The sequence below is a fragment of the Tessaracoccus flavus genome (assembly GCF_001997295.1).
Taxonomy (GTDB): domain Bacteria; phylum Actinomycetota; class Actinomycetes; order Propionibacteriales; family Propionibacteriaceae; genus Arachnia; species Arachnia flava.
This window is the reverse complement of record NZ_CP019605.1, coordinates 1,197,922-1,253,596: the sequence shown is the minus strand read 5'-3', so window position 1 is coordinate 1,253,596 and position 55,675 is coordinate 1,197,922. Positions and strand designations below refer to the sequence as shown.

The 55,675-nt window shown below is 67.7% G+C and carries 57 protein-coding genes and 4 tRNA genes (2 of these 61 running past the window's edge); 21 read left to right on the top strand and 40 right to left on the bottom strand.

Translation table 11 applies throughout. The features are described 5' to 3' along the window. The 16 genes from RPIT_RS05700 to RPIT_RS05625 all read right to left on the bottom strand — a co-directional run. On the bottom strand, positions 1–312 hold the 5' portion of the coding sequence (locus tag RPIT_RS05700; RefSeq protein WP_077341469.1) for a MerR family transcriptional regulator. The gene continues 240 nt to the left of window position 1, outside the view; only the first 312 of its 552 coding nucleotides appear in the window; the start codon lies at positions 310–312; its stop codon lies beyond the left edge, outside the window. 179 nt (positions 313–491) lie between these two features. Further along, complete coding sequence (locus RPIT_RS05695; RefSeq protein WP_077341467.1) at positions 492–953, bottom strand: bifunctional nuclease family protein; 462 nt, start codon at positions 951–953, stop codon at positions 492–494. Between the two features lie 14 nt (positions 954–967). Further along, positions 968–1,645: a transcriptional regulator FtsR gene (gene ftsR, locus RPIT_RS05690; protein WP_077341465.1), complete on the bottom strand. Its 678-nt coding sequence runs from the start codon at positions 1,643–1,645 to the stop codon at positions 968–970. Beyond that, the gene (locus RPIT_RS05685) at positions 1,645–2,133 is read right to left on the bottom strand and encodes an FHA domain-containing protein (protein ID WP_077341463.1); all 489 of its coding nucleotides are present in this window, start codon (positions 2,131–2,133) and stop codon (positions 1,645–1,647) included. The genes ftsR and RPIT_RS05685 overlap by 1 nt, the downstream gene beginning before the upstream one ends. A gap of 74 nt (positions 2,134–2,207) precedes the next feature. Continuing rightward, on the bottom strand, positions 2,208–2,960 hold the full coding sequence (locus tag RPIT_RS05680) for a DUF881 domain-containing protein (RefSeq protein ID WP_077341461.1): 753 nt from the start codon (positions 2,958–2,960) through the stop codon (positions 2,208–2,210). Then, positions 2,953–3,285: a small basic family protein gene (locus RPIT_RS05675; RefSeq protein WP_077341459.1), complete on the bottom strand. Its 333-nt coding sequence runs from the start codon at positions 3,283–3,285 to the stop codon at positions 2,953–2,955. Before RPIT_RS05675 ends, RPIT_RS05680 begins: the two co-directional genes overlap by 8 nt. Before the next feature lie 10 nt (positions 3,286–3,295). Further along, positions 3,296–4,057, bottom strand: a complete 762-nt coding sequence (locus RPIT_RS05670; protein ID WP_077341457.1) for a DUF881 domain-containing protein — start codon at positions 4,055–4,057, stop codon at positions 3,296–3,298. Continuing rightward, entirely contained in the window at positions 4,054–4,641 is a 588-nt protein-coding gene (locus tag RPIT_RS05665) for a CDP-alcohol phosphatidyltransferase family protein (protein ID WP_077341454.1), read from the bottom strand. The genes RPIT_RS05670 and RPIT_RS05665 overlap by 4 nt, the downstream gene beginning before the upstream one ends. Before the next feature lie 5 nt (positions 4,642–4,646). After that, complete coding sequence (locus RPIT_RS05660) at positions 4,647–5,675, bottom strand: glycosyltransferase family 4 protein (protein WP_093664807.1); 1,029 nt, start codon at positions 5,673–5,675, stop codon at positions 4,647–4,649. Next, positions 5,672–6,496: an LpxL/LpxP family acyltransferase gene (locus RPIT_RS05655; RefSeq protein WP_077341449.1), complete on the bottom strand. Its 825-nt coding sequence runs from the start codon at positions 6,494–6,496 to the stop codon at positions 5,672–5,674. Before RPIT_RS05655 ends, RPIT_RS05660 begins: the two co-directional genes overlap by 4 nt. Position 6,497: 1 nt before the next feature. Then, positions 6,498–7,034 (bottom strand): HIT family protein, encoded by a 537-nt coding sequence (locus RPIT_RS05650; protein WP_226996348.1) that lies wholly within the window; start codon positions 7,032–7,034, stop codon positions 6,498–6,500. Next, positions 7,027–9,063 carry a threonine--tRNA ligase gene (thrS, locus tag RPIT_RS05645; protein ID WP_077341447.1) on the bottom strand — a complete coding sequence of 679 codons (2,037 nt, stop codon included), beginning with the start codon at positions 9,061–9,063 and terminating at the stop codon, positions 7,027–7,029. The genes RPIT_RS05650 and thrS overlap by 8 nt, the downstream gene beginning before the upstream one ends. 86 nt (positions 9,064–9,149) lie before the next feature. Next, positions 9,150–9,434 (bottom strand): GNAT family N-acetyltransferase, encoded by a 285-nt coding sequence (locus tag RPIT_RS05640; RefSeq protein ID WP_077341445.1) that lies wholly within the window; start codon positions 9,432–9,434, stop codon positions 9,150–9,152. Positions 9,435–9,443: 9 nt separating this feature from the next. Then, complete coding sequence (gene ybaK, locus RPIT_RS05635; protein ID WP_077341443.1) at positions 9,444–9,929, bottom strand: Cys-tRNA(Pro) deacylase; 486 nt, start codon at positions 9,927–9,929, stop codon at positions 9,444–9,446. A gap of 2 nt (positions 9,930–9,931) precedes the next feature. Further along, entirely contained in the window at positions 9,932–11,014 is a 1,083-nt protein-coding gene (locus RPIT_RS05630; RefSeq protein WP_077341441.1) for a branched-chain amino acid aminotransferase, read from the bottom strand. A 176-nt stretch (positions 11,015–11,190) separates the two neighbouring features. Continuing rightward, positions 11,191–12,039 (bottom strand): EamA family transporter, encoded by an 849-nt coding sequence (locus tag RPIT_RS05625; RefSeq protein ID WP_218121565.1) that lies wholly within the window; start codon positions 12,037–12,039, stop codon positions 11,191–11,193. Positions 12,040–12,117: 78 nt separating this feature from the next. Between RPIT_RS05625 and RPIT_RS05620 the strand changes: the two genes are divergently transcribed. Continuing rightward, positions 12,118–12,813: a trimeric intracellular cation channel family protein gene (locus RPIT_RS05620; RefSeq protein ID WP_226996347.1), complete on the top strand. Its 696-nt coding sequence runs from the start codon at positions 12,118–12,120 to the stop codon at positions 12,811–12,813. Between the two features lie 43 nt (positions 12,814–12,856). Here the strand turns inward: RPIT_RS05620 and RPIT_RS05615 are convergent. The 3 genes from RPIT_RS05615 to RPIT_RS05605 form a co-directional block, all read right to left on the bottom strand. Beyond that, positions 12,857–12,931, bottom strand: a tRNA-Val gene (locus tag RPIT_RS05615). 1 nt (position 12,932) lies between these two features. Further along, positions 12,933–13,003 (bottom strand) — tRNA-Cys (locus tag RPIT_RS05610). A gap of 48 nt (positions 13,004–13,051) precedes the next feature. Further along, positions 13,052–13,124, bottom strand: a tRNA-Gly gene (locus tag RPIT_RS05605). A gap of 142 nt (positions 13,125–13,266) precedes the next feature. Between RPIT_RS05605 and RPIT_RS05600 the strand changes: the two genes are divergently transcribed. From RPIT_RS05600 to RPIT_RS05580, 5 genes are all read left to right on the top strand, one after another. After that, positions 13,267–13,338, top strand: a tRNA-Val gene (locus RPIT_RS05600). A gap of 58 nt (positions 13,339–13,396) precedes the next feature. Next, positions 13,397–14,170 (top strand): sirohydrochlorin chelatase, encoded by a 774-nt coding sequence (locus RPIT_RS05595; RefSeq protein WP_077341435.1) that lies wholly within the window; start codon positions 13,397–13,399, stop codon positions 14,168–14,170. A gap of 31 nt (positions 14,171–14,201) precedes the next feature. Further along, positions 14,202–14,615, top strand: a complete 414-nt coding sequence (gene msrB / locus RPIT_RS05590; RefSeq protein ID WP_077341433.1) for a peptide-methionine (R)-S-oxide reductase MsrB — start codon at positions 14,202–14,204, stop codon at positions 14,613–14,615. A gap of 48 nt (positions 14,616–14,663) precedes the next feature. Further along, positions 14,664–15,248, top strand: a complete 585-nt coding sequence (locus RPIT_RS05585; protein WP_226996346.1) for a DUF3000 domain-containing protein — start codon at positions 14,664–14,666, stop codon at positions 15,246–15,248. Then, positions 15,248–16,456: an HRDC domain-containing protein gene (locus RPIT_RS05580; protein WP_077341431.1), complete on the top strand. Its 1,209-nt coding sequence runs from the start codon at positions 15,248–15,250 to the stop codon at positions 16,454–16,456. Before RPIT_RS05585 ends, RPIT_RS05580 begins: the two co-directional genes overlap by 1 nt. Positions 16,457–16,480: 24 nt before the next feature. Here RPIT_RS05580 and dxs read toward each other — a convergent pair whose 3' ends face one another. The 5 genes from dxs to RPIT_RS05555 form a co-directional block, all read right to left on the bottom strand. After that, positions 16,481–18,385 carry a 1-deoxy-D-xylulose-5-phosphate synthase gene (gene dxs, locus RPIT_RS05575; protein ID WP_077341429.1) on the bottom strand — a complete coding sequence of 635 codons (1,905 nt, stop codon included), beginning with the start codon at positions 18,383–18,385 and terminating at the stop codon, positions 16,481–16,483. Between the two features lie 22 nt (positions 18,386–18,407). Next, positions 18,408–18,794 carry a hypothetical protein gene (locus tag RPIT_RS05570; RefSeq protein WP_077341427.1) on the bottom strand — a complete coding sequence of 129 codons (387 nt, stop codon included), beginning with the start codon at positions 18,792–18,794 and terminating at the stop codon, positions 18,408–18,410. Between the two features lie 76 nt (positions 18,795–18,870). Continuing rightward, on the bottom strand, positions 18,871–21,684 hold the full coding sequence (locus RPIT_RS05565; protein WP_077341425.1) for an aconitate hydratase: 2,814 nt from the start codon (positions 21,682–21,684) through the stop codon (positions 18,871–18,873). Between the two features lie 100 nt (positions 21,685–21,784). Continuing rightward, entirely contained in the window at positions 21,785–22,924 is a 1,140-nt protein-coding gene (locus tag RPIT_RS05560; protein ID WP_077341423.1) for a class I SAM-dependent RNA methyltransferase, read from the bottom strand. Beyond that, positions 22,921–24,921, bottom strand: a complete 2,001-nt coding sequence (locus RPIT_RS05555) for an APC family permease (protein WP_077341421.1) — start codon at positions 24,919–24,921, stop codon at positions 22,921–22,923. The genes RPIT_RS05560 and RPIT_RS05555 overlap by 4 nt, the downstream gene beginning before the upstream one ends. Positions 24,922–24,997: 76 nt before the next feature. On the opposite strand from RPIT_RS05555, the gene RPIT_RS05550 reads away from it, so the two are divergent. Beyond that, positions 24,998–25,645 (top strand): potassium channel family protein, encoded by a 648-nt coding sequence (locus tag RPIT_RS05550; RefSeq protein ID WP_176789312.1) that lies wholly within the window; start codon positions 24,998–25,000, stop codon positions 25,643–25,645. A gap of 8 nt (positions 25,646–25,653) precedes the next feature. Beyond that, the gene (locus tag RPIT_RS05545; RefSeq protein WP_077341417.1) at positions 25,654–26,334 is read left to right on the top strand and encodes a potassium channel family protein; all 681 of its coding nucleotides are present in this window, start codon (positions 25,654–25,656) and stop codon (positions 26,332–26,334) included. A 122-nt stretch (positions 26,335–26,456) separates the two neighbouring features. On the opposite strand, the gene RPIT_RS05540 is transcribed toward RPIT_RS05545, so the two are convergent. After that, entirely contained in the window at positions 26,457–27,014 is a 558-nt protein-coding gene (locus RPIT_RS05540; protein WP_077341415.1) for an IS30 family transposase, read from the bottom strand. Between the two features lie 144 nt (positions 27,015–27,158). On the opposite strand from RPIT_RS05540, the gene RPIT_RS05535 reads away from it, so the two are divergent. The 3 genes from RPIT_RS05535 to RPIT_RS05525 are packed head-to-tail and all read left to right on the top strand — an operon-like array spanning position 27,159 to position 31,908. Further along, on the top strand, positions 27,159–27,515 hold the full coding sequence (locus tag RPIT_RS05535; RefSeq protein WP_237267863.1) for an NAD-binding protein: 357 nt from the start codon (positions 27,159–27,161) through the stop codon (positions 27,513–27,515). A 43-nt stretch (positions 27,516–27,558) separates the two neighbouring features. Continuing rightward, positions 27,559–30,117, top strand: coding sequence for a phosphoenolpyruvate--protein phosphotransferase (gene ptsP / locus RPIT_RS05530; protein ID WP_077344224.1), 2,559 nt, complete (start codon positions 27,559–27,561; stop codon positions 30,115–30,117). 9 nt (positions 30,118–30,126) lie between these two features. Continuing rightward, entirely contained in the window at positions 30,127–31,908 is a 1,782-nt protein-coding gene (locus tag RPIT_RS05525) for a PTS transporter subunit EIIC (protein ID WP_077341411.1), read from the top strand. Between the two features lie 43 nt (positions 31,909–31,951). On the opposite strand, the gene RPIT_RS05520 is transcribed toward RPIT_RS05525, so the two are convergent. The 5 genes from RPIT_RS05520 to RPIT_RS05500 form a co-directional block, all read right to left on the bottom strand. Further along, on the bottom strand, positions 31,952–33,844 hold the full coding sequence (locus RPIT_RS05520; RefSeq protein WP_226996345.1) for an excinuclease ABC subunit UvrA: 1,893 nt from the start codon (positions 33,842–33,844) through the stop codon (positions 31,952–31,954). Between the two features lie 304 nt (positions 33,845–34,148). Next, on the bottom strand, positions 34,149–34,472 hold the full coding sequence (locus tag RPIT_RS05515; RefSeq protein WP_077341409.1) for a single stranded DNA-binding domain-containing protein: 324 nt from the start codon (positions 34,470–34,472) through the stop codon (positions 34,149–34,151). A gap of 7 nt (positions 34,473–34,479) precedes the next feature. Further along, entirely contained in the window at positions 34,480–35,169 is a 690-nt protein-coding gene (locus RPIT_RS05510) for a DUF3710 domain-containing protein (RefSeq protein ID WP_162274505.1), read from the bottom strand. Between the two features lie 16 nt (positions 35,170–35,185). After that, positions 35,186–35,623: a dUTP diphosphatase gene (gene dut / locus RPIT_RS05505; protein ID WP_077341407.1), complete on the bottom strand. Its 438-nt coding sequence runs from the start codon at positions 35,621–35,623 to the stop codon at positions 35,186–35,188. Continuing rightward, positions 35,620–36,060: a DUF3093 domain-containing protein gene (locus RPIT_RS05500; protein ID WP_162274504.1), complete on the bottom strand. Its 441-nt coding sequence runs from the start codon at positions 36,058–36,060 to the stop codon at positions 35,620–35,622. The genes dut and RPIT_RS05500 overlap by 4 nt, the downstream gene beginning before the upstream one ends. 65 nt (positions 36,061–36,125) lie before the next feature. On the opposite strand from RPIT_RS05500, the gene RPIT_RS05495 reads away from it, so the two are divergent. Continuing rightward, positions 36,126–36,419, top strand: coding sequence for a DUF4235 domain-containing protein (locus RPIT_RS05495; RefSeq protein WP_077341403.1), 294 nt, complete (start codon positions 36,126–36,128; stop codon positions 36,417–36,419). 25 nt (positions 36,420–36,444) lie between these two features. Here the strand turns inward: RPIT_RS05495 and RPIT_RS05490 are convergent, their stop codons facing one another. Then, positions 36,445–36,741 (bottom strand): DUF4193 domain-containing protein, encoded by a 297-nt coding sequence (locus RPIT_RS05490; protein ID WP_077341401.1) that lies wholly within the window; start codon positions 36,739–36,741, stop codon positions 36,445–36,447. A 178-nt stretch (positions 36,742–36,919) separates the two neighbouring features. Here RPIT_RS05490 and sepH point away from each other — a divergent pair, with 178 nt between their 5' ends. Further along, positions 36,920–37,882: a septation protein SepH gene (gene sepH / locus RPIT_RS05485; protein WP_077341399.1), complete on the top strand. Its 963-nt coding sequence runs from the start codon at positions 36,920–36,922 to the stop codon at positions 37,880–37,882. Between the two features lie 42 nt (positions 37,883–37,924). On the opposite strand, the gene RPIT_RS05480 is transcribed toward sepH, so the two are convergent. The 5 genes from RPIT_RS05480 to RPIT_RS05460 form a co-directional block, all read right to left on the bottom strand. Further along, the gene (locus RPIT_RS05480) at positions 37,925–38,584 is read right to left on the bottom strand and encodes an Ig domain-containing protein (RefSeq protein ID WP_218121564.1); all 660 of its coding nucleotides are present in this window, start codon (positions 38,582–38,584) and stop codon (positions 37,925–37,927) included. 87 nt (positions 38,585–38,671) lie between these two features. Next, positions 38,672–39,322 carry a thymidine kinase gene (locus RPIT_RS05475; protein ID WP_077341397.1) on the bottom strand — a complete coding sequence of 217 codons (651 nt, stop codon included), beginning with the start codon at positions 39,320–39,322 and terminating at the stop codon, positions 38,672–38,674. Then, the gene (locus RPIT_RS05470) at positions 39,315–40,568 is read right to left on the bottom strand and encodes a glycosyltransferase family 4 protein (protein WP_077341395.1); all 1,254 of its coding nucleotides are present in this window, start codon (positions 40,566–40,568) and stop codon (positions 39,315–39,317) included. Before RPIT_RS05470 ends, RPIT_RS05475 begins: the two co-directional genes overlap by 8 nt. Continuing rightward, positions 40,565–41,680: an alkaline phosphatase family protein gene (locus RPIT_RS05465; protein ID WP_077341393.1), complete on the bottom strand. Its 1,116-nt coding sequence runs from the start codon at positions 41,678–41,680 to the stop codon at positions 40,565–40,567. Before RPIT_RS05465 ends, RPIT_RS05470 begins: the two co-directional genes overlap by 4 nt. Further along, positions 41,680–42,243: a DUF5998 family protein gene (locus RPIT_RS05460; RefSeq protein ID WP_226996344.1), complete on the bottom strand. Its 564-nt coding sequence runs from the start codon at positions 42,241–42,243 to the stop codon at positions 41,680–41,682. Before RPIT_RS05460 ends, RPIT_RS05465 begins: the two co-directional genes overlap by 1 nt. A gap of 36 nt (positions 42,244–42,279) precedes the next feature. Here RPIT_RS05460 and RPIT_RS05455 point away from each other — a divergent pair, with 36 nt between their 5' ends. From RPIT_RS05455 to RPIT_RS14925, 3 genes are read left to right on the top strand one after another with little or no spacing between them, the layout of a single operon-like run. Continuing rightward, the gene (locus RPIT_RS05455; RefSeq protein ID WP_077341391.1) at positions 42,280–43,320 is read left to right on the top strand and encodes an App1 family protein; all 1,041 of its coding nucleotides are present in this window, start codon (positions 42,280–42,282) and stop codon (positions 43,318–43,320) included. Positions 43,321–43,331: 11 nt separating this feature from the next. Beyond that, the gene (locus tag RPIT_RS05450; RefSeq protein WP_093664799.1) at positions 43,332–45,782 is read left to right on the top strand and encodes a DNA gyrase/topoisomerase IV subunit A; all 2,451 of its coding nucleotides are present in this window, start codon (positions 43,332–43,334) and stop codon (positions 45,780–45,782) included. Between the two features lie 23 nt (positions 45,783–45,805). After that, the gene (locus RPIT_RS14925) at positions 45,806–46,297 is read left to right on the top strand and encodes a beta-class carbonic anhydrase (RefSeq protein ID WP_093664797.1); all 492 of its coding nucleotides are present in this window, start codon (positions 45,806–45,808) and stop codon (positions 46,295–46,297) included. On the opposite strand, the gene RPIT_RS05445 is transcribed toward RPIT_RS14925, so the two are convergent. After that, complete coding sequence (locus RPIT_RS05445) at positions 46,294–46,998, bottom strand: FadR/GntR family transcriptional regulator (protein WP_077341389.1); 705 nt, start codon at positions 46,996–46,998, stop codon at positions 46,294–46,296. The genes RPIT_RS14925 and RPIT_RS05445 overlap by 4 nt on opposite strands. Before the next feature lie 129 nt (positions 46,999–47,127). Here RPIT_RS05445 and RPIT_RS05440 point away from each other — a divergent pair, with 129 nt between their 5' ends. The 4 genes from RPIT_RS05440 to RPIT_RS05425 are packed head-to-tail and all read left to right on the top strand — an operon-like array spanning position 47,128 to position 51,717. Then, positions 47,128–48,822, top strand: a complete 1,695-nt coding sequence (locus RPIT_RS05440; protein WP_226996343.1) for an L-lactate permease — start codon at positions 47,128–47,130, stop codon at positions 48,820–48,822. Between the two features lie 14 nt (positions 48,823–48,836). Further along, a complete protein-coding gene (locus RPIT_RS05435) occupies positions 48,837–49,589 on the top strand; it encodes a (Fe-S)-binding protein (protein ID WP_077341385.1) in 753 nt (250 codons plus the stop codon). Further along, positions 49,586–51,061, top strand: a complete 1,476-nt coding sequence (locus RPIT_RS05430; RefSeq protein ID WP_077341383.1) for a LutB/LldF family L-lactate oxidation iron-sulfur protein — start codon at positions 49,586–49,588, stop codon at positions 51,059–51,061. The genes RPIT_RS05435 and RPIT_RS05430 overlap by 4 nt, the downstream gene beginning before the upstream one ends. Next, positions 51,058–51,717 (top strand): LutC/YkgG family protein, encoded by a 660-nt coding sequence (locus tag RPIT_RS05425; protein ID WP_077341381.1) that lies wholly within the window; start codon positions 51,058–51,060, stop codon positions 51,715–51,717. The genes RPIT_RS05430 and RPIT_RS05425 overlap by 4 nt, the downstream gene beginning before the upstream one ends. Positions 51,718–51,772: 55 nt before the next feature. Here RPIT_RS05425 and RPIT_RS05420 read toward each other — a convergent pair whose 3' ends face one another. After that, a complete protein-coding gene (locus RPIT_RS05420; protein WP_077341379.1) occupies positions 51,773–53,848 on the bottom strand; it encodes a DNA gyrase/topoisomerase IV subunit B in 2,076 nt (691 codons plus the stop codon). A 125-nt stretch (positions 53,849–53,973) separates the two neighbouring features. On the opposite strand from RPIT_RS05420, the gene RPIT_RS05415 reads away from it, so the two are divergent. Further along, positions 53,974–54,168, top strand: a complete 195-nt coding sequence (locus tag RPIT_RS05415; RefSeq protein WP_418361379.1) for a DUF7455 domain-containing protein — start codon at positions 53,974–53,976, stop codon at positions 54,166–54,168. Positions 54,169–54,241: 73 nt separating this feature from the next. On the opposite strand, the gene RPIT_RS05410 is transcribed toward RPIT_RS05415, so the two are convergent. Both RPIT_RS05410 and RPIT_RS05405 read right to left on the bottom strand, forming a co-directional pair. Continuing rightward, entirely contained in the window at positions 54,242–55,564 is a 1,323-nt protein-coding gene (locus RPIT_RS05410) for a hypothetical protein (protein WP_077341375.1), read from the bottom strand. Beyond that, positions 55,561–55,675 carry the final stretch of a SigE family RNA polymerase sigma factor gene (locus RPIT_RS05405; protein ID WP_077341373.1) on the bottom strand. The gene runs 425 nt beyond the window's last position, so the window shows 115 of its 540 coding nt (coding positions 426–540); its start codon lies off the right edge, out of view — the gene reads right to left on this strand; its stop codon occupies positions 55,561–55,563. The genes RPIT_RS05410 and RPIT_RS05405 overlap by 4 nt, the downstream gene beginning before the upstream one ends.

Genomic DNA, 55,675 nt, shown 5'->3' with positions numbered 1-55,675 from the left:
GTCGATGCCGCGCGCGCGGAGGTGGTCGATCGCCACGCGGATCTGCTGCAGCGAGATCCCGACGTCGAGGAACCGCTTGACCACGCGGAGAAGCAGGATGTCGCGGAAGGAGTACAGGCGCTGGGTGCCGGAGCCTTCGGCGTTGCGGATCGAGGGCACCACGAGTCCGGTGCGCGCCCAGTAGTCCAACTGGCGGTATGTGATGCCCGCCACACGGTGGGCGATGGGGCCGCGGTAGCCGGTGTCGCTGGGGACCGGCGTGAACTCGCCGTCGAACAGCAGGTCCTGGAGAACCTCAGGCTTCTCGATCACGATCCCTCACTTGCCAAGTTGGTGGAGCCAGCCAACGCCGACAGATCTAAACGCTAACTGCTGACCGCGTTCTGCGCCGCGCGACACGCCCGTGGTGGGAGCCCCAGCTCGCAGCCTGGACCCGTGTGCCGCGCCGCATCGCATTGCCACAGCTCCCTCAACTAGATCCTGACTAGGCATTATTCATCCTCGAAGTCGTCGGCGTTGACGCTGTCGAGGAATGCCCTGAACGCCTCCACCTCGTCCGCCGCGGGGGCGTCAACCTCAACCCCTACTTGATCCATGAGCGCTGGAGTGCAGTAGATGGGCCAGTCCAGACGCAGCGCAACGGCGGTGCAGTCGCTCGGCCGAGCCATGATCTGATGGTCGCCGACGTGGAGCGACGCGTCGTAGATCCCCTCCGCCATCGCGGTGATCTCGACGTGGCCGGAGCCACCGAGGAGCTCCAGTACCGTGGCGAGCAGGTCGTGGGTCATCGGGCGCTCGGGTTCCTCACCCTCCAACGCCGACGCGATGGCGGCTGCCTCAGCGTGCCCGATCCAGATTGGCAGGCTCCTCGTGCCCTCCCGCTCCCGCAGGAGGAGGACGGGCGGGTCGTCCGGCGACACCAGGCGGATCCCCAAGACTTCGAGACCGATCATGACACCACGGTAGCTCAGTGGATCTGGCCGTGCAGCAGCGCCGCGTGAGCCTGCAGCACAATCCGGTACAGGTCTGCCATCACTTCCGGAGGAGGCCCGGACCGTCGGCGGTAGGGTTCCAGAGCCTGCTCGACGAGAGCGGCCTCCGTTGCTGCCGCCTGATGGAGGACTCGGAATTGCCTGAGATCGACACCGTAGCCGGCCAACTTCTTCGCCGCATCCGCCAACGCCACGGCCTCGCGCCCGTACAGCTGAGAGCCGCGCCGGGGCTGAATGATCTTCAGCCGCTCCAACTGGATGAGGGCCGCCTCGCCCAGCCCCGATTCCGTCAGCACCTGGCGCCTCGTCATCAGGCCCTGCGTGCTGGCCGCCCTCGGCTGTGGTCGGGGTTCCTTGGCGGGGGCGTCGTCCGGCTCCGAGACGAGCGTTGCGGGCTGCTCCCCCCGATCCAGGGCCTCGAGCTCCTCGCGGATCACCTTGAGGGGGAGGTAGCGGTCGCGCTGGGCACGCAACACGTAGAGCAGGCGGTCGACGTCGCGCTGGCTGAACCGCCGGTACCCGGAGGGTTGTTGTCGGTCGGGTGAGATGAGTCCCTCGGCCTCCAGGTACCTCAGCTTTGAGACGGAGATGTCGGGGAACTCGGGGCGGATCATCTCCAGCACGCGGCCGATGGTGCGTGCCGGGCCGGACATCAGCTCAAACCAGGCTCGCTGAGCGAGATGGTGGCGCGATACTTGCCGATCTGGATCTCGTCACCCTCGCGGAGGACGGTGCGACCGTCGAGTAGCGTCCGGTTGACGTAGGTCCCGTTCAGGCTGCCGAGATCCTCCAGGTAGAGCTTGCCGCCGCTGCGCACGAACTTGGCGTGGTTGCGCGACACCGTGATGTCGTCGAGGAAGATGTCGGACTCCGGGTGGCGACCCACAGTGGTGATGTCGGAGTCGATGAGGAACCGGCTGGAGTCGCCGGTCCCGCGGTTCACGACCAGCAGCGCGTTGCCCTCGGCGAGCGCCTTCGCGGCCTCGCGTTCCTGGTCCGTGAGCTCGACCGATCCGCGCTCCTCGGTGGCCACTGGAATCATCGTCGTGGTGTCACCGGTGGGGTCGGTCAGAGGGCTGCCGCAGGCGCTGCAGAAGCGCGCCTCTGCCGGGCTGTCAGTTCCACACTTGCGGCACTTCATTTCGCGAACACTCCTGGTCTTCTCGGCTGCGATCAACGGTACCTGAGGAACTTAGCACTCACAGGCAAGGCCGTTTAACGGGGGCGGGCGAACTCGTTCACTTCCGGCGACACCACGGTGTCCACGGCGATCTCGGGAAGCTGTTCGATCGTGACACTGCCGCCGACGCGCTCCCCCTCGACCTCGCTCACCAGCCCACCGCGGAACCTCGCGCCCGCCTCGAGGGTGGCGGCGTCCCCGATGGCCTCCAGGACGTAGGGTGCGCTGATCACGACGCCGTCGACCGTGATGGCGCCGGTGTCGTCCGTGCCGAACCAGGAGCCCATCACCAGCCGGACAGCGTCGTTGACCTCGATAACTTCGGCACCCGCGTCGCGCAACTCCTCGACCGCATCCAACAGGAGTTCCGCGCTGATCCGTCCCTCCGGATCGGCGATCTCGATGCGGACACCGGGCCCGGCCACCGGCACCGTGCCGGCGATGATCTGGGCCTGCTCGAGGCGCCTGGCTGCTTCCTCGCGGGCTGCTTGGTCGCGGTCGGCGCCGCTGAGCAGTTCGGTCCGGGCCAGTTCCAGTTCACGCACCTCGTCCTCGAGTCGGCGAGTCTCCGACGTGACGTTGTCGAGGAGCTGGATGAGGTCGGCTTGCCGCACGTTGGTGAACTCCGGCTGCGCCGACTGGGCGCGCAGCGTCAGCACCACCGACAGCGCCGTCAGAAACAGGACCAGGCCGACGACGGCCTGCCCCTTGCTGGGTCGCAGAAAGTCCCGCAGCAGACTGCGCTGGGGTTGCTCGCTCGCACGACGCGGCGTGTCCTGGTCAGGCATGCAGCAGCGCCCTCCTGATGGCCGCGGCGTTGGTGAAGATACGGATGCCGAGCACGACGACGACGCCGGTCGACAGCTGCGACCCCACCCCGATCTGATCCCCGACGAACACGATCAACCCCGCGATGAGGACGTTGGAGACGAACGAGACGAGGAAGACGCGGTCGGAGAAGATTCCGTCCAGGTAGGCGCGCGTCGCACCCAGGATGGCGTCGAACGCGGCGACGATCGCGATGGGTAGGTAGGGCGCCAGGACCGGTGGGAGCGTCGGCTGCACGATCAGCCCCACCACGATCCCCGCGATCAGTCCCAGTACTGCAAACATGTCGCCTCCTCTATCGTCGCTTCGCGTGCCGGACGGCCTGGCCCGGGTCAGGGGGCAGCACGAGGTCTCCGTCGGCCTGGGCGATGGTCATGGTGAGACCGTAGTTCATGGTGATGAACTGCCACCATGAAGCGCCCGCGGTCTCGTTGAATCGGGCCTGCAGGGTGGCTGGGTCGCCGATCGCCTCGACGCGGTAGGGCGGGCTGAGCGACACGAAGTCGACGGTGATGGCCGCCCCAGCGGCCCGGATCGGTGTGAGCGTGGAGATCCGCCGCCCGTTGACCGCGATGGCCTCGGCGCCAGCCTGCCACAGTCCGTTGACGAGCCTGCTGAGGTCGCCGTCCAGGACCAGTCCCTGGCTACCGGTGGCACCCGGGTCGTCTGACACCGTGACGACGATCCCAGGCCCCTCGACGCCGGCGGCTCCAGCCGCCAGTTCGAGGGTTTGCAGCTCCTCGCGCTCCGCCGGGTCTTCGAGCTCGCTCAACCCGCGGATCTCCGTGTCGAGCTTGGCAACCTGCTCGTTGAGGTCCGACTGGCGGCTGCGTGCCGCCGACACGCGCTCGAGCAGTTCGCTGCGCTGGGTCTCCGCGGCCCCCGCACCGCGCGTCGTCTGGAGCAGCGCGACCGTGATGAGCGCCGCGACGAGCCCCACGGCCAGTAGCAGGCGGGCGCGGCTGGGAGGGCGGTGCCGGTTCATTCGGTACCCGGGCTCCAACGCGTCCGCCTGGAGATCCGTGAGGAGGCTCATGCTGGCGTCGGGACGCCTCATGGGTCGCTCCGGTTGAGCTGGATCGTGGCTCGCACATAGAGCGTGCCCGCAGCCCAATAGGCGGCCGCACCGGTCCACGCGAACGCCCAGCCCGTCCAGTGCGCCCACTCCCAGCCCAGGGAGCTCTCTGCACCGAGAAGGATGAGGGGGAAGGCGACCAGGAGCAGCATGGTGCCGAGCTTGCCGACCCTATTGACGGGCAGGGCGACGATGCCGTGTCTCTTCAGCGCGGGGACCAGCAGCGCCAACATGACGTCACGGGCCAGCAGGATGACCAGAAACCACCACGGGACGATGCCGCGGATCACCAGCACAATGACCGCGGCGAGGATGTAGAGCCTGTCGGCGACCGGGTCGAGCTTCGCGCCGAGCGCGCTGCGCTGCTTGAGGCGCCTGGCGAGGAAGCCGTCGAACCAGTCGGTCACGCCGAAGACCATGAGGAGGACAACAGCGGAGACGTCGTGCCCCGCCAGAATCAACCAGCAGAAGACGGGGATGCCGAGGAGGCGGATGAAGGACAGCACGTTCGGCACGGTCAAGACAGCGTCGGTGTCCCACTCTTGGACTGGCGTTGGCACGTGCACGTCCCTCAGCCTACGCCAGCGGCCCGGTAGGCGCTGAGGACGCGCGGGCCCACCTGATCCCAGCCGAAGCGCTGCGCCGATCGCCAGGCCAGGATGGGATCGATCGGGTCTGATAAGCGCCGACGCACCGCCGTCGCCGCCGCGCGGGCGTCGCCGACGGGGAAGAACGACGCCACCCGGTGATCGTCGGCCACCGCCCTGAAGGCGGGCAGGTCAGACGCGACGACGGCCGCGCCGCAGCCCAGCGCTTCGGCCAGGATGAGACCGAAGGACTCCCCGTGGAGGTTGGGCGCGAGCAGAATGTCCGCGGACCCGAGGACCTCGAGGCGCACGGCGTCGCTGACCCGGCCGAGGTGGTGGACGTCCGGGCTGCGGGCGGCACCGGGGCCCATCGCCACGAACTCGGCCTCCTGGACCAGTCCGGCGACCCGGGCGAAGACCTGGAACCCCTTACGAGGGTCGTCCAGGCGGCCGAGGAACACCACCCGGGGGCGCCCCGAGCGCTCGACGGGCATGCCCGGGAGTTCGATGGCGTTCGGGATGATCACGGGATCGATGCCCGTCACAGACCGCGCAGTTGCCGCTGCGGCGTCAGACACCGCTATCCGCACGCGGGGGTTCAGTCGCCTCGACCGCAGCCGCGCAAGTGGGTTCAGCGGGCCGGCGGGAAAGGACGCGTGGTGGGTGACCACCAGTCGCTCAGCGGCGCGGCTCGCGGCGTACCCGATGCCCGGCGTGAGCGGCTCGTGGACGTGGACGATGTCGGCCCCGCGCACGGCCCGTGCCGCCATGCGCGCCTGGGCCGGCCGGACGGCCAACTCGGCCACCGACCCGTTGAACCGGAACCCGGTGGCCCGGCCGAGCAGCGTCAGCGGCACCCCGGCGTCGACCTCCCTGGTGCCCGGCGCGATGACGGTGGGCCGGTGCCCCTCCCGAAGCAGCCAGCGGGCAAGCCCCAGCACGTGTGTGGCCACGCCCCCGGGTGTATCGAGCGAGTAGGGGCAGACCAACGCGACCGTGAGGTCGCTGCTCACCGGAACACCCGCCGGAGCATCAGCCAGCTCTCCGGATGGCGCGACACTGCGTCCGCGAAGACCCGCGCCACCCCGGCCATGAGTTCTTCGACCGACTCCCCCTCGACCGGCTCGGACACCTCGATCCTGAGCCGTGGCCCGTCGAAGTGGGTGGTCACGACGCGGAGATCCGCACCGCTGCGCAACGCGACATGGGCGGGCCCCCGAGCCACCGCAACGTCTCGGCCACTGCCGGGCCAGGGGACGAGGACGCCCCTGCTGGACAGGTCACGGTCGGCGAGTAGGCACACGAGTCGTCCGGCGTGGACGTCGTCGGTCAGGAGCCTCACGACGTCGGGCTGGTCGACGGGGTAGATGTCGATCCCCATCCCCCTGCGCGCCTCGGAGAACCGTTCGTAGAGACCCCGCGGAAGCCGTTCCGCGACGCTCACCACGGACATTCCCATGCGGGAGGCCCAGGCCCCCGCGAAGTCCCAGGACCCCATGTGCGGGAGCGCCGCCACCAGCCCCGGCCCCGCCAGCGAGTCGCGGAGGCGCGCGACGTCGACGTCGTCGACCGCGACGGTTGCCAACACCTCGTCGGTACTCCACCGGGCGAGGCTGAGCGACCACAGGTTGTTGCGGATCCAGGCCTGCAGCAGGAGCCGCCGTTGCCGTGGTGTCGGCGCTCGGCCGGTGGCGATCTCGACGCTCTCGGCCCACGCATCCACCGCGGGCAGCGACATCAGGGCCGCTGCGGGAGCGACGATGCGGGCGACCAGGTCCGCGACACGACGCGGGATACGGCGCCCGACCGCCCAGGTCAGGGCGACCGTATCCACGTCAGAGGCCCCAGGCCTCGGCCAGTTGGGACCGGGCGTCACCCAACAGCTGCGGCAGCGCGCGGGTGCGGCCCACCACCGGCATGAAGTTCATGTCACCGGCCCAGCGGGGCACGACGTGCTGGTGGAGGTGCGCTGCGATGCCGGCTCCCGCCACCTCCCCCTGGTTCATGCCCAGGTTGAACCCGTGGGGGTTGGAGACGCGGCGGAGCACGCGCATTGCCTGCTGGGTGAGTTCGGCGACCTCCCTGGTCTCATCCGTGGTGAGGTCGGTGTAGTCACGCACGTGCCGGTAGGGGCAGACCAGCAGGTGCCCCGGAGAGTAGGGGAAGAGGTTCATCACGACGTAGGCGTGCTCGCCGCGCGCCACCACGAGGCCGTCCTCATCGGAGCGCTGCGGGGACACGCAGAAGGGGCACTCCCCCGTCGACGCAGGCTTCCCCTCGCCGCGGATGTAGACCATCCGGTGCGGGGTCCACAGGCGCTGGAAGGCGTCGGGCACCCCCGGCAGGGAGTCGCTCTGCTCCACGTCACTCACCTGCGGTCGGCGACTCGTTCGAGCGCGACTCGATGAAGTCGACGATGATGCGCACGGCCTCGTCGGCCGGCACGGAGTTGCGCTGCGACCCGTCGCGGAACCGGAAGGATACGGACCCGGCGTCCCTGTCGTCGCCTCCGGCAATCAGGATGAACGGCGCCTTGTCCTTCGTCGCGTTGCGGATCTTCTTGCCGAACCTGTCGTCGGAGGTGTCGAAATCAACGCGGACGCCCTGGGCGCGAAGTTGGTCCACGACCCCGCCGAGGTACTCGTCGAACTCCGCGGCCACAGGGATGGCCGTGACCTGCACGGGCGAGAGCCACGCCGGGAACGCCCCCGCGTAGTGCTCGATCAGCACACCCATGAACCGTTCGATCGACCCGAACTTCGCCGAGTGGATCATCACGGGACGCTGGTGCGAGCCGTCGGAGGCCGTGTACTGCAGGTCGAACCGTTCCGGCTGGTTGAAGTCGTACTGGATGGTCGACATCTGCCAGATGCGCCCGATCGCGTCCTTCGCCTGGATGGAGATCTTCGGACCGTAGTAGGCAGCTCCCCCGGGGTCGGCGACGACGGGGAGTCCGGATTCGTGGGCGATGGCGTCGAGGATCTCGGTGGCCTCCGCCCACTGCTCGTCCGAGCCGATGAACTTGTCCTTCTTCTTCCCGTCCTCGTCCCTGGTGGACACCTCGAGTGCCACGTCGGTCAGGCCGAAGTCGGTCAGCAGGGACAGCACGAAACGGAGCAGGTGGCGAACCTCCTCGGGCGCCTGCTCCTTGGTGCAGTAGCTGTGGGAGTCGTCCTGGGTGATGGAGCGCACCCTCGTCAGTCCCTGCACGACGCCGGACTTCTCATCGCGGTACACGGTGCCGAACTCGAAGAACCGCAGCGGCAGCTCGCGGTACGACCGCCCGCGGGACGAGAAGATGAGGTTGTGCATCGGGCAGTTCATGGCCTTCAGCCGGTAGGCGTTGCCACCCTTGACCAGGTTGCCCTGATCATCGCGCTCGGCGTCCTCCAGGAGCGGAGGGAACATGCCGTCGGCGTAGTAGGGCAGGTGGCCGGAGGTGTAGAACAGCTCCTCCTTGGCGATGTGGGGCGTCCCGACGTAGTCGAACCCTTCCTCGATGTGCCGGGCCCGGACGTAGTCCTCCATGGCGCGCTTGATGACGCCGCCGCGGGGGTGGAACAGCGGTAGGCCGGAGCCGATGATCTCGTGGAAGCTGAAGAGATCCAGCTCCGTGCCGAGCCGGCGGTGGTCGCGCTTGGCGGCCTCCTCCAGCCTCGTCCGGTAGGCCTGCAGCTCGTCCTTCGACGGCCACGCGGTGCCGTAGACGCGCTGCAGGCCCGCATTGCGCTGATCACCGCGCCAGTAGGCGGCCGACGTCCGGGTCAGCGCCCAGCCGTTGCCGAGGTATCCGGTGTGGGGTACGTGCGGCCCGCGGCAGAGATCCTTCCACGCGACGGTGCCATCACGCAGGACGTTGTCGTAGATCGTGAGTTCACCGCTGCCGACCTCGACCGAGGATCCGTCGTCGTCGGACGCGCTCGACTTCTGTTCGATGAGTTCGAGTTTGAAGGGCTCGTTCGAGAGCTCCTGGCGAGCCTCGTCGTCGCTGACCGCCCGGCGGACGAACCGCTGCCGAGCCTTGACGATCTCGCCCATCTTCTTCTCGATGGCCTTAAGGTCCTCAGGGGTGAGCGGGGAGGTCTGGAAGTCGTAGTAGAAGCCGTCGGTGATCGGCGGGCCGATCCCGAGCTTGGCGTCGACATGCAGGCTCTGCAGCGCCTGAGCCGTCACGTGGCCGGCGGAGTGGCGCAGGATGCTCAGCCCCTCGGGGCTGTCGATGAGCACCGGCTCGACCTCGTCGCCGGGGCTGAGCTCACGCTGGAGGTCGACCACCTCGTTGCCCAGCCGCATCGCGACGACGGAGCGGTCCTGACCGAACAGGTCGAGGCCCGTTGTCGTGCCGGTCAGCTCCACCTGTTCCGCGTTGTCGTTGCGGCGTACGGTGACGGACTGACTCATCGTTGACTCCAAGGGTTGTCGGGCGCGTGGTTACCGTGCCCATTGTGCCCCTCTGACGTGCGTCACGTCACTTCGTGCCGCGTCGGTCAGGCTCGCAGATCCGCGTGCTCGTCGTGCTGGTCGAGGTACTTGGCGACGTAGGGGCACGACGCCTTGACCGACAGATCCCGCTCGCGGGCGTGGGTCAGGGCGTACTCAACCAGACGCTGCGCGTACCCCTGGCCGCCGTGATCGGGATCCACCTCGGTGTGCGTGAGGTCGATGGCGTCGCCGCTCATCTCGTAGTCGATACGTCCGATGAGCTCGTCGCCGTGGTGCAGCTCGAAGCGGTTCTCAGACTCGTTCGTGGTCAGGCTCACGTGGTGCGTCATGATGCGAGCCTACCCCGCGGCGATCTCCGCGACCACGGCTCCTGCCACCTCGACCAGGTCGCCCGGAGCGAGCTCGACGTCGAGGCCGCGCCGGCCTCCGGACACCAGGATCGTCTCGTGGTCGCTCGCTGAACCGTCCAGGACGGTGGACAGTGCCTTCCTCTGGCCCACCGGGCTGATCCCACCCACAACCATGCCCGTGGCACGCTCAACCTCGGCCGGATCAGCCATGGACAGTCGCTTGACGCCGAGGACAGCCGCCAGCGCCTTGAGGTCCAGGTGCCGATGGACCGGCACGATGCCGACGACCAGTCGGGTACCGTCGGTGGCCACCAGCGTCTTGAACACCCGCTCTGGCTCCACGCCGAGCGCGGAGGCAGCCTCCAACCCGTAGCTGTTCGACCGGGGGTCATGGTGGTACTCGTGCAGGGTGTGCGCGATTCCCGACGATGCGAGCGCCTTCAGCGCAGGCGTTGCGCCCTTGGACCTGGGCATCCTCAGACCAGCCGACGCAGCCAGCCCCGGTCATCGGGCCGTCGGCCGTACTGCAGGTCGGTGAGGTGCTGGCGCAACTCCAACGTCATCGGCCCTGCTTGGCCGTCGCCCACCCGGTGCACGCCCGAGTCGTCCTTCAGCTGGCTGATGGGCGTGATGACCGCGGCGGTGCCGCACGCGAACAGTTCGGCGACAGTGCCCGCATCGATGTCGTCGAGGAGGGAGGACACCGGGATGCGGCGCTCAACGACACGGAGACCGTGGTCGGCTGCGATGTCGAGGATGGAGGCGCGGGTGACGCCCGGAAGGATGGTGCCGGTGAGTTGCGGCGTGTGGAGTTCACCGTCGCGGGTGACCGCCATGATGTTCATGCCGCCCAACTCCTCGACGCTGGCCGGCGACCCTGCGTCGACGAAGGCCACCTGGTCGCACCCCTGGGATTCAGCTTCGAGCTGGGCCGCCATCGACGACGCGTAGTTGCCACCGCACTTTGCGGCCCCGGTGCCGCCCGCCCCGGCCCGGGCGTAGGTGCGCGTCAGCCAGATCGACACGGGCCGTACACCCGCCTCGAAGTACGGGCTGGAGGGTGAGCCGATGACGGCGTAGAGCACGTGCCGGCTGGGCTTGACCGCCATCGCCGGAGTCACCCCGATCATGAAGGGACGAAGGTAGAAGCTCTGCTCCTCGCCGCCCGGCACCCAGTCGCGGTCGGTCTCGACGAGGGCCTGGATGGAGTCGAGGAAGTCGCCCTCGCTCAGCGGTGGGAGTGCAAGCCGGGTGGCGGATGCCGCCATCCGGGCAGCATTCATCTCCGGCCGGAACGCCCAGACGCTGCTGTCGGCATGCCGGTAGGCCTTCAGCCCTTCGAAGACCTCCTGGCCGTAGTGGAAGATCGCCGACGCCGGGTCGAGCTGCAGGGGCCCGTACGGCCGGATCGACCGGTCATGCCATCCGCGCTCCGGGGTCCAGGCGGCCCAGGCCATGTGGTCGGAGAACACCTTGCCGAACCCGGGATCGGCCATGAGGCGCTCCCTGTCGGCGGCCGGCAGCACGTGCGGATTGTGCTGGACGACGAAACTACTCATGCGCCAACTGTCCTACACCCCCCACCTCGACCACAAAATGACTGCCGGGCTGGGAAGGAGTTGAGCAAGTGAGATGGGTCAACGCTGCGACACGCCGCGGTAACAGCGTTTGGATTTGTTGACCCATCTCATTTGCTCAAATCTCCGGGGCACGACGCCCAGCCGGGCGTCGACCGCTAACCAGCCGGCCGACGCGTCACATGGGCACCCCGTACCGCGCCGACGGAGGCTGTGATGACCAAGGCCATCGCCAGCCACTCCACCCAACCGAGCCACTCCCCCAGCACGAGCCACGCGAAGATCGCGGCCGCGGCAGGTTCGATGCTCATCAGGATGCCGAACGTCGAGGCTTTGATGCTGCGCCGCGCGTGCAGTTCCAGTCCGTACGGGATGACGGTGCTGAGCAGTGCCACCAGGGCCATCGTCGCCCACACGCTGCTCCGTCCCAGGGAGTCACCAGCCAGCAGAAGGCCGGGGACGGCCAGAATGACAAAGCCGAGCAGACTCCCGGTGGTGAGACCGCTGAGCCCTTCCCAACGTCGCCCCATCGGCCCCGCGAGAGCGATGTAGCCGGCCCACATCGCTCCGGCCAGCAGCGCCAGCGCCACGCCAACCGGATCCAGCCCGATCGGAAGCGCACCGAGGAGCCCGACGCCCATGGCCGCGAGCAGGACCCACCCCAGATCGATCAGGCGTCGCGACCCGATCACGGCCAGGGCGAGTGGCCCGACGAATTCCAGGGTGACGGCCACTCCGATCGGGATCCGCGCGAAGCTGAGGTAGATCGCGAGGTTCATCCCCGCGAGGCATAGGCCGTAGCCCAGCACCAGCAGCCAGTCACGCAGGGTCCGCCCGGACCACCGAGGACGCGCGATCACCAGAAACACGGTCGTCGCAATCGTCACCCGGAGAAACGACAGCGTGGCGGGGTGCGCGGCGGTGAAGATTCCCTTGGCAACGGCCGCGCCGAACTGCACTGACGCGATGGCGATCAGCACTAGGACGACGGGGTTGACTCGGGCCACGGCCGAACTATAGGCCTCGACGACGACGATCGTCGCGGTCGAGCTTCAGGCATTATGTCCTGCGGAAGGGAGTCGGATGTGCTGACGATTCTGTGGGCCATCGGTATCACCGCGGAGGCCGTGACGGGAGCGCTCGCCGCTGGACGGGAGAGGATGGACCTGTTCGGGGTGACGATGGTGGCGTTCGTCGCGGCGCTCGGCGGCGGATCGCTGCGTGACGTCCTGCTGGGCCACTACCCCCTCGTGTGGGTCCGCGACCCCCAGTACGTACTGCTCGTCATGGCGGCCGCCATCCTGACCGTCTCCGTCGCGGGGCTGATGAACTACTTCCGGCAGCTCTTCCTCGTGCTCGACGCGCTCGGTCTCGTGGTGTTCTCTATCCTCGGTGCGCGGGTGGCACTCGAGATGGGCCACGGTGTCACGATCGCGGTGGTCGCCGCGGTACTCACGGGCGTCGCGGGTGGCATCCTGCGCGATCTCCTGTGCGACCGCGTACCGCTGGTCCTACGCGAGGAGCTCTACGCGTCGGTATCCGTGCTTTCAGCACTCCTGTTCGTCGCGCTGCTTCGTTTCGGGGTCCAGGAGAACGCGGCCGTGGTGGCCACGCTGGTGACGGGGTTCGTGCTGCGCCTGCTGGCCCTGCGCTTCCGCTGGCGGCTGCCGGTCTTCGCCTACGAGGAGGTCAGGGTCAACGGCGCTGAGGCACTGCGCGCGCGGCTGTCGAGTTTCCGGGCCCTCCGACTCTTGCGGTCTCGTCCGGTCGTCGACGACTGAACAACCCGGGGAAAACAAAAATCCCCCTCGCGGGGGATCTTGTTGGTGGGCGATGCCAGGTTTGAACTGGCGACCTCTTCCGTGTCAAGGAAGCGCGCTACCACTGCGCCAACCGCCCGAGGTGGAGACGGGATTTGAACCCGTGTACACGGATTTGCAGTCCGTTGCCTCGCCTCTCGGCCACTCCACCGAGTGGAGTCTTGCCCTCCCGAGTAGGGCTAGGAGAGACAAACCCCCGAGCGGACGACGAGATTCGAACTCGCGACCCTCACCTTGGCAAGGTGATGCTCTACCAACTGAGCCACGTCCGCATCGCTTCACTTCGGCTCCCTGTCGGGCCCCTCGTTCGGCGCGTTGAGAACTCTAGCGCACCATTTTTCCGATGCCAAATCGCCCCAAGCCACCCCACGATTCGCGTCAGCGGCGCGGTTCTATTAGACTCTCGCAACGCTAGGGCGATTGGCGCAGTGGTAGCGCGCTTCGTTCACACCGAAGAGGTCGGCGGTTCGAAACCGCCATCGCCCACCCCTAGTCAACCGACGCCGTGAACCCACGGCGTCGGTGTTGTATCGAGAGTGAGGCGATGACTGCACCGGCGATCGTGCTCGTGGCCGCCGGACCCGACGAACCGGCGGTGTCCGAAACCCTCCACACGATCTCCGCATCACTGCAGGCGTCGCGACCGGATCTGCGGATATCGCTGGCACGGCTCGGGGACGGCAAGCCTGCGCTGACCGACGTCATTGCCGGGCTCGTCAGTCGTGATGTCGCCGAGGCTGTCCTCATCCCGCTCGACCTGACCTCCGCCGCGACCCATCCGACGACGCTGGACGGCATCATTCACTCCCCCGACATCCATCTGGCGGTCGCGCGTCCGGTCGGCCCCGCCACCGAGGTGCTCAACATCCTCGATGAACGGGTCAGGGAGGCGCTGCACCGGGGCGGGGCCCTCGAGATCGACGGCCTGGTCCTCGCCGCACCCCAGGGCGGTGACGTCCGCGGTGCGTCCCTGCTCGCCCGTCGCGCACGCCAGTGGGCCGCACATCACCGGCTCCCGGTCCAACTGGCTGTCGACGACGGCACCGGCCGCGCGACAGCCTCCGCCATCTCGTCCCTGCGATCGCAGGGCCGCCGCCACATCGCGGTCGGCAGCCTCTTCCTCACGCCGTCGGGTTCCTACCAGGCCCACGCGCAGGCGGCGCTGCGGGCCGGCGCAATCGCGGTGACCGCCCCCATCGGGGACAGCCCCCATCTGCGGCAGCTGATCCTGGCCAGGTACGCCTTCGGCGCGATGGAGCTCCTGGATGGCACGCCGACCCAGCTTCCCGTGGACGATCTGGACAGCGACGACGGCTGAGCGGCTTGTCCGCTGACTCTACGATGGGCACATGAACGACTACGTGGCCCCGCTGACCAAGCCCGACACGCAGTGGCGGCAGCAACTGAGCAAGCTCGAGTACCACGTGCTGCGCGAGGCCGGCACGGAGATGCCCTTCACGGGCGAGTACACCGATACGGAGGACGAGGGCATCTACGAGTGCCGCGGCTGTGGCGCCGAGCTCTTCCGCAGCGCCGAGAAGTTCCACTCCCACTGTGGCTGGCCCAGCTTCTTCGCTCCCCTGGCGGAGGAGCGCGTCCGCTACCTCGAGGACCGCTCCATCCCTGGGCGCCCCCGGATCGAGGTGCGCTGCATGAACTGCGACGGTCACCTGGGCCACGTCTTCGAAGGCGAGGGGTACGACACACCCACTGATCAGCGCTACTGCATCAACTCCGTGAGCCTTCGGCTGCGACGCGCCTGACCGGCGAGTCAACCTGGCTTGAGGGTGGTGTGGTCTTAGGCTGGCGCTGTGCCAGCCAACGTGACGAACATCGCCCCCGAGCCGTTCGCCCGAGCGCTGAGGGAACTGTCGGGTATGAGGTGGCGGCGCCACTTCACCGTCGACGAAATCGGCTCGCCCCAGAGGATCGCACCCCATTCGGTGGCTATCGAGGCCGAACTGTCCCTCGACGACACCGAGGACCCGTTGGCGACGGGGCGCCTGATCCTGCTTCACGACCCGCTCGGCAACGAGTCCTGGGCCGGCACCTTCCGGCTCGTCACCTACGTGCGCGCGGAAGTCGAGATGGACATCGTCACCGACCCGCTCCTCCCCGAGGTGGCGTGGTCCTGGTTCACGGAGGCGCTCGAGACCCACGGTTGCGTGGCCAGCGCGCTCGCCGGCACGGTGACAGCCTCGTACGGAAAGGGGTTCGGCGAGATGACCGACGCGGATCGCGCGGAAGTTGAGCTCCGCTCCTCCTGGACCCCGACCCTCGACCAGGACCACCCGCTGACCTCCCACCTGGCCGCCTGGCAGGACCTCGTGGGTCAGGTGGCCGGCCAGCCCCCCTACCCCGTCGGGGTGGCCCACCTGCCGACCGGGCGCCGCTGATGAGTTACGTCGAGAGCAGCCGGGAACCGCTGCGAGATCTCGTCGACACCCCGTCGGCTCTGGACGCGTGCCTCGACGCCCTGAGTGAGGCGACCGGCCCCGTCGCGTTCGACACCGAGCGCGCGCATGGCCACCGGTACTGGCCCAAGGCCTATCTGTTGCAGATCCGGCGCGAGGGCGCCGGCACGTGGCTGATCGATCCGATCGCCTTCGAGGACGGCTCCGCGGCCCAACTCGGGGCGCTGGTGGCAGCCACCGGAGACGCGACCTGGCTGGTGCACGCTGCAAGCCAGGATCTTCCGAGCATGCGCGAGGTAGGCATCATCCCACCCGCGATCTTCGACACCGAGCTCGCGGCCCGGCTACTTGCCAAGCCCGGCGCCAGTCTCGGAGCGTTGCTCGAGGCCGAACTTGGCGTCAAGCTGCGCAAGGCGCATTCCGCGGACAACTGGTCGAAACGGCCACTGCCCCCATCCTGGTTGACCTACGCCGCGCTCGACGTCGACTACCTCATCGAGCTGGCGCAGGTGCTCGAAACAGAACTAGTCCAGGCCCGACGATTCGACTGGGCACGTCAGGAGTTCGCAGAGACTCTGGAGCGATTCTCGCGAGCCCCCGAACCCCGCATCGATCCCTGGCGCCGCTTGAGTGGCGTCACCACGCTGCGTACTCCCAGGCAGTACGCGGTGGCCCGGGAACTCTGGCGGGAGCGCGACGCGATCGCGGCGAAGCGGGACCGGCCCCCCGGCTGGATCCTGCACGACTCCGCGATCCTGGCCGTCGCCACCGCTGCGCGCGATCAGGTGCCCGGTCGCGCCGAGCTCCAGCAGCTGTCGGCCTTCGGTGCGTCGCAGGGCCAGCGGTATCTCACCAACTGGCTGGCAGCCCTCGACAGGGTGGCACGCATGCCGGAGTCGCAGTACCCACCTCGTAGGGCACCACGCGACGGGCTCCCGCACCCCAAGTCATGGGACAGGATCAACCCCGAGGCCGCCGCGCGGTGGGCCAAGGTCCGTCCCGCGATCGACATCCTCGCCTGCGACCTCGGCGGGCTCCAGCCCAGCCTCGTGGCCCCTCCAGCGGTGCTGCAGCAGGCGGTCTTCGCGCACGAATCGGTGACCGAGGAGATCCTCACGTCGCTGGGAGCCCGTCCCTGGCAGGCCGGTTTCCTCGCTCCGGCCATCAACGAGGCACTCGGCGCTGAGTGATCCCTCGACCGTCGCTCGGTGAGGTCAGTTGAGGTGAGCCCCGGCGGGCTCGGTCGTCGCCAGAACTGAGTCGAGGACCGCCAGAGCGATCTTCGGCGCGGTGAGGCCGACGTCCTCGAGCACCTCGTCGCGGGAACCCTGAGCGAGGAACTCCTGGGGGATGCCGAAGTTCAACACGGTCGTGTCCGTGCCGAACAGTCGCGACCGGAGTCGCTGCCCGAGCCCTCCCTCGACCAGGTTGTCCTCGATCGTCACCACCAGATCGAATCCCTGGGCCAGCTCGACCAGGTTCGGGCTGATCGGCAGTGCCCAGAGCGGGTCGACGACCATCGCGGTGACGCCCTGATCGTCCAGTCGCTCCGCCACAGCCAGGCCCATCCCGGCGAACTGCCCGTAGGCAACGACGAGCACCCGGGCCTCCTCGGCGTGGCGGATCACGTCGACCCGGGACATGCCTTCGCCGATGTGGGCCAGCGCCGGCATTTCGTCGGGCAGCCTCTCCTTGGAGTAGCGCACCACCGTGACCGCGTCCGCCACGTCGACGGCCTGATCCAGCGCCGCGACGAGACGCGTCTGGTCGCGGGGCGCGCTGAGGCGCAGGCCAGGGACCAGGCTCATGAGCGACATGTCCCACATGCCGTTGTGGCTGGGGCCGTCCGTGCCCGTGATACCGGCGCGGTCGAGCACGATCGTCACCCCCGCCCGGTGCAGGGCCGCATCCATGAGCACCTGGTCGAAGGCTCTGTTGAGGAAGGTGGCGTAGAGCGCCACGACGGGATGCAGACCCGCCTTGGCCAACCCGGCCGCCGAGACCAACGCGTGCTGTTCCGCGATACCGACGTCGAAGATGCGATCCGGGAAGGCGGCCGCGAACCGGCCGAGACCGGTGGGGTGAAGCATCGCGGCCGTGATGGCCACCACGTCCTGACGTCGCTGCCCGAGCTGGACAATGGCTTCCGCGAACGCATCCGTCCAGGTGGCCTGCACCGAAGCGGAGAGGGGCTCACCGGTGAACTCGTTGATCTGACCGACGGCGTGGAAACGGTCCTGGTCGTTCTGCTCGGCGGCCAGGAATCCCCGACCCTTCCGCGTCACGCAGTGGACGATGACGGGGCCCTCGAAGTGGCGCGCCTGCTCGAGGTGGTTGGTGAGGGTTGCGATGTCGTGACCGTCGAGCGGGCCCATGTACTTGATGCCGAGATCGGAGAACATCGACTGGGGCGCGACGACGTCCTTGATGCCCGTCTTGACGCCGTGCATGAGGTCGTAGACCGGGCGCCCGAACATCGGCACCTTCCTCAGCGTCCGCTTGATGAGGCTGAGTGTCTTCTCGTAGCGCTGATCGGTGCGGAGCCCCGCCAGGTGGTTGGCCAGTCCGCCCACAGTGGGGGTATAGGAGCGGCCGTTGTCGTTGACGACGATCACCAGGCGGAGGTCGGGGTTGTCGGCGATGTTGTTGAGCGCCTCCCACGCCATGCCACCGGTGAGGGCACCGTCTCCGACGACGGCGACGACAGTTCTCTTCTCCCCCCGCAGCCGGAAGCCCTTGGCCAGACCCTCCGCCCACGAGAGCGCGGTTGAGGCGTGCGAGTTGGCCACCCAGTCGTGCTCCGACTCGGCGGGCTCCGGATACCCGGAGAGCCCGCCGCGCTGGCGTAGTCCGTCGAAGCCCGCGGCCCGCCCGGTCAGGATCTTGTGGACGTAGCTCTGATGGCCGGTGTCGAAGACGATGGGATCGTTCGGCGAGTCGAACACCCGGTGCAGCGCCATCGTCAGTTCGACGACGCCCAGGTTGGGGCCCAGATGGCCTCCGGTGCGGCTCACCTTGGTGACGAGGAACGCGCGGATCTCATCAGCGAGCTGCTCCAACTGCTGACGCGATAGTGCGCGCAGGTCACGCGGGCTCGTGATCGAATCCAACAACGGCATGCGCTCAATAGTAGTGGCCCGCTCACAGCTTCGGTGTGAAGCGCACGTCACGCAGCGCCTGTTCGACCAGATCCACCCCCCGGGCGACCCTCACCAGGCGCGCCTCCTCCTGCTGCAGGACGAGGGCCGCCTGGTCGACCGTCGCGGAGTCCACCACCCCGGACAGCGCCGCCCGCAGCCCCATCAGCCCGGAACGGGTGGCGACCAGTTGGGAGGCCACGAACTCGCGTGCCAGCCGGGCGAGCACCACGGGGTGCCGCCGCAGCACCTGGTAGCCCCGGTACTCGGCCGGGCAGCAGTCGAGCAGGAAGGATTCGGCGGATCGGAGCCATCCTTCCGAGCCGGGGGGCCGCACCACTCCGGGCCAGCCCGGTGGGACGTACACGCGGATCACATCATCGTCGAACATGTGTTCTATTGAACTGCGGACCTACGACAAAAACAAGGGACGGCCCCGGATCAATCCGGGGCCGTCCGCAGAAGGGTCAGTTCTTGGCGAGACTCCGCAACACGTACTGCATGATGCCGCCGTTGACGTAGTAGCCGCGCTCCCCCGGCGTGTCGATGCGAACGATGGCGTCGAACGACACCTCGCTGCCGTCGGGCCGCACCGCGGTGACCTTCATCGTCTTCGGGGTGACACCGTCGTTGAGTTCGGTGACCCCCTCGACGGAGAACACCTCCTCGCCCGTCAGGCCGAGCGAGTCAGCCGACTCACCCTCCGGGAACTGCAACGGCAGAACGCCCATCCCGATGAGGTTCGACCGGTGGATCCGCTCGTAGCTCTCCGCGATGACGAACCGCACACCCAGCAGAGCGGTGCCCTTCGCCGCCCAGTCGCGCGACGAGCCGGATCCGTACTCCTTGCCCGCCAGCACGACGAGCGGGGTGCCCTGGGCCTGGTAGTTGACCGACGCGTCGTACACGGTGGTCACCGGTGCCCCATCGACCGTGAAGTCGCGCGTGAAGCCACCTTCGGTGCCCGGTGCGATCTGGTTGCGCAGACGGATGTTCGCGAAGGTGCCGCGGATCATGACCTCGTGGTTACCGCGACGCGAGCCGTAGGAGTTGAAGTCCCCGCGCTCCACGCCGTGCTCGATGAGGTACTTGCCCGCAGGCGAGTCCGCTTTGATGGCCCCCGCAGGTGAGATGTGGTCCGTCGTCACGGAGTCGCCCAGCTTCAGCAGGACCCGCGCCCCCGAGATGTCCGTGACCGCGTCGGGCTGCGCCGGCATGCCCTCGAAGTAGGGGGGCTTGCGGACGTACGTGGAGTCCTCGTCCCACTCGAAGATGTCGCCGTCGGGCGTGGGCAGGTTCTGCCACCGCTCGTCGCCGGCGAAGACGTCGGCGTACCGCGAGGTGAACATCTCGGCGCTGATGGAGCCGGCGATGACCTCCTCGATCTCGGCCTGGCTGGGCCAGATGTCGGCCATGAAGACGTCGTTGCCGTCCTTGTCCTGTCCAAGGGGCTCGTTGAACAGATCGATGTCCATGGTGCCCGCGAGAGCGTAGACGATGACGAGCATGGGGCTCGCCAGGTAGTTCAACTTGACGTCAGGGTTGATGCGCCCCTCGAAGTTGCGGTTGCCCGACAGCACCGCGGCTACGGCGAGGTCGTTGTCGTTGATGGCCTGCGAGACCTCGGGGATGAGCGGCCCGGAGTTGCCGATGCAGGTGACACAGCCGTAGCCCACGAGGTTGAACCCGATGGCGTCGAGATACTCGGTCAGCCCGGCCTTCTCGTAGTAGTCGGTGACCACCTGCGACCCCGGGGCCAGCGACGTCTTCACCCAGGGTTTGCGGGTCAGGCCCTTCTCGACGGCCTTCTTGGCCACCAGGGCGGCGCCGATCATGACGCTCGGGTTGGAGGTGTTCGTGCACGACGTGATGGAGGCGATCGTGACTGCGCCGTGGTCCAGGTCGAAGCTCCCGCCGTCCTCGAGGGTCACCGGGACCTTCTTCTCGACGCGCGCGGGCATGGTGCCCTCGCCCAGGTGCCGCGGGGCGGGAGAGTCGTCGGTGTCGCCGGGGTTCGTGGTGACCGGGTCGGAGGCGTCCATGGTCTGCTTCACCTCCTTGTCGTAGCTCGAGTACGTCTTCTCGGGCTTCCCGGCGTAAGCCTCGAGCGCCTGGTGGAACGCGGTCTTCGACACGTCGAGACGGATGCGGTCCTGCGGGCGCTTGGGGCCTGCGATGGACGGTACGACCGTGGAGAGATCCAACTCGATGTACTCCGAGAACACAGGCTCGACGGAGGGATCGTGCCAGAGGCTCTGCTCCTTGGCGTAGGCCTCGACGAGCGCGATCTGCTCCTCGTCGCGGCCGGTCAGGCGCATGTAGTCGGTGGTCTTCTCGTCAATGGGGAAGATGGCGATGGTGGAGCCGTACTCGGGGCTCATGTTGCCGATCGTGGCGCGGTTCGCCAGCGGCACCTCCGCCACCCCGTCGCCGTAGAACTCGACGAACTTGCCGACGACCTTGTGCTCGCGCAGCATCTCGGTGATCGTGAGCACGAGGTCCGTCGCCGTGGTGCCCTCCGGCAGTTTGCCGGTGAGTTTGAAGCCCACGACCCGGGGGATGAGCATGGACACCGGCTGGCCGAGCATCGCAGCCTCGGCCTCGATGCCGCCGACGCCCCAGCCCACGACGCCGAGGCCGTTGACCATGGTGGTGTGGGAGTCGGTGCCCACGCACGTGTCGGGGTAGGCCTGGAGCACACCGTCGACAGTACGGGGGAAGATGACGCGGGCGAGGTGCTCGATGTTGACCTGATGGACGATGCCGGTGCCGGGGGGCACCACCTTGAAGTCGTCGAACGCGGTCTGGCCCCAGCGCAGGAACTGGTACCGCTCGCGGTTGCGCTGGTACTCGATGTCGGTGTTGATCTCGAACGCGTTGGCGATCCCGAAGACGTCGGCGATGACGGAGTGGTCGATGACCATCTCCGCCGGGGAGAGCGGGTTGACCTTCGCGGGATCGCCGCCGAGGGCCACGACGGCCTCACGCATGGTCGCGAGGTCCACCACGCAGGGCACTCCCGTGAAGTCCTGCATGATCACGCGAGCGGGGGTGAACTGGATCTCGTGATCGGGTTGTGCAGCGGGGTCCCAGTTACCGAGGAACTCAATGTCCTCGCGGGTGATGTTCGCACCGTCCTCGGTGCGTAGCAGGTTCTCCAACAGGACCTTGAGGCTGAACGGCAGCTTCTCGGAGCCCGGAACTGCGTCGATCCGGTAGATCTCGTACGAGGTGCCGTTGACATCGAGGTTCGACTTTGCCCCGAAACTGTTGACGCTCATCCTTCTCCTTCTTTGGCGGTGACACCAATTGTCTTGATGTCAAGATACCACGCACCCGCGTGGTGGGCGGTATCGCTGATGGCCCTCAGTCTAGGGGGCCTCATGCCCGCCCGTGGTCTGGGTGGAGGATGGCGACGCACTCGACGTGGTGGGTCATCGGGAACAGATCGAACGCCCGGATGGACACCGGCGAATAGCCCTCACGGGCGAAGGTGGCGAGATCGCGGGCAAGGGCCGCGGGGTCGCACGCCACGTAGGCGATCGCCCGCGGCTCGCGCTCCGCGATCGCCCTGACGACTGAGGCTCCGGCGCCCTTGCGGGGCGGATCCAGCACCACGAGATCGGCCCAGTCCGGCAGATCCCGCTGGGCGCGCTCGATCGGACCTGTGACGAATCGTGCCTCGCGCACGTTCCGCCGTGCGAGCTCCACTGCAGCGCGCCCCATCTCCGCCCCGACGACGACGCAGCCCGCATCCACGAGCGCTCCGGCGAACAACCCCACCCCGCAGTAGAGGTCCAGCGCCCTCTCGTCGCGCTGTGGCCGCAGCCCGTCCAGCACCGCGCGGCTCAGGGTCTCGGCCGCCTCTGGGTGGACCTGCCAGAATCCGTCGGCCGTGACCGCGTAGCGCCGACCTCCGACCCGCTGGAAGACCGGGTCCGGGCCCACCACCATGCGCCCGGCCAGGACCGTCACCGACCCGTCCGCCACCGTCACGCGCACGTCCTCGCCGAGGTTGGCGTAGCCGTCGAGCTCCTCCACGGACGGCCCGTCGGCCGCGATCAGGCAACCCTGGGGCGGGAGCGGCACGACCTCGTGGGAGCGTCGCGCCCGGAAGCCGACCCTGCCGTCGTCGGTCACGGCGTAGCGCACGCGCGTGCGCCAGTCGGTGAGGCCGCCCGGCACGGCCTCGACCGAACCGTCCCACTCGATTCCCGCCAGCCGCTGGAGTTGCTCGGCGACGACGGCGGTCTTGAGCCCGAGCTGGGTCGCCTGGTCGGCGTGCTGCCAGTCACAGCCACCACACTGCCCTGCGATGGGGCAGGGTGGCTCCACCCTGCCCACGGACGGTTCCAGGACGTCGACGACGTGGCCCCTGTCGAAACTGCGGCCACGCTCGGTGACCTCCGCGATCACCCTCTCCCCCGGCAGACCACCGGTCACGAAGATGACTTTGCCCTCGTGGCGCCCGACGACGTAGCCACCGTGCGCGACCCTCTCCAAACTCAGTTCGATCGTCATCGGCCCATCCTTCGCGACGGAGCGGACGCCTTCTTCGCGATCGCCTTGGCGCGTCCCGACGAACGCAGCTGGTAGGGCACGCTGGTCACCATCACACCGGGCATGAAATGAAGCCTGGTCCTGATCAGGAGCGCGGTCTGATTGTGGAGGAGTTGCTCCCACCAGTGGCCCACCACGTACTCGGGGATGTAGACGCTGACGACGTCGCGGGGGTTCTCCGTGCGGAGTTCTGACACGTAGCGGATGAACGGGCCGGTGATCTCCCGGTAGGGGGAGGCGATGACCTTCAGCGGGATACCGAAGTCCTCGCTCTCCCACTCGTCGAGGATTCGCTCCACCTCGTCGTCGTCGACCGCCACAGTGACCGCCGCCAGGGTCGTGGGTCGGGTGGCGCGGGCGAACGCGATCGCCTTGAGCGTGGGCAGGTTGACGCGCTGCACGAGGACGACGCCCCGGACCCGGCTGGGCAGCGCCCGGTCGGAGTCGGGCGTCAGCGCCACCTCCTGGGCTACCGCCAGGTAGTGGTTGGAGATCGCGAGCATGAAGGCGAAGACGGCTGCCATCGCGACGAGGGCGAGGTAGGCGCCGTGGGTGAACTTCGACACCAGCACGACGATCAGCACGGTGCCCGTCAGGGCGGCACCAACCGTGTTGATGGCCCGTGACCGCTGCATCCTGGCCCGCGCCTTCTTGTCCCGCTCGCGGCTCAGCGCCCTGGTCCAGTAGCGAATCATGCCCACCTGGCCGAGCGTGAAGGAGATGAACACCCCGACGACGTAGAGCTGGATGAGGGCCGTCACCGAGGCGTCGAACACGAGCACCAGCGCCGCCGCGGCGATGGCCAGCATCGTGATGCCGTTGGAGTACGCGAGACGATCGCCGCGGGTGTGCAGCTGGCGGGGTAGGTAGCCGTCCTTCGCCAGGATCGAGGCCAGCGAGGGGAAGCCGTTGAAGGCGGTGTTCGCGGCGAGGAAGAGGACGAGCATCGTGGCCGTGATGAGGATGTAGAAGCCGGGCTGGAACCAGTCCATGAACACCACCCGGCCGAGCTGGCCGATGACGGTCGTCGCCGCGGAGTTGATGGTCTCGCCGGCCTCGTTGATGTAGTACGTCCCGGTGAGCTCGTCGATGAGGTGGACCCTGGTGAGGTTGGCGAGCGCCACGATGCCGAGCAGCATCGTGATGGCAAGCGCCCCCAGCATCGCCAGCACCGTGGCGGCGTTGCGGCTCTTGGGAGGCTTGAAGGCGGGGACTCCGTTGCTGATGGCCTCGACCCCGGTGAGGGCCGCACAGCCCGATGAGAAGGCCCTGGCCAGGATGGCAATGAGCGCCCAGCCGGCCAGCTCTTCCATCCCGTCGGGCCGCATCACGATGAGGTCGGCCGTCTCACTCTGCAGGTCGTGCCCCAGCGCCAGGATCCTGAACAGTCCGATGGCGATCATCGAGAGCATCGAGAACATGAAGATGTAGGTCGGCCACGCGAACGCCGCGCCGGATTCCCGGACCCCCCGCAGGTTGATCAGGGCGATGACGACGATGACTCCGGCGGCCGCCCAGGCCTCGTGCCCCTGGAGGAACGGCGCTATCGCCTTGGCGTTGATGATGCCCGCGGAGACGGACACGGCGACGGTGAGGACGTAGTCGACCATCAACGCGCTGGCCACCGTCAGGCCGGCGAACCGGCCGAGGTTGTCGCTCGCCACCTCGTAGTCGCCGCCGCCGCTCGGATAGGCGTGCACGGTCTGCCGGTAACTCGCGACGACGACCGCGACCACCACACCGACGGCCACGCCGATCTCCCAGGAGAACAGGAACCCGACCATCCCGGCGAGCGACAAGGTAATGAGGATCTCGTCGATGGCGTACGCCACCGAGCTCAGCGCATCGGACGCGAAGACCGGCAGTGCCAGCCGCTTGGGCAGCAGCGTCTGCCCCAACTGCGCGTTGGCCAGCCTCCGACCGACCACCATGCGCTTGAACGCCGACAACACACCCACGCGCCTACCGTAGACCCGCCAACGGCCGATGTCATAGGCCTGCGGTGCTAAGTTCGGTGACGTGCACATCGTCATCATGGGCTGCGGACGAGTGGGGGCCATGCTCGCCACGGGCCTGGAGAAGCTCGGCCACAGCGTCGCGATCATTGACGTCGACAAGGACTCCTTCAGGAGGCTCGGTCCCGACTTCGAGGGGCTTACCGTCACGGGAGTCGGCTTCGACCGGGAGGTCCTCGAGAACGCTCAGATCCGACGAGCGGACGCTTTCGCGGCTGTCTCCTCGGGTGACAACTCCAACATCCTCGCCGCCCGTGTGGTGCGCGAGATCTACCACGTCGACAACGTCGTGGCGCGGATCTACGACCAGGGCCGCGCGGCCGTGTACGAACGGCTCGGCATCCCGACCGTCGCGACGGTGAAGTGGACCGTCTCCCAGGTACTCCGCCGCCTGCTGCCGGAAGGCAGTGAGCCCGTGTGGCGGGATCCGACCGGCACCGCGCGCCTGCTCCAGATTCACGTCCACAACGGCTGGGTGGGCCGAAAGATCAGCGAGCTGCAGGAGGCTGCCAACTCCCCCATCCCGTTCGTGCGCAGGGTCGGTCGCGGCATCGTCCCGGACCGAGACACGGTTTTCCAGGACGGGGACCTCATCTACGTCGCGTGCCACACCGACCGCACAGATGCGCTCGAGACCCTCTTCGCCAATCCCCCCGCCCGTACGTAGGAGACGTCATGCGAGTCGCCATCGCCGGAGCCGGCAACGTCGGCCGATCGATCGCCCGTGAACTCATCGCCAACGGGCATCACGTCATCCTCATCGAGCGTGACCCGCGCGCCATCAAGCCTGACTCGGTCCCGGGCGCCGAGTGGGTCCAGGCTGACGCCTGCGAGCTGCAGTCACTCGAGGACGCCAACCTCGAGCAGTGCGACGTCGCCATCGCCGCCACGGGGGACGACAAGGCCAATCTGGTCCACTCGCTGCTCGCGAAGACGGAGTTCGGCGTCCCCCGCACGGTCGGCCGAGTGAACCATCCCGGGAACGAATGGATGTTCGACGCGGCCTGGGGCGTCGACGTGTCCGTGTCCACCCCGCGCCTGATGTCGGCGCTCGTGGAGGAGGCCGTGTCGACCGGCGATCTCGTCCGGCTCCTCACCTTCAACAAGTCCGATACCCACCTGTCCGAGGTGACGCTGCCCGGAGACTCCACGTTCGTTGGGCGACGGCTCCGAGACGTCGAACTCCCGGCCGACGTGGTGCTAGTGGCGCTGATCCGTGACAGCATCCCGCTGCCGCCGGAGCGGGACCGGGCCTTCGAGGCCGGGGACGAGCTGCTGTTCCTCGTCAACCAGGACTCCGAGGCGGACCTTGCCGCGATGTTCGCGTCCGACGACACCGTGGATCCGCAGGACTGATCCCCCGCTGGGCCGACGTTGTCGTCGGCTCCCGTCGAACTCTTCGGGCTCGAGCTGTGGACAACTTGAGCAAATGAGATGGGTGAACGAAACCAAACGCCGTTACACCGGCGGGCGCGGTTTCACTCGGTGGGTGCAGCACCAACTAGTTTGGCCAGTCTTTCAGCGGGGGTCTGGTAGTCCAAGCCCTTCCGGGGGCGGGTGTTGAGTTCGTACTCGGCCGCGGCGACTTCTGCGTCGGTGACACGGGTGAAGTCGGTGCCCTTGGGGAAATACTGACGCTTGAGTCCGTTGCTGTTCTCGTTGGTGGGACGCTGCCACGGGGAGTGGGGATCACAGAAGTACACCGTGCAGGAGGTCTCGTCGGTGAACCGGTGATGAGCGGCCATCTCGACGCCCTGGTCCCAGGTCAACGAGCGCCACAGCGAAGCGGGTAACTCTCGGGCCATGCTCGTGAGGATGTCGGTGACGGTGACGGTGTCATGGACACAGACCCGCCGCATCATCGTGTACTTCGTGTGACGCTCATCGAGGGTGACCAGCGCGAAGCGTAGATCCGACCCGATGATCAGGTCACCTTCCCAACGACGGTGGCTGGTCATCATCGCGCTTGCGGTGGCCCTCAGCATGGTGGCCTCCACCCTGCTGAACATGCGCGACAGCAACACGCTGTCGGCCATGAAACGCTTCCTTCCCGAGAACCCGCCAGAGCGCACCGTCCCCCACGACCGCTGCATAGATTTCAGTGAGCCGCACTCGCTCGTCTTGGGCATGGGCAGGATCGGCGCGCCGCCTACGACCAACTGCAACGCTCGGGCCAGTTGGTGTGGGGCGTCGAGAGCAACGAGATGCGTGCCCGGGAGCTGACCGAGGCGGGCTACCGAGTGCTCGAGGAGGACGCTACCGACGGCGAGTTCTGGCGCCGCGTGCGCGCCGCCGCCACCGTGGATCTGGTTTTGCTCGCGATGCCCCAGCACGAGTCGAACATGCTGGCCCTGGAGAAGCTGAACGCCAGCGGGTTCAGCGGCCGCGTCGTGGCTGTGGTGCGCCACGAGGAGGAAGAGGCGGAGCTGCGTCGCCTCGAAGTCGACACCCTGTTCAACCTGTATGACGGCGCGGGCATCCTGCTGGCCAAGCGCGGCATCGAAGCGATCGGGCTACCCCACGCCGACGACGAGTAAATCGTGTCAAGATGAAGAAGGCTCCGTAGAGAAAGGCGCAATGATGCCCACTGCCCCACGTTTGGAGTTGCTCGCCCCGGTGAGCGGCTTGATGGTGCCGATCGACCAGGTACCAGACCCGGTGTTCGCCAAGAGGATGGTCGGCGACGGCTTCTCGATCGACCCGGTCTCCACGCGGCTCATGGCCCCAGTCGACGGTGAGGTGATCGACCTGCAGCCCTCCGGCCACGCCATCACAGTACGCGGAGATGGCGGGCTTGAGATCCTGATGCACATCGGCCTCGACACCGTCCGGATGCAAGGCGACGGGTTCACCCCGCTGGTCACGGTGGGGCAGCGTGTGGCGGCCGGTGACGCGCTGATCGACTTCGACCTGGACCTGGTGGCGCGTCAGGCGAAGAGCGTCCTGACACAGGTGGTCGTCACCAACTCAGAACTGCTGGCTGGGGTCGAGCCAACTACCGGCATGGTCATCGGCGGCAGCGACATCGCCGCCGTCTGCGACCTCGCCGAGCGCAATGCCGACGGCGCGGCCCCCGTCAGCGGCCACACCGCGACGTCTGCAGCGGTCCTGGTGCCCAACCCGACGGGCTTGCACGCCCGCCCCAGCGCCACGCTGGTCACGTTGGCGAAGGAATTCGATTCCGAGATCCGGCTGAGGCGCGGGGACGACTCCGCCAACGCGAAGTCCATCACCGCGATCATGGGTCTGGCCGTGGCGTACGCCCAAAAGGTCATCGTCACCGCGCATGGCCCCGACGCGGGAGACGCCGTCGCGAGGCTGGCACAAGCCATCAAGGAGGGCCTCGGCGAAGACTGTCCCCCACTTCTCGACGGCGAGCACGAGTCCGCAGAGGTCGCCGAGGTCGTGGCGCCCTCCCCCGCGTCCCCGCCCGCCGATCCCAACCTGCTGCGCGGGGTCGCGGCCTCCCCCGGCCTAGCAGTGGGGCACGTTGTGCAGCTGCGCCGCGACGACATCGAGGTCGAGGAGTTCGGCTCCGATCGTCACCTGGAGACCCGCAAGCTCAACGCGGCGATCGACCGCGCGTTGCTTGACCTATCAGCCCTACACAGGCGGCTCTCGGACGAGGCAGACCCCGACAAGGCCGCCATTTTTGCCGCGCACGCGGAGTTCCTGAGCGACCCGGAGCTGTTGGACAGGGCCCGCAGCGGCATCGACAAGGGCAAGAGCGCGCCGTATGCCTGGCGCGCGGGCTTCACGTCGTTCGCCGACGAACTCGCCACCCTCCCCAACGAGGTGCTGGCCGGGCGCGCCAACGACGTACGAGACGTGGGGCAGCGGGTCCTGGAGGAGTTGACCGGGCAACGCCAGGAGCGCGCTGAGCTCGCTCCAGGCACCGTGCTCATCGCTGAGGACCTGACCCCGTCTGATACTGCCCAGCTGGATCGCTCCAAGGTCGTGGGCTTCGCCACCACGCAGGGCGGCGCCTCCTCGCACGTGGCGATCATCGCGCGCTCGCTCGACATCCCGGCGGTCGCCGGCACCGAGGGCCGGGCGCTTGAGATCCCCGACGGCACGCAGGTGGTGCTCGACGGCTCCACCGGCCAGCTACTGCTCAACCTCACCGAGGTTGAGATCGGAGCCATCCTTGAGCGTCAGCAGCGGCTGGCCGCACGAAAGGCAGCTGAGGAGGAGCGCAAGGACGAGCCCGCGGTGACCACGGACGGGCATCGTGTCGCCGTCGTCGCCAACATCGGGGGCTCTGACGATGCGGCCGAGGCGATGAGGCGGGGCGCGGAAGGCGTGGGCTTGCTGCGCAGCGAGTTCGTGTTCATGGGGCGCACCACAGCCCCCACCGAGGCAGAACAGGCTCAGGTCTACGCCGACTGCTCCCGCGCCCTGCAGCCGGGCCAGCCCCTAGTGATCCGCACGCTCGACGTGGGAGGCGACAAGCCTCTGCACTATCTACCGATCCCCGCTGAGGAGAACCCGTTCCTCGGCATCCGTGGCGTGCGCGTCGCGTTTGACCGCCCCGAGGTGCTGCGCACCCAGTGCCGCGCCATCCTCGCCGCAGCAGATGCGGGCGCCAGGCTGCACGTCATGTTCCCGATGATCGCCACCATCGACGACTGGCGGCGGGCCAAGGCCATCTTCGACGAGGAGCGCGCCGCCGCCGGCACCACGACGCCGGTGTCGGTGGGCATCATGATGGAGGTACCTTCCGTGGCCGTCATGGCCCGCCAGTTCGCGGCTGAGGAGGGCTGCGACTTCTTCAGCGTCGGCACCAACGACCTCACCAGCTACACCCTCGCCATGGACCGCGGCCACCCGCGGCTCGCGGCCCAGGTCGACCCCTGCAACCCGGCGGTGCTCACCTTGATCGGCAACGCCGCCGAGGCCCTCCACGCGCACGGCAAGTGGCTGGGCGTGTGCGGCGGCGTAGCCTCCGACCCCCAGGCGGTACCCATCCTCGTGGGCCTCGGGGTCGACGAGCTGAGTTGCTCGATTCCAGCCATTCCCTCGGTCAAGGCCGCTGTGCGCGCCTACTCGCTCGACACGTGCCGGACACTGGCTCACAAGGCCGTGACCTGCTCCACACCCTCTGAAGTACGGGCACTCGTCCCGATTGAAGATAGCTGAGGCCACACCATGAGTGCTGCACAAGAGATCGTCAACTCCGTCGGCGGCGCCGACAACATCATCAGCCTCACCCACTGCGCCACGCGGTTGCGGTTCCAACTCCGTGATGCCAGTTCCATCGACGTGGCTGAAGTGGAAGGCATCACCGGCGTTATGGGCGCCGTGCCGCAGAGCGGGGAGCGCTTCCAGATCATCATGGGCGGAGGCGTGCAAAACGCCTTCAACGACATCAACGCTCTGCCGGAGATGTCTGCTAAGCGGCCGCTGAGCGACGACGAGCTGAAGGCCTCAGCCCGCGCTGGCGGCGTCCGGGGCCGGTTCTCCTGGGTGGATTCCTTCTTCGAGTTCCTCTCAGACTCCTTCCGCCCCATCCTCGGCTCGCTGCTCGGCGCCTCCCTGTTCATCACGTTCATGGCGCTCATGTCCACATTGGGCGTCATTGGCAACTGGGCCGACCCGCGCACTGAGCTGCCACCGTCGTGGGCATTCGTCAACCTGCTGTGGCAGTCGGTTTTCGTGTTCCTGCCGCTGATGGTGGCCTACAACGCCTCCAAGAAGCTCAACGCCGACCCTTGGGTGGGCTTCGCGATCATGGCGTTGGTCATGTTGCCGGGCTTCACCAGCCTCGGCGAGTCGGACGCCGCCTACACCGCCGTCATCGCGGGCAGCGAGGTCACCCTCATCGACATCTTCGGGGTGCCGCTGACGGTGTTCGGTTACTCGTCGCAGGTGTTCCCGCCGCTGCTGATGGCGGCGGTGCTCGGCCCGCTGTACAAGCTGCTCAAGCGGATCATCCCGGAGAACCTGCAGCTGATCTTCGTGCCCTTCCTGGCCATGCTGATCATGCTGCCGCTCACCGCCTTCCTGATCGGCCCCATCGGCGTGTTCATCGGCGCCTGGGTGGCCGGCGGCTTGGCGGCCATCAACGGCTTCAGCCCGTTCATCTTCGCGATCCTCGTCCCGTTGGCGTACCCGTTCATGGTGCCACTTGGCTTGCACTGGCCCCTCAACGCCGTGATGCTGCTGAACATCGCGGAGCACGGCTCAGACTTCATCCAGGGCCCGATGGGGGCCTGGAACTTCGCGTGCTTCGGCGCCACCGCAGGAGTGCTGGTGCTCGCGTGGCGCGACAAGGAAGTCCAGATGCGCCAGACCGCAACTGGCGCGCTCGCAGCGGGCCTCCTCGGCGGCATCTCCGAGCCCAGCCTCTACGGCATCCACCTGCGGTTCAAGAAGATCTATCCACGCATGCTCATGGGGTGCCTCGTCGGCGGCCTTGTGCTGGGCTTCGGCGGCAGCGTCACCACCAACGCGTTCGTCTTCACGTCCCTACTGACCATCCCCGCCTTCAGCAACATCGCCTTGTACGGCGCAGCCGTCGCGGCTGCCTTCTTCACCTCGATGCTCTTGGTCATCATCTTCGACTACCGCACGCCGGAGCAGAAGGCCGCCGCGCGCCGCGCCACCGGCACCGCCGACGAGGCCGAGCAGGCCACCGTCGAGACCAAGGTGATCGTGGTGGGCGACGTGGAGACCAACCAGGCCAAGCAGTGGGTGGCCGCTCTCGGCGGCGAGGACAATGTCTCCGCAGTCGAGTGGGTGGCCGAGACCCGCGTGCGAGTGCAGTTGAAGGATTCAACTCCAGTCGACGTCGAGGCGCTGGCACGAGCCGGGCTCCCAGCGGCGGTGCAGGTTGCTGACGACACCTGGCACCTCATCGCGGGCCCCGAGGCGGAGCTCTATGCCACCGCGATCAACCGCAGGTTGGGGTCGGTAGCTTTGGTCTCCTGAACCCACGACGAGCACGATGTAGGCGAGACGCCGTCAGGCTCGGCTACCGAGTGAGGTAGGCCGCCAAGTGCTGGCCGGTGAGCGTTGACCTGTCCCTCACCAGCTCCGCGGGGGTGCCCTCGAAGACGATCTGGCCACCGTCGTGGCCCGCCCCAGGGCCTAGGTCGATGATCCAGTCCGCGTGAGCCATGACGGCTTGGTGGTGCTCGATCACGATCACCGAGTTGCCGGAGTCCACCAGGCCGTCCAGCAGGGCGAGCAGTTGCTCGACGTCTGCCATGTAGACCGAGCCCTTCTCCGCCATCGCAACGGCCAGCTTCAGCCGCTGGCGCTCGCCCCCGGACAGGGTCGTGAGCGGTTGGCCCAGGCTGACATAGCCCAGCCCTACGTCGCTCAGGCGGCGGAGGATTCTCTGCGCCGCCGGTGTCCTGGCCTCGCCATCGGAGAAGAACGCCGCCGCCTCGCTCACGGACATCTCGAAGACATCGGCGATGCTCCGCCCAGCCCATCGGTGTTCCAGCACCTCCTGCTGGAAGCGGCGGCCCTGACACTCCTCGCAGGGGGTGGTGACAACGTCCATGAAGCCGAGCTCGGTGTAGATCACCCCTGCGCCGTTGCAGGCGGGGCAGGCACCTTCCGAGTTCGGGGAAAAGAGCGCAGGCTTGGTGCCGGTGGCCTTCGCGAAGCCCTTGCGGATGGGCTCCAGCAGGCCTGTGTAGGTGGCGGGATTCGAGCGCCGCGACCCCTTGATGGCCGTCTGATCGATGGAGACGACGCTGGCACCCTTGGGCAGGGACCCGTGCACTAGGGAACTCTTGCCAGAACCCGCGACTCCGGTCAGCACGGCCAGGACGCCGAGGAAGATGTCGACGTTGACGCCCTTGAGGTTGTTGGTGGTGGCGCCCCGGATCTCCAACGCGCCGCTGGCGGTGCGTACGGTCTCCTTCAACTTGGCCCGGTCGTCGAAGTGGCGGCCGGTGAGTGTGTCGGCGCTGCGGAGCTCCTGAACTGTGCCCTCGAACATGATCTCGCCGCCGCGGATCCCGGCGTGGGGGCCGAGGTCGACGACGTGGTCGGCGATGGCGATCGTCTCCGGCTTGTGCTCCACGACGAGCACGGTGTTTCCCTTATCGCGCAGGCTCAACAGCAGCGCGTTCATCTTCTCGATGTCGTGCGGGTGCAGGCCGATGGATGGCTCGTCGAACACGTAGGTGACGTCGGTGAGGGCCGAGCCGAGGTGGCGGATCATCTTGGTGCGCTGAGCCTCGCCGCCAGAAAGCGTGCCCGACGGCCGGCTGAGGGCTAGGTAGCCGAGCCCGATCCTGACGAAGGAGTCGAGCAGCGCCTGCAGAGTCGCCAGCAGCGGCGCGGCCGACGGCGCCTCGACGCCGCGGATCCACTCCGAGAGGTCGCTGATCTGCATGTCGCAGGCATCCGCGATGCTGACTCCGTCAATCCGCGAGTTGCGGGCATGCTCAGCCAGCCGGGTGCCGGCACACTCAGGGCAGGTCTGGAAGGTGACCGCCCGTTGCACGAAGGCACGCACGTGAGGTTGCAGGGCCTCTGGGTCCTTGCTGAGCATCGACTTCTGAATCTTGGGAACCAGACCTTCGTAGGTGACGTTGACGCCGTCGACCTTGATCTTGGTGGGCTCCTTCCAGAGGAGGTTGTCGAGCTCCCGCTTGCTGAAGTCCTTGACCTTCTTCTCGCTGTCGAAGAAGCCGCTGCCCAGGTAGCCGCGCACGTACCAGCCATCGGGCGTATAGCCGGGCACGGTGATGGCGCCCTCGGTCAGAGTGAGGCTGTCGTCGATGACCTGAGTGAGGTCGATGTCCTCGACTCGACCGCGGCCCTCGCAGCGGGGGCACATGCCACCCACGAGCGTGTAGGTCTTGGCCTCCTTCTGTGTGCGGCCCGCGCGCTCGGTCTTGATCATCCCGGAGCCAGTGACCGACGGGACATTGAACGAGTAGGCCTGCGCTCCACACCATCCCGGGCGAGATACCCAACCCCCGTGCGACTTCCCGGGCACTGAGCCCCTCAGCCAACCCGGCAAGGGCAACCCCACGCTTCTCCGCGACCGACACAACACATCCCCTTCAGATCTGTTGCACTCACCCCCTGAACTCGCGGGCGTGTCGCGTCGTTGACCCATCTCATTCGCTCAACTCGCGCAAGCCTAGGGCGCCGGCGGTCCGGTGGACCGCGTCAGGTGATCAGTTCGAACTCGGGGTTGTAGATCACGAGATCGCGGCCGTCCTGGGCGAGCCGCCCCGCACCTCAAGCTTGCGCCCCGGGATGAGGCACTCGATGCGGCTGCGCCCCATCCAGACCAGCCGCACCACGCCTGAGCCGTCGCTCAACTCCGCCTCCAACCAGCCGTGGTCGGCATCGGAGGTCACCGAGGTCACCGTGCCCCGAAGGGTGACGCGGGAGCGGGGTGCGCAGGTGCCCAGCGTGTCCGCGCCCGCCTGGGTGGCCTCGGCTCGAAGGTCGCTGGCCTCGAGTTCCTCGTGGGAGAGGAAATAGCGCCGCAACCTCTCCAGCACCGGGCGCTTGCTCATCGCAGCTTCAGGATTCCTGCTGCGGAACCCTCATCGGCAGCAGGCTGCCCGGTGCCGCGGGGGTCGTACCGCGGCGCACCACGACATTGCTGAAAAACTCCGTCAGGGCGGTCTGGGCCTCGTCGTTGTCAGGTTCGAAGGTCGCCTTGCCCAGCAGGACGCCGCGCAGCACCCACCCGGGCCCGGGCACAAGCCAGGTACGGGAGAGGTGCATGGCGGGCTTGCCCTCCCCATCCTTGACGGGGAGGGCACGGCGGATCTCCGCCCCGAACGGGCCGCGGACCACCTGCGCCTTTCCGCCCTGCTTCTGCGTCACCTGCAGCACCTCGTCGCGGATCTCTCCGGCCATCGACGACTTGGCCGGGCCGGCGAAGACAGCCACCTCGAGGGCGGACTGTCCGTCGCCCACGAGGATCGACTGCACGATCTCCCGCTCCCGATCCACCTGCAGTTGCAGGGTCATGCCCTCGAAGGGGGTGAGCACCAGGGTGTCCAGGTCGAGCCGTTTGATCTCATCCTCGTCTGCGCTGAGGTCCACCTCGTTGATGTCGAACGGCCCCTCGTCGCGGTCGAACTCGGCATCCCAGCGGGCAGCGTCATCCAGGTCGTCCACCGGGGGTGCCACCTCGTCCGGGCTCTCCGGTGAGACGGGAGACGCCGTCTCCGGGGTCTGCTGCTTCTTACGTCCGAAAATCACTGTGCGTTCTACTTCCCTAGAGGACGAGGCGGGAACTGCCACCGGTCGATCCGTGGCCTTCCTCGCCCCGCTCGGTCTGATCAAGGATAGCCACCGACGTGAAGGTGGCGGTTACGAAGGGCACCACGACAAGCTGTGCGATGCGGTCGCCGGCGGCCAGGTGGATGGGGGTCGACGGGTCGAGATTGATGAGGCTGACCATGATCTCCCCGCGGTACCCCGAGTCAATGATGCCCGGGGCGTTGACGATGCTGAGCCCCGCCCTGGCGGCCAGTCCCGAGCGCGGCGTCACCAGACCGACGTGCCCGTCGGGGATGGCCACCGAGACTCCGGTCCCGACCAGCATCCGCTCACCAGGGCTGAGCGACACGGCCGCCGTGCAGCGCAGATCGGCCCCTGCGTCGCCGGGACGCGCGTACGAGGGAAGGTACTCCCCCACCGTTTCGACGATCACCGAAGAGCCTCGACCGCTGCCGCCAACTCCTGCGGCCTGCGCGTGCTGACCAACCAGTGGGGATGGGGATCGGCCGTATCCGCGACTTCGATCCGGACGACGTCGCGCACGAACGGGCGGGTGAAGAGGAAGGCCCTGCTGTCCGACTCCGGGCCCAGTGCCCGCCGCGCAGCATCGCCGCACAACGCCTCGGCACCACCGATGTAGGCGGCTTCAAGGTGGTTGCGCCCCGCCCTCACCGCTCCGTTCTCGACGGCGATGAGGGTCCGACTGTAGGCCACGAGGAAGAGGCCGACGCCAACCAGACTCAGCAGGGACACGGCCAGCGCCGGCACCGTGTCCATCGAGAAGAACACGACCACGGCGATGCTGGCCACGAACAGGAATCCGATAACGCCCCACCACCACGGAATATGAAGTCGTTCTCGATAAGTCACCTGCCACACTCTAGTACCCGCTCCGGCATAATGGTCGGTGGCCAGGCCCCTCGAAAGGACTCCTCATGGCAATGACTGAAAAGGTTCTCTGGAAGATCTACGCGGGCGTCGTGGGCGCCGTCACGACGTTGGTGGCCCAGAAGGTGGTGACCAAGGTCTGGGAGGCCTCCACCGGCGACAACCCGCCCGATCCGAACGATCCCGACGTGCCCCTGACCAAGGCTCTGATCTGGGCCACCGCGAGCGGTTTGGGCGTCGGGATGACCCAGCTGGCCATGAACAGATTCGTTCAGCGCCGGTGGGTCTCCAACTTCGAGCACCGCGCCCCGGGGAAGCTCGTCTCCCGCTTCAACATCTGACGGTTGTGGACGGGACTGGGCTACCTCAGACGCAGTCGACGCAGTAGGGCTGTCCGTTCTTCGTTTCGGCCAACTGACTACGGGACTTCACGAGGAAGCACGAGGCGCAGGTGAACTCGTCGGCCTGGCGCGGCAGCACCCGGACCGTCAGCTCCTCGTGGGACAGGTCGGCCCCCGGCAGTTCGAACGACTCGGCCGCCTCGACCTCGTCCTCGTCCACCTTTCCGGAATTCTTGTCGTTGCGGCGAGACTTCAGCTCCTCGAGGGAGTCCTCGCTCATCTCCTCGTCGGTCTTGCGGGGAGCGTCGTAATCGGTAGCCATGGTGTGAGTCCTTTCAATGCCGCGATCGCGCATATGTGTACCACAAGACGAGGGCCACTGCGCGGTTGCTCCGCAGTATCTCGACCATTGTGCACCCGGCACGCAATAGCGCTCCCACCTGCGACGACGCGACGCTGGTAAGTTAAGCGCGAGAAGCACCCGACGATGACGAGGAAATATGGTCAACGCCCTCACCCCACGTGAGATCCAGGCCCGGATCCGTTCGGGCTCCTCGGTCGACGACGTGGTCGCTGAGACCGGCATGTCGACTGAGCGGATCGAGGCCTTCGCCGGCCCCGTGCTGGCTGAACGCGAGCACATCGCTTCGGCTGCCCAGTCCGCAACCATCCGCCGGCGAGGCGAGGCCGGCTCGCACCACCGTTTGCGCGAGATCATCGCTGAGCGGCTGAGCAGCCGCGGCATCGACTCCGACGCCATCGAGTGGGATGCCTGGCGCCAGAACGACCTCAAGTGGCGCGTCGTGGGTCGGCTGGGCGAGGGCGACGACGCCCGGACTGCGGAGTTCATCTTCGACCCCAAGGGCCGCTTCTCGGTCGCCCACAACGGCGACGCCCGCTGGCTCATCGGCGAGGAGCCCCCCGGCGCGGCGCCGGAGGAGGAGAACACCGTCGATTTCTCCGACGAGTTGGCGCTGGTGAGGGCCACGCACGAGACGCAGCCTGACGACCAGCCCGGCGACGACGTGCCCTCCTCGGCGCTCATGCACGACTCCAACGAGGACACCTCGCAGCTGGATCGTCTCTACGACATGTTGAGCGGGATCAGCGAGGACTCGGTGCGCATCTACACGGGCATCATGAGCCCGGCCGAACCCCTCCCCGACGATCAGACCACCCCGGTGGAACCCCCGCGGAGGCAGCCCCGGAGCCCCCCGCCGCCGCCCCGGAGCCTGCACCGGCCGAGGAGCCCCGTTCCGAGGATGAGCCCACCCAGGAGCCCCTGGTCGACACCGGCCCCGCCGTTCCCAAGCCGCGCGCGAAGAAGCGCCGCGCGCAGGTGCCCTCCTGGGACGAGATCATGTTCGGTGGGCCCAACCCCTAGTTCGCTCGCTCCCTGCCTGAGACCCGTGGGCCGGGAGCAAGTGGCCCGAGACAAGGGAAGGCCCCCGCAGCTCATCTGAGCTGCGGGGGCCTCCTCGTGTCAACGGCTACCGGGTCAACGGCTACCGGGTGTAGTTACCGAAGAGCACGATGTTGTTGAACACCCACTTGTTCTCCTGACCGAAGGTATAGCCACCGCTCGCCTTGGGGCTGGCCACGTAGACGGTGGTCAACCGGTACGACCGGCAGCCGTTGCTGCCCGTGGCCTCCGTGTCGCACTCGGTGCGCCACTTCGCCTGATCGGTGCCGGTGAAGTAGCCGGTGTAGCCGAGCGGATTACCGGCCCACTGCTCACGCTTCATGAACGGCAGGTAGGTGAGGTTGTTGAACGCCCATCCCCGCTCGATCGTGAACGTGCTGCCGGTGCGCTTCACAACGCTCGCCCAGATCTCAGTGCGGCACCGCTCCGTCCGCGAGTAGGGCTCGCAGGTGGTCATCCCCTGACGCCCGTTGTGCGTGTGCGCGCCCGGCGTGGTGTGGGGAATCGTGCGCTGGAACTTCTCCGCAACCGGAGGCGTCGGCGTTGTGTCCGCTGCCTCGACCGTGATCGCGAACGAGACGCTCGCGTCGTTGCCTTCGGCGTCGGTCACCGTCACGGTGACGGCGTAGGTGCCGGCCGTGGTCGGTGCGCCGGACATGTCGCCGGTGGCCTCGTCGATGTCAATCCCGTCAGGAAGCTCGGGAACGTTTCCATCCTGACCGATTGGTCGCAGGGACGACACCGCGCCGGCGCTATTGACCAGTCCAACTGCGCGATTGTGGGTCCAGCACCTTGTGGGCCGGTGCTCGGCGTGCGCGGTCGGGCCGGGTCAGAAGTTCTCGGGGTCGAACGGCAGCGGGTCCGGGGAGAGCGTGGCCTTGGCTCTGGTCGCCGTCATCCGGCGACGGTGGTGCGCCCGGCAGAGGACTTCGTAGCGAACCTCGCCGCCACTGGCGGTGTCCCCCACGACGACCTGCGAACCCTCGGTGACCATGAGTCCGTCCACCGTTCGCGCGTTGTGCGTCCCGCGCGCGCCGCACCAGCAGAGCGGCCCCAGCGGCAGGGTCTCGACCCTGTCCGCAAGCTCGATCAGGCGCTGGGAGCCGGGGAACAGCCTGGTCCGGAAGTCGGCCAGAATGCCGAAGGCGTAGACGTCCAGCTGCAGTTCGTCGGCGATGCGGGCCAGCTGATCGACCTGCTCGACCGAGTAGAACTGGGCCTCATCACACACGATGTAGTCCACTCGCTGCCCGCTGGTCAGCTCGCCGATGATGTAGCGCCAGAAGTCGAACTCGGGCTCGACCTCGAGCGCCGAGGCGGTCAGCCCCAGGCGGGAGGTGATGACCCCCGTGCCGGACCTGTCCTGCGAAGTGAACACCCGACCCTTGCGGCCGTGCGCCGATTGAATGTAGTCGAGCTGCAGCGCCATCGTCGACTTGCCGCAGTCCATTGGGCCGGTGTGGAAGACCAGTTCAGCCACGGGTTGCCTTTCTCTGGATCGCCTCCGCATACGCATCGAGGTAGGCCGCGGCCATGACGTCTGGCGAGAGCTTCTCGACCAGCTCCGCGGTGGCAGCGGAGTACCGGGCGCGGGTCTGCTGGTCCGCCATGGTGATGAGCCCCTGGGCCAGCGAGCGATGGTCCGGCTCGGTGAGGAGCGCCGACTGGGCGGTCAGGCCCGTGGTGAGGCGATCATCGCAGTAGACGGTCGGCAGGCCTGCCAACGCGGCCTCCACGATGACCATCGGCTGGACATCGAAGCGATAGGAGCTGAGCACCAGAGCGTCGGCATTGGCGAACTCGCTCGCCAGGGCGTGACGGTCGCTGAGATGCCCGCGGAAGTCGATCCGGGGGTGACTCCCGGCTTCCGCCTGGAGCCGACGCCGCTGATCGCCGTCGCCGACGATGACCAACTCCGCGTCGGGCAAGTCGGCCTCCTTGAAGGCCCTGATGAGCACGGGCAGCCGCTTCTCCGCCGAAAGCCGGCCGATGCTGAGGAATCGCACGCCTTCCGACCCGCGCTGCCGCCTCGTCGCGCCAATGGCGTCTCGCATGGTGCGGTTGTACGCGTTGGGGATCGCCACCCCGCCGATGGCCTTGCCCACCGCCCGCTCGATGTTGTCCAGCATGTACTGCGCGGGGCTGGTGACGAGATCGACGTGCGCCGCGATCCACCCGTACGAGCGCCAGTCCATGCGGGAGAAGAGGTTGTGCGAATCGATCTCAGGGCTGAAGGGCGGCAGGGAGGCGTGGAACCGCGGGGCCCGACGAGTGGCCTTCGCGAGGGCGCGGGTGGTGAGCACCTCGTGCGCCAGGGTGCCCCAGAAGGAGGCGAAGGGGAGCACCGCGTGGGTGCCCGCGATGTTGGCGTGGAAGGTGTGGACGTGCGGGATTCCCTGCAGGCGCGCGACCCTGGCCCCCAGGACGACGGCGCCGCGGTCGGTCTGCGAGTGGACCACGTCGAACTGCGCCAGGCGCGAGATCCGTTCAGCGCGGCGCTCTGACCAGTGCAGGACGCTCAGGTGCGACGGCAGACTGTCGTGGTGAAGCGTCGGGCATTCGATCACGCGACATGTCCGCGGCTTCTCGAGGTGGCGATCCGGCACGATCAGCGTCACGTCGACGCCGCGGTGCGACAACTCCTCCGCCTGGGTCTGCACCGACCTGCTGATCCCGCCGGAGGCCGGGAAGAAGTCGTCGATGAGGATGGCGACGCGCAGGCTCACCCCGCACCGCCGTGGATGAGGAGCGGCACCTCCATCTCAGCGGCGGTCAGCGACCCGTGCATACCGACGAGACTGAACTCCCCTGGCGTGCCGTGGCTCATGAGCGCGAAGTCGCCTGTCATGGCGGCAACCACGTCTCCGATCCGAGCCGCGGACATCCCGGACACCTGAGCACCGAACCACCCCGCGTCGATGGCGTCCTCCCGTCGGAGGACGTGCGCCCGCTCCCCGAGCACGCTCTCCCACGCCCAGGCCAGTGCCCGCGGATCCTCCCCGTAAACGTGGCGGAACCTCGGCTCACCGCCGAGGTGCTGATATCCGCCCAGCCTCGATTCGTCCTCCACGATGAGGCGCGACGCCTCGGGAACGTTGATCATCCCATGGTCCCCCGTGACGAGGAGACACACATCGTCGGGCAGAGTGTCGAGCAGATGGGCGACGAGGTCGTCGACGATCGCGAGGCGCTCCAGCCACTGCCAGGAACCCACCCCGTGGCTGTGGCCGTCGGCGTCGAGCATCCGTTCGTAGCAGTAGACGACCTCCGCAGCACCGAGGGCCTCGGTGACCAGGCCGGCGAACTGCCCCGCATCCCCCTCGGCCGCAACCGGGAACAGGCTCGTCCCGGTGAAGGCGAGCCTGGTCAGCGCGCTCCCCGCGAAACGTCCCAGCGTCACCGCGCCGCTTGCGTGGCCGGTTGTCGCGAGCCGCTGGAACACGGTCGGCATCTGGGCGAAGCCTTCCACGTCGTCGGGACCGCCCTCCCAGGTGAGAGCATTGACCACCCGGTGGACGACGGGCTCATAGAAGCTGTATCCGACGATCCCGTGCTGGCCGGGCGTGGCACCGCAGCCGAGCGACGTGAGCGACGTGGCGGTCGTGGAGGGCACCGAGCAGGTCAGCCGCTGAGCCCTGGGCAGCAGGGAGGCCATCGTCTCGGCGTGATCGGCGTACTCGTGCAGCTGGTGCCAGCCGAGGCCGTCGACGAGAAGCAGCACGTACCTGCGTGCCGCGGGCAGGTGCAGGGTCGGCTGACCGCCCTCCAGCCGCGCCGCGATACTCGGCATGACGTTGGCCAGCGCCAGATCGTCGTAGCGTGGGTCGACGAACTCCATCAGCCGATGGCGCCTTGCAGCCGCGACCCGAAGGCCACCAGTCGACGCGCGTTGTCGCCGTCGGCCTGAGGGCTCATCCGCACCGTGATGTCATCGGGCTGGATGACACCGGTGTAGCCGTGATCGGCCTCGCAGTTCGGATCCTCACAGGCCGCCGGGCCCAGGTCGACCCTCCGCGCAGCCCCCCATACGATCGTGAGCCACGCCTCGTTGAGCCCCGCCCGGCGTTCGGGTTCGCGCATCGCGCGCGTCACCACCACCGAGTCGATGGACCGTAGCGCCACCGTCTCGACCGTCGCCAGCGCCTCGTCGCGGGCGCCCTCGCCCTCGTCGATGTGGACGATGATCAACTGCGCGGCCGTCCGCACCAGCACCGTCATGTGCCGGTGCAGCTCATGGCCCGCGAACGTCGCCTCATGCTGGACGAGGAAGTCCAGTGGCTCCCGGCCCGCGAGACCCATCGCGACCGACTCAGCCACGAGGCTCGGATAGAAGCCACACTCGGCGATCTCCGCCACCAGGGTCGGGGGCAGGTTTGCTTCGACGTCTTGGAGCTCAGGCACCCGCCCATTCTGGCACGGTGTACTAACTTTAAGGACATGGCCTCTCGACCCTTCTTCGCCGCCCGACTCGAGGACCGCTTCTCCCGTCTCGTCGGTCGCACGCTCGAGCGCCGCGGCTGGGAGGAGTCGATCATCTCCTACACCGGCTACGGCACATCCGAACAGCTGCGCATCCTCGCGCGGGTGGTGCTACGCCCCTCCGACGACCTCGGGATCGTCCAGGCCGCCTCAGCCCTCATCTACCGCCGCGGCTGGCGCAACTTCATCAACGCGTCGAAGGTGTCACCGCGCGTGACTGTCGTCATCGACGACGTTCGGATCCCGATCGAGGCGGACCGGAACGGCTACGTCGACGTCCGGGTGCGCAACCCCGGGCTGACTCCCGGCTGGCACAACGTGACGTTGGAGGGCGAAGGCGGCGCGTCGGCCGTGGCACCCGTCCAGGTCATCGCCGACGACGTCGACTTCGGCATCGTCAGCGACATCGACGACACGATCATCTCCACGTGGCTGCCGCGCCCCCTCATCGCCGCCTGGAACTCGTTCGTCCTCACCGAGCAGGCCCGCCAGGCGGTGCCGGGGATGGCCCGGCTCTACCAGAAGCTGCTCGCCGAGCATCCGGGCGCGCCCATCATCTTCGTCTCCACTGGAGCATGGAACACCTATCCCATGATCCAGCGCTTCATCGCCCGCCACGGGATCCCCAACGGCGCGATGCTCTTCACCGACTGGGGGCCCACGAACACCGGCTGGTTCCGCAGCGGCCAGGACCACAAGCGCCGCTGCCTGCACGAGCTGGCGCGGGACCTGCCGGGGATCAGGTGGGTCCTCGTCGGCGACGACGGCCAGCACGACCCCGAGCTGTACGCGGAGTTCGCGAGTCTGCGGCCCGAGCACGTCCGCGCCAGGGCGATCCGGCAGCTCACCCCCGGCGAACACGCGCTGGCCCACGGTCTGCCCATGGAGGTGCCGGCGCACGAGGCAGAGTGGGCGCCCGACATGGCGCCGGAGGTGCGTGCACCTGACGGCGACGGATTGGGCGATAAGCTTCGCGAGTTGCTGACCCCACAAGACTAGGAGCGGCCCAGATGGCGAAGCCGACCATCGAGGACGAGATCCTCGAGGAGGAACACATCCTCGACGTCGACGTCACCCAGGAGATGGAGACGAGCTTCCTCGAGTACGCCTACTCGGTCATCTACTCCCGCGCACTGCCCGACGCCCGCGACGGACTCAAACCCGTGCAGCGCCGCATCCTCTACGCGATGGACGACATGGGCATCCGGCCCGACCGCGGGCACGTCAAGTGCGCCCGCGTCGTCGGCCAGGTCATGGGCCAGCTCCACCCCCATGGCGACGGCGCGATCTACGACGCGCTCGTGCGCGTGGCCCAGCCATGGTCGATGCGGCTGCCGCTCATCGACGGGCACGGCAACTTCGGCTCCCTCGACGCCGGACCCGCGGCCATGCGTTACACCGAGTGCCGCATGGCCACCCCCGCCGTCGCGATGACCCGCGGCCTCGACGAGGACACCGTCGACTTCAAAGCCAACTACGACGGCAAGGAGTCCGAGCCCGTCGTCCTGCCCGCCGCCTTCCCGAACCTCCTGGTCAACGGCGCCACCGGCATCGCGGTGGGCATGGCCACCAACATCGCCCCCCACAACCTCATCGAAGTCGTCGCCGCCCTGCAGCAGCTGCTGAAGAACCCCGCCATCGAGCTCGACGAGATCATGCGCCATCTCCCCGGACCGGACTTCCCCACCGGCGGCAAGATCGTCGGTCTCGACGGCATCCGCGACGCCTACGCCACCGGTCGGGGCTCCTTCAAGCTCCGCTCCACCACGCGCATCGAGAAGGTGTCGCCGCGGCGGATGGGCATCGTGGTCACCGAACTGCCCTACATGACCGGCCCCGAGAAGATCATCGAGCAGATCAAGAAGGGAGTCGACGAGAAGAAGCTCGTCGGCATCGCCGACGTCAAGGACCTCACCGATCTCGCCAACGGCATGCGGCTGGTCATCGAGGTCAAGAACGGGATCAACCCCGAAGCCCTCCTCGAGCAGCTGTTCAAGGTGACCAAGCTCGAGGACACCTTCGCGATCAACGCCGTCGCTCTGGTCGACGGCCAGCCGCGCACCCTGACGCTCAAGGAGATGCTCGAGGTCTATCTCGACCACCGCCTCGAGGTCACCCTGCGCCGCAGCCAATACCAACTCGGTAAGGCCGAAGACCGCCTCCACCTCGTGCGCGGCCTCATCACCGCGATCGCCGACATCGACGACGTCATCGCGATCATCCGCAGCTCCGACGACGCCGCCCAGGCCCGTGAACGCCTCATCGGAGCGTTCGACCTCGACGAGACCCAGGCCAACTACATCCTCGACATGCAGCTGCGCCGGCTCACGAAGTACTCCACCATCGAACTGGAGAAGGAAGCAGGCGAGCTCGCCGACACCATCGCGGGCCTCCGCAGCATCATCGACGATCCCACCGTCCTGCGCCGCGTCGTCAGCACCGAACTCGCAGCCGTGGCGAAGGAGTTCGGCACCCCTCGGCGCACCATCCTGCTGGCCTCCTCGGGCAGCCCCGCCGCGACGGCAACGCCACTCGAAGTGGCCGACAACCCCTGCCTCGTGCTGCTGAGCGGCACCGGGCTGGTGGCCCGGACCGATACGGTAGCTGACGTCGTGCCGGTGGGCAGGGCCGCCCACGATGTCATCACCGCCTCGGTGCGCACCACTGCCCACGGCGAGTTCGGCGTCCTCACCAACAAGGGGCGACTGCTGAGGTGCCGCGCCATCGAGCTGCCTACCGTGCCACTGACCGCCTCGGCACCGAGCCTGCAGGGAGGGTCGCTCGCGCAGGAGCTGTGGCCCCTCGAACCGGGCGAGCGTCCCCTGGGGCTGACCAGCCTCTCCCCAGATTCGCTGGGTCTGGCGCTCGGCACCCGACGCGGCGTGGTCAAGCGCGTCAACGCGGAAGCGTTGTCGAAGGACGCCTGGGATGTCATCCGGCTCGAGGACGGCGACGAGGTGGTGGGTGCCACCGAACTGCAGTCGGCCGACCTCAACCTGGCATTCATCACCACCGACGGGCAACTGCTGCACTTCCCCGCCTCCGTGGTGCGGCCGCAGGGCAGGAGCGGCGGCGGAATGGCGGGCATCAAGCTTGGCAGCGGGGCGTCCGTCCTGTGGTTCGGACCGGTCAACCCCTCCACCGACGAGGTCGTCACGATCTCCGGGTCCTCCGATTCCCTTCCGGGAACCGAGACAGGGCTGGCCAAGGTGACGCCGCTCGCGGAGTACCCACCGAAGGGCAGGGCCACCGGCGGAGTTCGCGCCCACCGCTTCCTCAAGGGTGAAGACGCCCTCCTCATCGCCGCCATCGGCCACGCGCCCGTCGTCGCCGCGGCCGGCAGCGGTTCGCCCGTCACTCTCCCATCGGAGTTCGGACGTCGCGACGGCTCCGGCACGCCGGTGTCTCAGCCCGTGGCGATGCTGGCGGGACGCGGCGCCACAGCGGCCGAACCACAGTAGGGTTTGGCCCGAAAGGAGATCTCATGAGCTTTGATGACCTGCTGCAGGCCAACGCCTCCTACGCGGAGAACTTCGAGGACGGCTACTTCGACGGCATTGCCAAGGCCGGTGTGGCCATTGTCACGTGCATGGACTCGCGGATCGAGCCGCTCGGAATGGTGGGCTTGAGGATCGGTGACGCCAAGATCCTCCGGTCCCCCGGCGGCCGCGTCTCCACGTCCGTACTCAACGGGTGCGTCCTCAGCGTCCAGCTGTTGCAGGTGGACCGCATCATGATCATCCCCCACACCCGCTGCGCGATGGCGTCCGGCACCGACGACGACCTCCGCAAGGTCATCTCCGCCAAGACCGGCACGGACGCCTCCTGGTTGTCGTTCGGGGCCAGCCCCGATCAGGCAGGGCGCCTCCGCACCGACGTCGACATGGTGTCGAACCACCCGCTCATCAAGGGCCACGCCGAGGTGGGCGGATTCCTCTACGACGTCGACACGGGTCTGCTCAAGCAGATCATCTAGCCCCCACGGGCGCTGGGCGTCTCGAGGAAGGCACGGTGGGCGCCGCGGATGTGCGCCTCACACCGGTCTGCAGCGAGAGCCCCGTCTCCGAGCGTGAGAGCCTCGACGATCCCGTCGTGCTCGGCGACCAGTCGGGTGCGCAGTTCCGGCCATCCGTCCATCTCCCTCTCCGCCGCAAGGATGTGGAGCGCCACCGCTTCTCGGATGGCGATGGTGAGGTCCCGGATGAGCCGGTTGGCCGCCAATGAGGCGATCGCCACGTGGAACCGCGTGTCGAGCGCGTTGAAGTCCGAGATCTCGGTCGCGCTCACCATCTCCTCGGCGAGGGCTCGGAGCTGCGCCAGTCCCTCATCGCGCCGATGCTCGGCTGCACCCATGGCGGCGGCGCGTTCCAGCACCACGCGCGTCTCGGTGACCTCGTCGAACGAGATGACGTCGAGCGCCACGTGCAGTTTGAGGATCCGCCCGAGCGCATCCCCCTGGCTGCCAGTAACACGCGTGCCGCGGCCGGGCCCGGTGTGCGACGTGATCACGCCCTGAGCCTGGAAGACCTTGATCGCCTCACGCACGGCGCTGCGGCTCACCTCCAGGTGCGCTGCCAGTTCACGCTCGTTGGGCAGCCGTGAGCCCGGCCCGATTCTGCCCTCGAGGATCTCGGTGGTCAGGTGGTCGAGCACGGCGTCAAAGCCTCCGGAACCCATGGGGCCATTGTGTCTCATTCACGACACGCGCACGGACCCCGTCACGTCTTGACAAAGACCGGTGCATCGTGAAAAGGTCAGATCAGACCAACTGGTCTGACCAAAGACGTGGACAATGGAGTTTCACCGGTGCTACTCGATGTTTTCCAGCCCTCGACGAATCCGCTCGGGGCGCAGTGGCTCTCCGCCCTCGTCGCAGCGCTCCCCATCGCCGCAATGCTCATCACGCTCGCGCTGCTGAGGTGGCGGGCGCACGTCGCTGGGCCGTTCTCATGGGCGGTCGCGCTCATCGTCGCCGTGACCGCCTTCGGCATGCCGTTGACGACGGCGGTGGCCACGAGCGTCCACGGTTTCCTGTACGGACTCTTCCCCATCGTGTGGATCCTGCTGACCGCCATCTGGATGTATGAGGTCACGGTGGCGTCGGGACGATTCGATGATCTCCGGCGCACGTTCTTCCTCATCAGCGACGACCCCCGGGTGCTCGGGATGCTCATCGCCTTCTGCTTCGGCGGGTTGTTGGAGGCGCTGGCCGGGTTCGGCGCGCCGGTCGCCATCACTGCCGCCATGCTCGTGGCCATCGGGTTCTCCCCGCTGCGATCGGCCATGATCGCGCTTCTCGCCAACACGGTTCCAGTGGCCTTCGGCGCCGTCGGACTTCCGGTACTCATGGCGGCCAAGACCGGCGGCTTCGACGACGTCCTGGCCATCTCCCCCATCACCGGGCGGATCACGGCCGCGCTGTGCCTCGTGGTCCCGTTCCTCCTGCTCACCGTCATGGACGGCAAGCGGGGCCTGAAGCAGGTGTGGCCGTTCGGCCTGGTGGTCGGTGCAAGCTTCGGCGTGACGAAGTGGATCGTGTCCGCCACGCCGCTGTACAACCTCACCGAGGTTTTCGCCGCCGTCGTCAGCGTCGCGGTGGCCATCGCCTTCCTCAAGGTGTGGCACCCGAACGGCGGCGACGAGGCGACGAGGCGCATCGGGATCCCGGTGGACCCCTCCATCGAGGGGACTGAGCGTCACGTCATGGTGTCCGACGCCGGGGCCACCCAGCTGACCGGCCGGCGGATCGCGATGGCTCTGGTCCCCTACGTGCTGGTCATCGTCGTGTTCGGGATCGCGGCGCTCCCGGCGGTCAAGAGCGTCCTGGTCAGCACCGATGTGAAGCTCACCTGGCCGGGGCTCTCCGAGATGCTCGATGTGGCGGGCAACCCGGCCTCGCACCAGACCTACACACTGGCGTGGGCCTCCACACCCGGCATCCTGCTGGCCCTCGTTGCTGTCGCCACCGGGCTCATCTACAAGATGTCGCTGACGCGGATCTTCCAGGTGCTGCTGGCCAACGTGAAGAAGCTCCGCTTCGCCATGCTGACGATCGGCTCGGTCGTGGCACTGGCCTACGTCATGGGCGACTCCGGCCAGACCCTCGCGCTCGGCCTGCTCTTCGCTGGCGCAGGCGTGGCGTACCCCTTCGTCGCCCCCGTCCTCGGCTACATCGGGGTCTACGTGACGGGGTCCGACACGTCGGCCAACATCCTGTTCTCGGGCCTCCAGTCCGGCGTCGGCGCTGAGATCGGCCCCGGCAGCCACCTCGGGACTGAGGACATGCGGGCACTCCTCGTCGGCTCCAGTGCCGCTGGCGGCGTCGTCGGCAAGATGATCTCCCCCCAGTCCCTGACCGTGGCCGCCACCTCCATCGGCATCGCCGGTGCAGAGTCCGTGATACTGCGCCGCATCATCAAGTGGAGCGTCGTGCTCCTCGTCCTTCTGTGCCTGATCTCAGGCCTGATGTCCACGCCAGTGCTCAGCTGGCTGCTCCCCTGATCGAAAGGCCACTGATGTCCTCCTCACCCCATGTCGCGCTCTTCGCGACCTGCATCACCGACACGATGAAGCCCTCCATCCCGATCGCCACGGTCACACTCCTCGAGCGCCTCGGCTGCCGGGTCTCGTACCCCGAGAAGCAGACCTGCTGCGGGCAGATCATGACGAACACCGGTTACTTCGACGAGGCGATGCCGACCGTCCGCAACTACGTGGCGAGCTTCAGCGAGTTCGACTACATCGTCGCGCCGTCGGGATCGTGCGTCGGGTCGGTCCGGGAGCAGCACCCCATGCTGGCGACGCGTTCCGGCGACGCCGGCCTGGCCCGCGAAGCGTCCTCAGTCGCCTCCCGCACGTACGAGCTCACCGAGTTCATCGTCGACGTGCTCGGCGTCACCGACGTCGGGGCCTACTTCCCGCACCGGGTCACATACCACCCCACGTGCCACTCCCTCCGGGTGGCCAAGGTGGGAGACCGCCCCCTCCGCCTCCTGAGTGAGGTGCGTGGCCTCGAACTCGTCGATCTACCCGACGCCGAGCAGTGCTGCGGCTTCGGCGGGACCTTCTCACTCAAGAACTCAGACGTCTCCATCGCGATGGCCACCGACAAGGCAGACCACGTCGCCGGAACGGGTGCGGAGTACCTCGTCGCGGCCGACCATGCGTGCCTCATGAACATCGGCGGCGTGCTGCACCGGAAGAAGGCCCCCGTCACCACCATTCACCTCGCCGAGATCCTGGCTGCCACCGAGGAGGACCCACGATGACCACCACCGCCCGCCGTACGCCGGAACCCGGCACCTGGCTCGGTATTCCGGCCTTCCCGGAGGCTGCCAAGGCCGAACTCGCGAACGACCAGCAACGCGGCAACCTCCGCCACGCCACGACCACCATCCGCGCCAAGCGGGTCACACGCGCATCCGAAGTCGACGACTGGGAGGACCTGCGCACCGCGGCGGCCCAGATCAAGGACAGGGTCGCCCGGCACCTCGACGACTACCTGATCCAGGCGGAGAAGGCCATGACAGAGGCCGGGATCACCGTCCACTGGGCCCGGGACGCCGCCGACGCCAACGCGATCGTCGCCGACATCGCCAAGGCCAAGGGCGTGGACGAGGTGGTCAAGATCAAGTCCATGGTCACTCAGGAGATCGACCTCAACGAGCACCTCGAAGCCGAGGGCATCGCAGCCTGGGAGACGGACCTGGCCGAACTCATCGTCCAGCTCGGCCACGACCTGCCCAGCCACATCCTCGTGCCCGCGATCCACCGCAACCGCACCGAGGTGCGCGAGATCTTCGCCAGGGAGATGGGTCTCTACGGACGGCCCGCGCCGGAGAACATCACCGACGAACCAGCCGAGCTCGCCGAGGCTGCTCGCCTCCACCTGCGGGAGAAGTTCCTGCGCGCGAAGATGGCGGTCTCCGGCGGCAACTTCATCGTGGCCGACACCGGAACGCTCGTCATCGTCGAGTCGGAGGGCAACGGCCGAATGTGCCTGACCCTTCCGGAGACACTCGTGTCGGTCGTCGGCATTGAGAAGGTGCTGCCATCCCTGCAGGACCTCGAAGTGTTCCTCAAGCTGCTGCCGCGCTCCTCCACCGGGGAGCGGATGAACCCCTACACCTCGTTCTGGACCGGCGTCACGCCCGGCGACGGGCCGCAGGACCTGCACGTCATCCTCCTCGACAACGGGCGCACCAACGTGCTGGCCGATCCGGAGGGGCGGGCGGCGCTGCGCTGCATCCGGTGCTCGGCCTGCCTCAACATCTGCCCCGTCTACGAGCGCGTCGGAGGACACGCCTACGGCTCGCCGTACCCGGGTCCGATCGGCGCCATCCTCGGTCCGCAGCTCCGCGGGCTGGAGGGGGAGAACGAACGCGCCCTACCGTTCGCATCGACCCTCTGCGGCGCCTGCAACGATGTGTGCCCCGTGAAGATCCCCTTCACCGACATCCTCGTGCATCTGCGCCACAAGGCGGTCGAGCACAAGACCGCCCACCACCCCACCGGCGAACAGGCACTGATGAAGGGCGCGGCCTGGGTCATGGCCGACGGTTCCCACCTCGCCACGGTCCAGACCGGCAGCCGCCTGGCCGGCCGGATCTTCAAGAACCGCTGGCTCGGCAAGATGCCCATCCCCCTGGCCGGTCGCTGGCTGAGGGCCCGCGACGTGGAAGCCCCACCCACCCAGACCTTCCGCCAGTGGTGGAAGAAGAACCAAGGAGATCACCGATGAGCGCCCGAGAAGACGTGCTGCAACTAATCCGCCGCGCCACTGCCGACGTGACGGAGCGCAACCCCGACGTCGACGTGCCGGTCGAGTGGACCTACGGTCGAGCACTCCCCACCGCCGACGTCATCGCCGACTTCGTCGAGAAGGTCGAGGACTACAAGGCGGCCGTGCGGCGCTGCCCCGAGGTCGGTGCCGCAGAGACGATCATCGAGGCGCTCAGCGCCCTCGACGCCCGCAGTGTCGTGGTCCCCGACGGCCTACCCGACGCCTGGGTCCAAGCTCTCAGCGGCGCCGGTTTCGAACTGCACCGCGACGAACCTGTCCTCAGCCACGCGCAGCTGAACTCCATCGACGCGGTCCTCACCACCGCAGCCGTCGGCATGGCCGATTCAGGCACGATCGCGCTCGACCACGGCGATGGGCAGGGGCGTCGGGCCCTGACCCTGCTGCCGGACCGCCACATCGTGGTGGTCCGCGAGGATCAGGTGGTCAGCGATGTGCCGGAAGGGATGGCACGCCTGGCCCCTGCGCTCCGCGCGCGCCGCCCGGTCACCTGGCTCTCGGGCGGATCGGCGACCAGCGACATCGAGCTCAGCCGGGTCGAGGGCGTCCACGGTCCCCGACACCTGTCCGTCGTGCTGGTCGCCGGAGCGCAGTGATTCCTCAGCTTGTCGTCCGTGATCCCTGAGCCTGTCGAAGGGTTGCGCGCGCCGGTCAGGCGTCGATGCGGTCGGCCTCGAGGGCGTAGGCGCCCTCGATGATGAACTCCTTGCGGGGCGCGACGTCGTTGCCCATGAGCATCTCGAAGACGCGCTCGGCGTCGACGGCGTCGTCGACCGTGAGGCGCCGCAGCATCCGGTGCCGGGGGCTCATCGTGGTGTCGGCCAGCTGATCGGCGTCCATCTCACCGAGACCCTTGTAGCGCTGGGGCTCCTTGAACTTCTGCCCCCGCTTCGTCAGCTCGGCGGCCTTCCGCTGATACTCAGCGTCCGAATAGGTGTAGATGTACTTGTCGTACCCGCGCTTCGGGTTGATCAGCTCGAAGCGGTGCAGCGGGGGCACCGCCGAGTAGACCCTCCCCGCCTCGACGAGGGGGCGCATGTAGCGGAAGAACAGCGTCGCCAGGAGGCACCGGATATGGGCTCCGTCGGAGTCGGCGTCGGCCATGAAGATGACCTTGCCGTAGCGTGCCGCGTCGAGGTCGAAGGTGCGCCCTGAGCCGGCGCCGACAACCTGGATGATGGCGGCGCACTCCGCGTTCTTGAGCATGTCGCCGACCGACGCCTTCTGCACGTTGAGGATCTTCCCGCGGATGGGCAGCAGAGCCTGGAACTCGGAGTTGCGGGCGACGTTCGCCGTCCCCAGCGCGGAGTCGCCCTCGACGATGAAAAGCTCGGTGTTCTCCACCGAGTTGGAACGACAGTCCTTGAGCTTGGGCGGCAGCGTCGACGACTCCAGCGCGTTCTTGCGACGCTGGTTCTCCTTGTGGGCGCGTGCCTGGACGCGGGTGCGGGCGGCGCCCACCACCTTCTCCTGCAGCGTGCGGGCCATCTGGCGGGTCTTGGACGACGAGAAGAACCGCCCCATCTCGGCCTCGACGACCTTGGCCACCAGCCTGGTCACGGGCGGGGTGCCGAGCACCTCCTTGGTCTGCCCCTCGAACTGTGGCTCGGCCAGGCGCACCGTGACGACGGCGGTGAGGCCCTCGAGGCAGTCGTCCTTGATGATCTCCTCCCCGGCCTTCAGGAGGCCGCGGGTGCCCTCGTACGACCTGATCAGCGCGCGGGTGAGGCCCCGCTCGAACCCCTGGACGTGCGTACCGCCCTTGGGGGTGGCGATGATGTTGACGAACGAGCGCAGCGTGGTGTCGTAACCGGTGCCCCACCGCACTGCGATGTCGACCTCCAACTCCCGCTCGACGTCGGTGGGCGTCATCGCCCCTGCATCATCGAGCATCGGGACGGTCTCGACGAATGAATCGCGTCCCTGCAGCCGAATGATCTCCGTGACGGGCGCGTCCGGAGCGAGGAAGTCGGCGAACTCCGTGATCCCGCCGACGTGCACGAACGTCTCGCGCGCGGGCTCGTCGCCGCGCGCGTCCTCGACCTCGAGCCTCAGTCCGGGCACGAGAAAGGAGGTCTGGCGGGCGCGGTCGTGCAGGTGTTTGAGGGACAGTTCCGCGTCGGCGAGGAAGATCTGCCGGTCGGGCCAGTAGCGGACCCGGGTGCCCGTCTTCGCCTTGGCCACGCGACCGGCCTTGCGCAGTCCGCTCTGCGGGGTGAAGGGGGCGTCGGGACCGTCGCCGTCGAACACTCCGGGGACGCCCCGGCGGAAGCTCATCGCCCAGGTGGCGCCGTTGCGGTCCACCTCCACGTCCAGCCGCGACGCCAGCGCGTTGACCACCGATGCGCCGACTCCGTGGAGACCGCCGGTGGCGTTGTACGAGGAGTTGCCGAATTTCCCGCCGGCGTGCAGCTTGGTGAAGACGACCTCGACGCCACTCAGGCCTGTCCGAGGCTCCGTGTCGACGGGGATCCCCCGCGCACGGTCCTGCACTGCGATCGAGCCATCGGCCAACAGTTGAACGTGGATCTGATCGCCGTATCCGGCCAGCGCCTCATCCACCGAGTTGTCGATGATCTCCCAGAGGCAGTGCATGAGGCCGCGGGTGTCGGTCGACCCGATGTACATGGCTGGTCGCTTGCGGACCGCCTCCAGCCCTTCGAGCACCAGGAGGTTCTTGGCCTCATAGTCACGCGAGTGGGGCTGCTTGCTCTTGGGTGTCTGCACCGGGCCAGGCTACCCGCTCGCCCGCACCGGACCGATCCAGCGAAACGCGGGTTCCGAGTCCCGGGAACGAATATGCTTCCCGGTACGTTGAAATGACTGATGTATGAGTTAGGAGGACGGAAATGATGACTGAACTAGCTGCCGACCCGACCCTCACCGCCATCGATCGTTGCGATCGCTGCGGTGCCCAGGCCTACCTTCGCGTCTTCCTACGCTCCGGCGGTGAGTTGCTTTTCTGCGCTCACCACGCACGCGCCCACCGTGAGAAGCTCGTGGAGGTCGCCAGCCGGATCCAGGACGAGACCCACAAGGTCCGCTGAGTCAGCAACCAACCAGATGGGGGCGGTGAGTGATGAACTCACCGCCCCCATTGGATTCATCCAGATGCCGGGCCTATCTCCCAGTGATGCGGACCCGTTCGAGGATCTGCTGCAGAACCGGTGAAGGCCGCCATTGGTGCGTGGCTCCTGTGTGGTCCACGAAGTAGAAGGTTTGCGGACTGCCCCCGTCCCGGAGCCAGAGTCGCTCACCGTTGGGCCACAGAAGTGCTAGTCGCACTGGCGAGCGTGGAGGAGTGCCTGCAACAAGGCTGGCGGAGTCCTGAAGCTCAGAAACTAGGCGATCCCGATCGTCGGCTGGCAGCCCCACGCCATCTTCTCCAGTGCAGACCAGAACTCTGGCGGCCCGGTCCAGGTCGAGCGGCATGAAGCTATCCACTTCACTCGCCAGGCACGGCTTCGCGAAGGGAGGTACCTGGATGGAGGCCCACTCGTCCGTTGCACGTCGTTGCTCGAGCAGAAGATCGCGGAAGGTGGTGAGCGAACCGACCCCTGGCGAGCAGTCGGCGCTGGGGATCGTCAACCGCTCTCGAGTGCCATCCGCATATTCAGCGATGAGCCACTCGTCGGCCGGCTGGGATACGCACTCCTCACTCCGGGTCAGTGTGCCCGAAACAAACTGGGCAGCTCTGCCACCCTCCAACGGCTCGGGGGGTGCATAACGCCAGGATGAACAGAGCCAAACCTTGGCCGCCCCCTGTGTCAGCGATTCGGTGGACGACCGTGCCAGCACGGTTGTGGTACACAGCTCCTCATTCGACTGGTCACCCTCTGCGACTCGTGCCGCCTCGGCGAGCGTCCGTTGTGAGGCGTCTGTCGGGGTCCACAGCCACTCGCCCTGTTCATCGCTGAGGAGCCACCGCGCGTCCGCCCCTTGGTGGAGGATCACTACGCCGTTCCCCGAATTGTCGTGGAGGCGGAGCGTCGGCGTTGCCTGATGGGCTTCGGACGAGCCGCTTCTCTCCCTGCCGTCCCTCAGCTCGTCGATGAGGGCAGTTGCCTCATCCCGGTCCAACTGTTGGGCTCTGAGACGGCCGTTCGACACAACGCAGAGGGTTGCTTCATTCACTGAGTCCAGCGTGGCCGTGCTCTGGAGGCTCTCGATGGCGCAAATCGACTCCGACGGTGCCGTGTCGGCAGAGGGCGGTGCGGAGGTCGCGGGAACTGCGTCCACGAGGGGTTCACGCACGTCCTGGAGCCACTGCACCCCGAGCACCCCCACGACGGCCATCGACGCGGCGACCACGCCGGAACTCACGGCGCGCATCCGCCTCGCTTGTCCCCGCGATGCGGCGGTGCCCGCCCACGTCGTGGTTTCCGGCGCTTCGGGCAATAGACGCTGCAACCTGTCTCGGAAGGGGTCGGTGGAGTAATTCATGATCGGTCATCCTCCTTGGGAAGATAGGAAAGGTCTTGAGTCCTGAGGTGGTGCGAGGAACGCAGTGAGCTGAGGGCACGGTGAAGGTGCGTCTTGACCGCGCCCTGGGAT

What these genes read in the sequence shown, in the direction of transcription:
- RPIT_RS05695 (WP_077341467.1), bottom strand. Translation starts at nt 953, where the DNA reads ATGATCGGTCTCGAAGTCTTGGGGATCCGCCTGGTGTCGCCGGACGAC.
- ftsR (WP_077341465.1), bottom strand. Translation starts at nt 1,645, where the DNA reads ATGTCCGGCCCGGCACGCACCATCGGCCGCGTGCTGGAGATGATCCGC.
- RPIT_RS05685 (WP_077341463.1), bottom strand. Translation starts at nt 2,133, where the DNA reads ATGAAGTGCCGCAAGTGTGGAACTGACAGCCCGGCAGAGGCGCGCTTC.
- RPIT_RS05680 (WP_077341461.1), bottom strand. Translation starts at nt 2,960, where the DNA reads ATGCCTGACCAGGACACGCCGCGTCGTGCGAGCGAGCAACCCCAGCGC.
- RPIT_RS05675 (WP_077341459.1), bottom strand. Translation starts at nt 3,285, where the DNA reads ATGTTTGCAGTACTGGGACTGATCGCGGGGATCGTGGTGGGGCTGATC.
- RPIT_RS05670 (WP_077341457.1), bottom strand. Translation starts at nt 4,057, where the DNA reads ATGAGGCGTCCCGACGCCAGCATGAGCCTCCTCACGGATCTCCAGGCG.
- thrS (WP_077341447.1), bottom strand. Translation starts at nt 9,063, where the DNA reads ATGAGTCAGTCCGTCACCGTACGCCGCAACGACAACGCGGAACAGGTG.
- RPIT_RS05640 (WP_077341445.1), bottom strand. Translation starts at nt 9,434, where the DNA reads ATGACGCACCACGTGAGCCTGACCACGAACGAGTCTGAGAACCGCTTC.
- ybaK (WP_077341443.1), bottom strand. Translation starts at nt 9,929, where the DNA reads ATGCCCAGGTCCAAGGGCGCAACGCCTGCGCTGAAGGCGCTCGCATCG.
- RPIT_RS05630 (WP_077341441.1), bottom strand. Translation starts at nt 11,014, where the DNA reads ATGAGTAGTTTCGTCGTCCAGCACAATCCGCACGTGCTGCCGGCCGCC.
- RPIT_RS05595 (WP_077341435.1), top strand. Translation starts at nt 13,397, where the DNA reads ATGACTGCACCGGCGATCGTGCTCGTGGCCGCCGGACCCGACGAACCG.
- msrB (WP_077341433.1), top strand. Translation starts at nt 14,202, where the DNA reads ATGAACGACTACGTGGCCCCGCTGACCAAGCCCGACACGCAGTGGCGG.
- RPIT_RS05580 (WP_077341431.1), top strand. Translation starts at nt 15,248, where the DNA reads ATGAGTTACGTCGAGAGCAGCCGGGAACCGCTGCGAGATCTCGTCGAC.
- dxs (WP_077341429.1), bottom strand. Translation starts at nt 18,385, where the DNA reads ATGCCGTTGTTGGATTCGATCACGAGCCCGCGTGACCTGCGCGCACTA.
- RPIT_RS05570 (WP_077341427.1), bottom strand. Translation starts at nt 18,794, where the DNA reads ATGTTCGACGATGATGTGATCCGCGTGTACGTCCCACCGGGCTGGCCC.
- RPIT_RS05565 (WP_077341425.1), bottom strand. Translation starts at nt 21,684, where the DNA reads ATGAGCGTCAACAGTTTCGGGGCAAAGTCGAACCTCGATGTCAACGGC.
- RPIT_RS05560 (WP_077341423.1), bottom strand. Translation starts at nt 22,924, where the DNA reads ATGACGATCGAACTGAGTTTGGAGAGGGTCGCGCACGGTGGCTACGTC.
- RPIT_RS05550 (WP_176789312.1), top strand. Translation starts at nt 24,998, where the DNA reads ATGGGCTGCGGACGAGTGGGGGCCATGCTCGCCACGGGCCTGGAGAAG.
- RPIT_RS05545 (WP_077341417.1), top strand. Translation starts at nt 25,654, where the DNA reads ATGCGAGTCGCCATCGCCGGAGCCGGCAACGTCGGCCGATCGATCGCC.
- RPIT_RS05540 (WP_077341415.1), bottom strand. Translation starts at nt 27,014, where the DNA reads ATGGCCGACAGCGTGTTGCTGTCGCGCATGTTCAGCAGGGTGGAGGCC.
- ptsP (WP_077344224.1), top strand. Translation starts at nt 27,559, where the DNA reads ATGCCCACTGCCCCACGTTTGGAGTTGCTCGCCCCGGTGAGCGGCTTG.
- RPIT_RS05525 (WP_077341411.1), top strand. Translation starts at nt 30,127, where the DNA reads ATGAGTGCTGCACAAGAGATCGTCAACTCCGTCGGCGGCGCCGACAAC.
- RPIT_RS05520 (WP_226996345.1), bottom strand. Translation starts at nt 33,844, where the DNA reads ATGATCAAGACCGAGCGCGCGGGCCGCACACAGAAGGAGGCCAAGACC.
- RPIT_RS05515 (WP_077341409.1), bottom strand. Translation starts at nt 34,472, where the DNA reads ATGAGCAAGCGCCCGGTGCTGGAGAGGTTGCGGCGCTATTTCCTCTCC.
- RPIT_RS05495 (WP_077341403.1), top strand. Translation starts at nt 36,126, where the DNA reads ATGGCAATGACTGAAAAGGTTCTCTGGAAGATCTACGCGGGCGTCGTG.
- RPIT_RS05490 (WP_077341401.1), bottom strand. Translation starts at nt 36,741, where the DNA reads ATGGCTACCGATTACGACGCTCCCCGCAAGACCGACGAGGAGATGAGC.
- sepH (WP_077341399.1), top strand. Translation starts at nt 36,920, where the DNA reads ATGGTCAACGCCCTCACCCCACGTGAGATCCAGGCCCGGATCCGTTCG.
- RPIT_RS05465 (WP_077341393.1), bottom strand. Translation starts at nt 41,680, where the DNA reads ATGGAGTTCGTCGACCCACGCTACGACGATCTGGCGCTGGCCAACGTC.
- RPIT_RS05455 (WP_077341391.1), top strand. Translation starts at nt 42,280, where the DNA reads ATGGCCTCTCGACCCTTCTTCGCCGCCCGACTCGAGGACCGCTTCTCC.
- RPIT_RS05450 (WP_093664799.1), top strand. Translation starts at nt 43,332, where the DNA reads ATGGCGAAGCCGACCATCGAGGACGAGATCCTCGAGGAGGAACACATC.
- RPIT_RS14925 (WP_093664797.1), top strand. Translation starts at nt 45,806, where the DNA reads ATGAGCTTTGATGACCTGCTGCAGGCCAACGCCTCCTACGCGGAGAAC.
- RPIT_RS05445 (WP_077341389.1), bottom strand. Translation starts at nt 46,998, where the DNA reads ATGGGTTCCGGAGGCTTTGACGCCGTGCTCGACCACCTGACCACCGAG.
- RPIT_RS05435 (WP_077341385.1), top strand. Translation starts at nt 48,837, where the DNA reads ATGTCCTCCTCACCCCATGTCGCGCTCTTCGCGACCTGCATCACCGAC.
- RPIT_RS05430 (WP_077341383.1), top strand. Translation starts at nt 49,586, where the DNA reads ATGACCACCACCGCCCGCCGTACGCCGGAACCCGGCACCTGGCTCGGT.
- RPIT_RS05425 (WP_077341381.1), top strand. Translation starts at nt 51,058, where the DNA reads ATGAGCGCCCGAGAAGACGTGCTGCAACTAATCCGCCGCGCCACTGCC.
- RPIT_RS05415 (WP_418361379.1), top strand. Translation starts at nt 53,974, where the DNA reads ATGACTGAACTAGCTGCCGACCCGACCCTCACCGCCATCGATCGTTGC.
- RPIT_RS05410 (WP_077341375.1), bottom strand. Translation starts at nt 55,564, where the DNA reads ATGAATTACTCCACCGACCCCTTCCGAGACAGGTTGCAGCGTCTATTG.